Below are 57,671 nucleotides of genomic sequence, written 5' to 3'. Positions count from 1 at the left end.
CGCCCGTACCAGCGGATGCGGTCGAGCATCGGCGGCGTGCGGAACTGCATGCCGATCCGCGGCGGATCGGGCAGGTCGTCGCGCAGCGGCACGAACCGTACCGCTGCGCGCGCCGTGCCGGTCGCATCCATCGTCCAGCGGGTGGTTACCTTGACCGATCCCACGCCCATATCGTGGGTCACGACGATCGCGTCGCCATCGACCCCGATCGCATCCAGCCGCCGATTATTGCTGAACTGCTCCCACATCCGGTGGGTCTTGGTCATGCCGGTGCCGATGTCGTTGTCGGTCGGCGCGCGCCAGAAATCGGGACTGCCGCCGCTCAGCACCGTCGTGCCGCCGCGCGCATAGCGCCGCACCAGCCCGCTCGCCCGATCGATCTCCAGCACCGCATCGCCCGCCGCCAGCCGCAACACGTCGCCGCCATCGACCGGCGTGGCACGTCCCTGCGGGGCGGCCAACGCGCGCGGCGGCGACAGCGCGAACTGTTCATAGCCGACGACATGCCCCGCCGCGACCAGCGGGATCGCCCCCGCCTTCGCCCGCGCGCGCAGCACCAGCATCCGCTCCGCCCCCGCATCGCGCGCCGGCGGGATCGTCAGCGCCAGCGGCGCGCGCTGTCCCGCCGCCACCGCCGGCATGTCCACCCGCCCGGTCGCCACCGCGCGCCCGTCCTCCTGCACCACATAGTCGAGCGTGAAGCGCGACAGGTCGATATGGTCGTGGCGGTTCAGCACCGCATAGCCATCGCCCACCCGTTCGAACGCGATCGGGGCATAGACCTTGGCCATCTCGTGATATTCGGGATCGGGGGTCCGCTCCGACCGGATCACGCCGTCGCCGACCGGGCTGTCGTCGCCATCGGGTACGAAGTCGCGCCCCTGTGCCCAATAGTCGCGCCCGGCCGCATCCTTGCGGATGATCGTCTGGTCGACCCAGTCCCATATGAACCCGCCCTGCAATTTCGGGTATCGACGGATGACGTCCCAATAATCCTGAAAATTGCCGAGGCTGTTGCCCATCGCATGGGCATATTCGCACAGGATCAGCGGCTGGGTGAATTCGCTTCGTTCGGCATAATCGACCATCTTTTCGACATCGTCGTACATCGGCGCGAAGATATCGACATAGCTATTGGTCGGGTGTCGCCACCCGCTCATGCTGTGGCCGAGGAAACTGATAAGCCGCGTCGTATCGCGCGCCTTCACCCACTGCGCCGCCGCCTCGAAACTGCTGCCGACGCCGGTCTCGTTGCCCAGCGACCAGAAAATGATCGAGGGATGGTTCTTGTCGCGCTCGACCATCCGTTCGACCCGGTCGAGATGCGCCGCCTTCCATTCGGGCTTGTAGCCGAGCAGCGTATGTTCGGGATCGCCATTCTGCTGCGCCTGCGACAGATAGCCGTGGCTCTCGATATTGGCCTCGTCCATCACATACAGCCCAACCTGATCGGCCAACTCGTACAGGCGCGGATCATTGGGATAGTGCGAGGTGCGCACCGCGTTGACGTTCGCTGCCTTCATCAGTTCCAGATCGCGGCGCAACGTCGCTTCGGACACGATGCGGAAGCTGTGCGGGTCATGCTCGTGCCGGTTGACGCCGCGGATCATGATCCGCCGCCCGTTCACGCGCACCTCGCCCCCGTCGATCGCGACGGTGCGGAAGCCGATGCGGCGGCTGGTCGCCTCGACGACGCGGCCCTTCGCATCGAGCAGTTCGATCAGCAGCGTATAGAGTTCGGGCGTCTCCGCGCTCCACGCGCGCACTGCCGGGATGTCGCCCGTCAGGCGGACGATGCGCGCGGCATCCGGCCCCCCTTCGCGCGTCAGTAGTGCACGCGCGCCATCGAGCAGGCTGGCGCGCACCCGCATGCCGTTCGCCGCCCCCGCCACCGCGACGTTCAGCGCCAGCGTCCCGTCGCGATAGCCGTTCGACAGGCCGGCGCGCACATCGATATCGCGCAGATGGGTCGGCGGCGCGGCATACAGCGTGACGCTGCGCTCGATCCCGTTGACGCGCCAGAAATCCTGATCTTCCAGATAGCTGCCATCGGCATAGCGATACAACTCGATCGCGACCGTGTTGCGCCCCGGGCGCATCGCCGCCGTCACGTCGAATTCGGCGGGCAGCTTCGAATCCTCGGAATAGCCGATCCGCTGCCCGTTCACCCATAGATAATAAGCCGCCCCCGCCGCACCGATCGTCAGCAGCATCCGCCGCCCGGCGAAATGTGACGGCACCGTCACCTCGCGGCGATACGACCCGACCTCGTTCAGCCGGTGGTCGATCCACGGCTGGTTCATCGGGAAGGGATATCCCGAACCGACGAATACCGGCGTGCCCTGCCCCTCGGCCTGCAGGATTCCCGGCACCGCGACGCTGCCCCAGCCACCGACGTCATAGTCGGGCCGCTCGAACCCGACCGGCCGCGTCTCCGGCGTCGGCGACCGGCGGAAGCGCCACTGCCCGTCGAGCGACAGATGATAGCGCGACCGCGCCGGATCGTCGCGCAGCGCCAGCGCCCGCGTCTCATACCCATCGAAGGTCGCATGCATCGGCTCGGCCCCGATGCGGATCACCTCCGGCCGCTCCCATTCGGCGGGCACCGCCGTCCCGGCCGCAGGGGTCTGTGCCGTCGCCGTCGCGATCGCCAGCGTGGACACCAACACGGCAAGCGCCACGCGACCGATCATTGCATCTTCTCCATTCGCGGACGGCCGACACCCATCGGATGCCGGCCGCCGCTATCCTTCGTCAGAATTCGGCCGACAGGCCGACGAAGAAGGTCCGCCCATTGGCGTCGTACACGCCCGGATAAGTGTTGCCGTTGCCGAACGACGCCAGCACGCCCTGCGCGATCGCCGGCGGATCGCGGTCGAGCAGGTTGTTGACGCCGATGCGCAGCGACACGTCCTTCATCACCGAAGCGCTTGCGGCAAGGTCGAAATAATTGGCGACCGGCAGGCGCGAATTCACGACATAGGTCGACCCTTGCAGGAACGGATCGCTGGTGTTGAACGACAGGCTGGCCGGGCCGATGTAGCGCCAGTTCAGCGAGATCGAGCCCTTGTCGTCGGTCGACGTCCAGGTGAAGCGCGCCTGGTGCCGCCATTCGGGGCTCGGCTGGCCGCAGGTGCCGCCGAACAGCCCCTTGCAGTCATAGGAACCCAGACCCGGCAGCGGTTCGGTGGTCAGGTCGCGCAGCCACGTGCCGACCATGTCGACGCTGAACCCGCCGATAGCCGTATCCACGCCGTAGCTGACGCCCAGATCGAGGCCGCTGGTGGCGAGCGACCCGGTGTTCTGCGTCGTCGACGTCACGAAGCCCGCGGTCGTCGCATCGCCGCCGAACAACACGCCGTTACGCGGATTGCGGTTGAACAGCGAACAGAAGAACGGATCGCCGGTCGAAATGCACTGGCTGATCGTCAGCGTGACCGGGATCACGCCGATATAGTTCTTCACCTTGATGTTGAAGTAATCGATCGACAGCATCAGCCGCTTGGCGAAGCGCGGGGTCAGCACCAGCCCGGCGGTATAGGTGTCCGCCTCTTCCGGGCGCAGCGCCGGATTGCCACCGAAGAAGCCGGTGCACTGCTCGCTCGGGCATTCGATGATGTTGCCATATTGCGCGGCGGTGACGCCGGTATTCTGGCACTGCTGCAACGTCGCCGCGGGGCTGGCACCGGCGCAAGGGTCCTGCGTCGTCACGTTGCCCGGACTCTGCGCGCCGAACAGTTCGGAAATGTTGGGCGCACGGATGGCGCGGTTGTATCCGCCGCGCAGGCGCATATCGCGCGTCGGGGCCCAGGCGATTTCGCCCTTGTAGGTCGAGATGCCGTCGCTGTTGGTGCTGTACTTCGAGAAACGATAGCCGCCGGTCAGCGACAATTCCTTGAAGAAAGGCCGTTCCTCGACGATCGGGACGCGGATTTCGGTGAACCCTTCGGTCACGTTGAACCCGCCTTCGATCTCCTTGGTCCCCTTGGCGATCGCCAGCGCATCGGCCCGGAATTCCAGGCTCTCGCGACGATGCTCGACGCCGAAGACCGCGCCGATCCCGCTATCTGCCCAAGGCAGCTTCACGCCATATTCGCCGCCGTCGACGGTCAGCGTGCCCGACAGGACCGTTTCCTTGTCCAGCCCCTCGGTGCTGGTCGGGGCATAGACATAGTTCAGCGCCGCCGCGGTCGGCCCGCCGAACTGGAAGACGTTGAGCGGGACGCAGGTTGGGTCCGACCCGTCGATCACTGACCGGCAGGTCGGCACGCCATTGACCAGATCGACCTTCAGCGCGCGGTTGGCGCGTTGCGGGTCGATATCGTTCTGATAGGTTTCGTTGAAGATGACGGTCGAGAATAGCGCGTTGGCGTCGTAGCGGATACCGGGCGCCAGTTCGCCGCGGAAGCCGCCGGTGACGCGATAGTCGGTATGGCGCAAATCGTCACGGCGCGGCTGGGCCGGAGCGGCGACCGGGCGATAGCCGATATAGACGTCCTGATTGACGTTGGTGCCTGCCGCCTCCGCACCGCACAGCAAGGTCGCCTGCTGCGCGCTCATCAACGGGTTGTTGCAGTTGATCGAATAAGGATAGCCCTGAAACAGTGCCGATGGCGCGATCTGCGAATTGGTGCGATCGTCCATGAACATGAAGCTGCCATAGATTTCGACCGCCGGGTTCACCTCATATTTGGCGAACGCACCGGCGGTGAAGCGGGTATCGTTGCGCTGGAAATAGTTGAGCGGTGCGTAATTGTAGCGGAAGCTGGGATTGTACTGGACCCATGTCTTCTCGCCATCCTTGGTGTTGTTGTACCCGCCGGCGGCAATGCCCGAGCGCAGCGGCACGAACCGGCCATATTGGTTGTTCGACGATCCGCCGCAGGTCAGCGAGGTCGCGGCCGATGGCGTGCCCGAGAACACCGGGTCGAGCGCGCAGGCCGACACGTCGCGATTATATTGCAGGATCGGTTTCACGTCGCGATAGCCGAAATAGGCGGTGACGTTGCCGCGATCCTCGGCGAAATTGGCGCCCAGCGCGATGTTCGCATCGAAGCGTTGGCCGTCGATCGGGGTGCGCAGCGCCGGGCTGAACCCGGCCCCGACTACGCGCGCGCGGTTGACGGCATTGTCGTTATGGTGCGCCGAAAACCCGTATTGCACGTCGGTCTTCACGCCGTTCAGATTGTCGCGCAGCACGAAATTGATGACGCCCGACACCGCGTCCGACCCGTAGACCGCGGACGCGCCGCCGGTCACGACGTCGACCCGCTGCACCATGAACGACGGGATGAAGTTCAGGTCGGTCGCCTGGATCGGCAACAGACGCTGCCCATTGACCAGCACGAGGTTGCGGTTGCTGCCGAGGTTGCGGAGGTTGACGCGGGCCGTGCCGTCCGACCCGTTCGACACATTCTCATTCGCGTCGGGCGTGATCTGCGGCAGGCGATTGAGCACGCTTTCGATATTGGTCGCGCCCTGCAAGCGGATTTCCTCGGCACCTACCGTCGTGATCGGGCTGTTGCTGGCCACGCCCGGCTGGGCAAGGCGCGTGCCGGTGACGGTGATGGTTTCCCCTTCATCCGCGCCCGCGTCGCTGGCCACCGGTCCATCGGTCGTCACCTGCGCCACCGCCGGAACGGCACAGCCCAGCACCAGCGCAGTCATCGCACCGGATGCCAGCAATTTCGTCATCTGTCGCATCGTCACCCCCCGTTGTTATCGGGGGAAGAATACACATCAGAAGCGATTCATCAAATATATTATACGATGTACGCGTATGATAATTGCGGTGATGCGGCGATGGCTATGCTTTCGATGCAGACGTTGCGCATTTTGGCTTTGGTTCGGTCGTGCCGAGGGGGCGTGCACATGCAGGCCGGCAGCGGCGGTTCAGATCGTCGGCGCGTCCGGCTGGAACTGGCCGCGCAGGTCGAGGACCGTCTGTTCGATATGCGCATACATCGCATCGCGCACGGCGGCGGCATCGCGCGCCAGCCAGCGGTCGAGCAGATGGGCATGTTCGTCGTTCGCGCGCTGGTCGCGGCCCAGCGGTTCGAGATGCTTGCGCACGTAACGCTCGCCCAGCACGTGCAGCCGCTCCAGCATCGTCGTCGTGATCGGCTGGCGCGACGGGCGCAGCAGCGCGAGGTGGAAGGCGCGGTTGAACGCACCGACCCCGTCGCCATGCGCGTTGGTCACCGCGTCGAGCCGGGCCAGCGTCCGCGTCGCCGTCTCGCGCTCGTCGTCGGTCGCGCGCGTCGCCGCCAACGCCGCTACCTCGGGTTCCAGGCGGAGGCGAAGCGCATAGACTTCCTCCGCCTCGGCGATCGTCAGTTCGCGGACGAAATAGCCGTGGTTGGCGCGCGAGCGCAGCAGCCCTTCCTGCTCGAGCCGGGTCAGCGCCTCGCGCAGCGGGATCTTGCTGACCCCCAGCTCGGCGGCCAGCGCATCCTGGCGAATCGCGCGGTCCTGTTCGACCGTACCGGCGAGGATGCGGTCGCGGACCAGATCGACGAGCTGGTCGGACAGGTTGCGGATGATGATGCCGGTCATGCGATGCGCCTTTCCCGGTCGGAAAATGCCGGGTGCGGATCCTTAGCTTGGAGGCAGCGGGCCACGCAATCGCGCCTCATGCGAAGCGCCCCAGATCGAACGGGGTCAGGTCGACCGCCGGTGTCTCACCCTGCAACAGCGCCGCCAGCGCCTCGCCCGTCGTCGCCGACAGCGTCAGGCCGAGATGCTGGTGGCCAAAGGCATAGGCGACCGCCCCCTGCCGCCCGATCGCAGGCAGATAGTCCGGCAGCGTCGGGCGCGCGCCCATCCATGGTTCGACCGGTTCGCGAAGCGGCAGGCCGAGGCCGGCGACATGGTCGCGCAACCGCGCCCATTTCCGCTGGTCGGGCGGGGTATCGATGCGGGCGAATTCGACGATGCTCGCCGCGCGCAACCGGTCGGCGAAGCGGGTGACGATCATCGAGCGATCCTCGAACACCACCGGGGGCAGGTCGGCCGGCCAGTCGCCGGGATCGCCCTCGACATGATAGCCGCGCTCGGCGATCAGCGGCGCCTTCATACCCAGCGGCGCGACCAGCGCGGCCGAGGCGGCGCCGGCGGCGATCACCGCGACATCGGCGGCATGGGTCGTACCGTCGTCCAACGTCACCTGCCCGTCGCGCGCCACCGCGCGCACCCGGCCATGAACGAACCTTCCGCCCTGCCCCGCGAACCGGGCGGTCAGCGCCTTGCCCAGCGCGGTCGGGTCGGTGATCTGGCCGCTGCCCTCGAACCGCACCGCACCGGCGACGGGCACGCGGGTCAGCGTCGCCAGCTGCGCCAGTTCCCCCGCCGTCGCGTCACGCACGCTGGCGGTGCCGGTGTCGGCCGCCATCCACGCCGCCCGGCCGCGCGCGGCGGTCGCGGGCGTCTCCCACACCACGAAATGCCCGTCGACGCGCAGCAGGTCGGGCGCGCCCGCTTCCGCCAGCACCCGTCGCCATGCCGGGATCGCCGTGGCGAGCAAGGCCGACAGCGCCGCCTTGCCGCGCCGGAACCGCGCCGGCCGCGCCGCCGCCAGCATCCGCAGCGCAAAGGGCAGCCATGCACCGATCGCGGCCAGCGGCAGCGCCAACGCGCCGCCCCGCGAAAACAACCGCTGCGGCACGCTGCGGATCGTCGCCAGCGACGCGAGCGGCTCGACCTGTTCGACCGCGATATGCCCGGCATTGCCCCATGACGCGCCACGCCACGGCGCATCGGGGGCGACGATCGTCACCTGTGTGCCGCGCCGCTGCAACGCCAGCGCGACGTTCAGCCCGACCACGCCATCCCCGATAACGATGGCTCGCTCGATCATCCGCGCGTTCGCACCAGGCTGCGTGTGCGACCATAAGCGAGGTAGAACAGCACGCCGACCACGTTCCACAGCCCGAAGCGCACCAGCGTCTGGGTCGGCAGGCTGACCATCAGATACACGCAGCCGAGGATCGCCAGCGTCCCCACCACGAACGGCGCCGGGCAACGGAATACGCGCTTCAGTTCGGGCGCACGGCGGCGCAGCACCATCATGCACGTCGCCACCGCGATGAACGCCAGCAGCGTGCCGGCATTGGCCAGTTCGGCAATCTCGTCGAGCCGGAAGAAGCCGGCCACCGCCGCCACGAACACACCGGTCACCATCGTCACCAGCGCGGGCGAGCCCGTCCGCGCCGACACCCGGCTGAGGCCGCGCGGCAGCAACCCGTCGCGCGACATCACGAAAAAGATGCGGCTCTGCCCATACATCATCACGAGGATGACCGACGGCAGCGCGATCAGCGCCGCCAGCCCGATCGCCCATGCGGCAAAGGGATGCTGGAGCGTGCGCAGCACATAGGCCAGCGGCTCGGCCGAGCGACCGAGATCGATATAGCTGACCGCGCCGATCGCGGCGACCGCGACGCCCATATAGATGGCGGTACACGCCGCCATCGACCCGACGATCCCGATCGTCAGGTCGCGTCCCGGATTGCGCGCTTCCTCTGCCGAGGTCGCGACCGCATCGAAGCCGTAAAAGGCGAAAAATACGATCGCCGCCGCCGCCATCACCCCGCGCGTCGCCCCGCCCTGCACCTGGCTGCCAAAGCCGTACGGCATGAACGGTTCGAAATTGCCGCCGTTGAACGCCGGCAGCGCAAAGGCGACGAACACCGCCAGCGCGACCATCTTGATCGCGACCAGCACGATGTTGAACGTCGCGCTCTCGCGCGTCCCCGCGACCAGCATGCCGGCAATGCCCAGCGCCACCAGCACCGCCGGCAGGTTCACGATTCCCCCGCCGTGCGGCCCCGACAACAGCATCGCCGGCAGTTGCAAGCCCGCACTCTGCAGCCACCCGACCAGATAGGCCGACCAGCCGACCGCGACCGTCGAACAGGCGAGCGAATATTCGAGGATCAGGCTCCACCCGACGATCCACGCGATGCCTTCGCCGATCACCGAATAGCTGTAGGTGTATGCGCTGCCCGCGGTCGGGATCAGCGTCGCCATCTCGGCATAGGCGAGCGCGGCGCAGGCGCACACCGCCCCCGCGATCGCGAAGGACAGGATCACCGCCGGCCCCGCGCGGTCCGCACCGACCCCGGTCAGCGTATAGATGCCGGTCCCGACGATCGCGCCGATGCCGAGCGCGATCAGATGCGGCCAGCTGAGCGTCTTGCGCAGTTTGCGATCCGGCTCCGCATCGCCTGCGTCGAGGGGCTTTAGCGGCCCCCATATCCCTTGTGCCAAGGCCCGCTCCCCCTATCTGTCCCGCGTCACACCACCGTGAAGCCGGCGAAGAACGGGTCCTCGCGATCGATCCAGATCGTGTTGAAACCCGTCGCGATCGCCGATCCCTCGATCGACGGTACGATCGCCGGCTGGTCGCCGATCATCGTCTCCGCCTCGACCCGCCCGACGAAGCGGCTGCCGATATAGCTTTCATGCACGAAGCGGTCGCCGACCTGCAACCGTCCGGTCGCCGCCAGATGCGCCAGCCGTGCCGAGGTGCCGGTCCCGCACGGGCTGCGGTCGATCGCGCGCTCGCCATAGAAGACCGCGTTGCGCCCGTCTGCGCCCTCGCCCTTCGGCTGGTCGGCCCATAGCACATGGCTGACGCCGCGGATCGTCGGTTCCGCCGGATGGACCGGTTCATAGACCGCGCGGACCATGTCGCGGATCGTCCGGCTCAACTCGACGATCCGCGCCGCGCCCAGATCGTCGAGCCCGGCATAGGCCCCCTGCGGTTCGACGATCGCATAATAATTGCCGCCATAGGCGACGTCGATCGACAGCGGCCCGAAGCCCGGCACGTCGATCTCCAGCCCTTGGCGGGCCAGATAGGCGGGCACGTTGCGAATCTTCACCGATCGGACGCGGTTGTCCTCCGCCACATAATCGATGTCGATCACCCCGGCCGGCACCTCGACGCGCAACCGTCCCGGCGCGCGCGGGGTGATCAGCCCGTTCTCCAGCCCGAAAGTGATCATCCCGATCGTGCCATGCCCGCACATTGGCAGGCAGCCCGACGTCTCGATGAACAGGATCGCCGCATCCGCATCGCCGCACGGCGGGTACAGGAACCCGCCCGACATCATGTCGTGCCCGCGCGGCTCGAAGCACAGTCCGGTGCGGATCCAGTCGAAGCGCGCCAGGAAATCCTGCCGCCGCTCCGCCATGCTGGCGCCCCGCAACAGCGGCGCGCCCCCGGCCACGAGGCGGACCGGATTGCCCGCCGTGTGGCCGTCGATGCAGAAGAAGGTGTGGCGCATCAGGCGGCGAGAGCCGCCTTGAGCACCGGCCGCGTCGCCGCGCACTTTTCGACCATCGCGATCACTTCGGCCCGGCGCGCGCCTTCGAGCGGCAGGCGCGGCAGGCGGACGCGCTCCGACCCGCGCCCCATGATCTCCTCGGCCAGCTTGATCGACTGGACCAGATCATGTTCGGCATCGAGGTGGAGCAGCGGCATGAACCAGCGATAGATGCGTCGCGCCTCTTCCCAGTCGCCGCGGTCGACCGCCGCGATCAGCGCGACCGATTCCTGCGGGAAGGCGCTGGTCAGGCCGGATACCCAGCCGCTCGCCCCCAGCAACATGCCCTCCAGCGCGACATCGTCCAGCCCCGCCATTACGATATAACGGTCGCCGAAGCGGTTGATGACGTCGGTAAAGCGGCGCGGATCGGGCGCGCTTTCCTTGACCGCGACGATGTTCTTCACCGGCTCGAGCAGTTCGAGCGTCGCGAAGTCGACCGACACGCGGTACGCGGGCGGATTATTGTAGAGCATGATCGGCAGCCCGGTCGCTTCCGCCACGGTGCGGAAATGCGTCGCCAGTTCGTTGGGCGTGGGCACATAGACCATCGCCGGCAGCAGCATCAGCGCGTCGACGCCGATCGCCTCGACCTCCTTCGCGAACGCCGCCGCCCGGCGCGTCGTGAATTCGGACACGCCGCATACCAGCGGCACGCGCCCGCCGACCGCCTCGACCCCGGCGCGCAGCACGGCGTGCTTTTCCTCGACATCGAGCGAATTATTCTCGCCACAGGTGCCGAGCAGGATCAGCCCGTCGACACCGTCCTCGACCAGCGCTACCAATCCACGCTGCGTCGCGTCGATATCGACCGAACCATCCGCCGCGAACTGCGTCGTCGCTGCGGGATAGACGCCCGTCCACATGCTCGAACCAGAAACCACATCTTCCTCCATGATCGCGACGCATCGTATACGATATTAGCAGGAGGCTGACAAGAGGAAGAGGATCCTCGGATCAGGTCGAGACCTTTGCGAGAGTCCGCTTCATCGTATCCCCGCGAAGGCGGGGATCCAGGGCCGCACTCGCAAAGCTTTGTTTTGCCTGGATCTGGACCCCCGCCTTCGCGGGGGCACGGAAGCGTTCCGGGGTGGGCGGAGGACTTTCAAAGGGGCCTTGATCAAGTAAAGGGCTAGCGCATCACCCCTCACCCCGCCGGATCGATCGCCCGCAACCGCCCGGCGACCACCGGCCCCAGCCGGGCCACGATCCGGTCGACGCCCTGCGCATTCGGATGGATGCCATCGGGCAGCATCAACGCCCGGTTGCCGATCACCCCGGCCAGGATGAACGGATCGAGCGTCGCATCATAGCGCTTGGCCATGTCGGGCCAGATGCGGTTGAACGCCGCGGCATAGTCCGGCCCCAGATTGGGCGGCACCATCATGCCGGTCAGCACCACCGGAATGCCGCGCTTCTGCAATGTGTCGAGCATCGCGGTGAAGTTCGCCCGCGTCTCGGCCGGCGGAATCTGCCGCAACAGATCGTTGCCGCCCAGCCCCAGCAGGACGAGGTCCGGTTTCCGGTCGAGCTTGTCGAGCGTATAGGCCAGCCGCTGCCGCCCCGCCGCGCTGGTATCGCCCGAAATCCCGGCATTCACGACCCGCGCGTTGATCCCGTCCGCGCGCAACGCATCCTGCAAATCGTCGGGCAGGCTGTCGCCGCGCGCGAGGCCGTACCCGGCGTACAGGCTGTCCCCGAATGCCAGCACCAGCCGTTCCGGCCCCGCCACCGGCGCCTGCGAAGCGACCGGCGCGGGCGTCGCGTCGGCGGCGACATTCACCGGCGTCGCGTCATTGGCTTCCGACAAATCGGGCTGGTTGCATCCCGACAGCAGCAACGCGCCTTGGAGAATGGCGAATGCGCCCGCATATGTGGGTCCCTGCTTCGTCACTGGCGAAAACACTCCATGCAATCCGTTTCGAACGATATGGTCATCGACGCGCGCGGTGTCACCCTGACGCTCGGCGAAGGCGACGCCGCGACCCGCATCCTGCACGGCATCGACCTTGCCGTCCCCGCCGGGACCAGCGTCGCGCTGCTCGGCGCATCGGGATCTGGGAAATCGTCGCTGATGGCGGTGCTGTCCGGGTTGGAGCGCGCCAGCGGCGGACAGGTCCATGTCGCCGGCGCCGACTTCGGCGCGATGGGCGAGGACGATCTGGCCCGCGCGCGGCGCGGCCGGATCGGCATCGTGCTACAGGCGTTCCACCTGCTGCCGACGATGACCGCGCTCGAAAACGTCGCGGTACCGATGGAACTGGCCGGGGTCGCCGACGCCTTTGCGCGGGCCGAGGCCGAACTGGCATCGGTCGGCCTCGGCCATCGCCTTCACCATTATCCGACGCAATTGTCGGGCGGCGAGCAACAGCGCGTCGCCATCGCCCGCGCGCTGGCCGGACGCCCGGCCTTGGTCTTCGCCGACGAACCGACCGGCAATCTCGACCGCGCGACCGGCCATGCGATCATGGACCTGCTGTTCGAACGCCGCGCCGCCACCCAGGCGACATTGCTGGTCATCACCCACGATCCCGCACTCGCCGAACGCTGCGACCGGGTGGTCGAACTCGCTGACGGTCGCATCGCACGGGACACGGGGCGATGAGTCGACCGCTGCAAAATGCGCTCAACCGCACCCCCGCGCAGGCGGGGGTCCAGGGCGGCACACGCAACCGGCGGTGCTGCTTGGCCCTGGCCCCCCGCCTGCGCGGGGGCACGATCGTGCATTCGCCTGAAACCGCAACCCATCGAGCCATCGCATGACCGAATGGCGTCTCGCATGGCGCTTCGCCCGCCGCGAACTCGATGCCCGCTTCCGGGGCCTCCGGCTGTTGCTGGTCTGCCTGATCCTCGGCGTCGGCGCGCTGGCCGCGATCGGCAGCCTCACCCAGTCGATCACCGCCGAGCTATCCGCCCGTGGCCGCAGCCTGCTCGGCGGCGATCTCGAACTCTCGGTATCGCAGCGGACCGCCAGCGATGCCGAGCGGCGGTCGATGGAGAAACTGGGCCGCGTGTCCGAAACGCTGCGCATGCAGTCGATGGGTGTCAACTTCGGCGGGGAAACCGCGCCGATCGAGCTGAAGGCGGTCGACCGCGCCTATCCGCTCTACGGCACGCTGACCCTGCAAACCGGCACCGCCCGCCCGCTGTCCCCTACCGAAACCTATGTCGGCCCCGCACTGGTCGAACGGCTGAAACTGCGCGTCGGCGGTCCGGTCCGCTTCGGCACCGCGCGCTTCACCGTCGCCGGGATCATCGCCGACGAACCCGACCGGCTGAGCGAAGGTTTTACTTTAGGTGCAGTGGCTTTGGTCTCGCTGGAGGGGTTGCAGCGCACCGCCCTGATCGCGCCCGGCAGCCTCTATGAAAGCAAATACCGCATCGCCAGCCGCTATGATCCGGCGACCGCGATCAAGGCGTTTACCGACCGCTATCCGGCGCAGGGCTGGGACAGCCGCACCCGCGACCGCGCCTCGCCCGGCGCCGAACGCTTCCTGACGCGCATGGGCGAATTTCTGGTGCTGGTCGGCCTCACCGCCCTGGTCATCGCGGGCATCGGCGTCGGCAACGGCGTGTCGTCCTACCTCGCCACCCGCCGGTCGAGCATTGCGACCCTCAAGGTGCTGGGGGCAACCTCCGGCCTGATCGCACGCGTCTATCTGCTTCAGATCATGGCGGTTTCGGCGATCGGCATCGCCATCGGCCTCGCGATCGGCGTAGCCGCCGTGCCGCTGATCGTCGCGGTCGCGGGCGACGTCCTGCCGGTCGCGCCGCGGTTCGCGATCCAGCCCCTGCCGCTGCTACAGGCCGCCGCCTATGGCCTGCTGATCGCGCTCGCCTTCGCCGCCCCGCCATTGTTGGCGGCAGGCGCAGTCCCCGCCGCCGGGCTGTTGCGTGGCGTCCATGACCCTCGCAAACCACCCCGCTGGAAGGCTGCGATCTGGATGGGCGCGGCGTTCGCGGGCATCGTCGCGCTGGTCCTGATCACCAGCGAACGCCCTTGGTTCGGCGCGGCCTTTCTGGCAGCCGCTGCCGGACTTCTCCTTATATTATCGATACTTGGCTGGTCTATCCGCTGGGCCGCCGCGCGGCTGCCCCGCCCCCGCCGCCCCCTGTTGCGCCTCGCGGTCAGCGCGCTCCACCGCCCCGGCGCGCGGACCGGCGCACTGGTCGTGGCGCTTGGCCTCGGCCTGACCCTGTTCGTCCTGCTGGCGACGATCCGCACCAGCCTCGATGCCAACATCGCACGGACCGTCCCTGCCCGCGCGCCCGCCTTGTTCGCGCTCGACGTGCCCCCGGCGCAGGAATCGTCGTTCCGTGCAACTATCGTCAACTTCCAGCCCGACGCCGATATCCAGACCGTCCCCCTGATGCGCGGCACGATCACCGCCTATGGCACCACCCGCGTCGCCGACCTGAAGACGATCCCCGAAGGCGCATGGGCGCTGCGCGGCGAACGCGGCCTGACCTTCGCCCGCACCCTGCCGCCCGGCAGCGAACTGGTCGCGGGTCGCTGGTGGCCTGCTAACTATGCCGGCAAACCACTGGTATCGGTCGACGAACGCATGGGCGACGCGCTGAAGCTGAAGCTTGGCGATCCGCTGACGATCAGCGTCGCCGGACAGGAACGCACCGCGACCATCGCCTCGTTCCGCAAGATCGAATGGGACAATATGGGCTTTAATTTCGTGATGGTGTTCAGCCCCAACGCCCTGTCCGACGTTCCGCACAACCTTGCCGCGACGATCACCATGCCGCCCGGCCGCGAACGCGCCATCCTGCGTGCGCTGTCGGCGCGTTTCCCCTCGACCTCGGTCGTCGAAGTGCGCGAGGTGATCGGGCAAGTCCGCGATATCGTGTCGCAAATGGCCACCGCCATCGCGGCGGCAGCGGGCATCGCCATCCTCGCCGGCATCGCCGTGCTGATCGGCGCGATCGCGGCCGCGCGCGAGACGCGGACCTATGATTCGGTGATCCTGAAGACGCTCGGCGCGACCCGTGGTCAGATTCTGGCGGCACAGGCGCTCGAATATCTGCTGCTCGCCGCGATCCTCGCTGCGCTGGCGGCGGTGATCGGGATAGCGGGCGGCTGGTATGTCGTGGTCGAACTGTTCGCGTTCGACTGGCTGCCCGACTATCGCGCGATCGGCCTGACGCTCGCGACCGGGGTCGGGGTCACCGTCGGCATCGGCCTGCTCGGCGCCCTGCCGATCCTGAGCGCGAGACCGGCAAGGGCGTTGCGCGAACTGTAAATCCTCCCCGGCATGGGGAGGGGGAGCGCAGCATACGAAACCGTAGCGTTCGCGGACATCCCCCTCCACCAGCCTGCGGCTGGTCCCCCTCCCCGTGCCGGGGAGGATTTGGGAGCGTTACGCCGTCGCGCGCGGAGCGCCGCCGCGACCGCGACCGCCGCGACCGCGTCCGCCGCCACCCGAACGACCGCCGCCACCGGCGCCGGCTTCACGCTGCGGCGGACGGCCACCGCCCTGCCCTTCGCCGCGCTGCGACTGACCGCCGCGCGCCGGACCGCCACGACCCTGCGCGGGTTTGGCGCCATGGGCATGGGTCGCACGTGGACGCGCCGGACCGCGCTCGCTCGGGCTACGCTCGGGCCGGTCGGGCGCATAGGGCGCGCGGCTCGCCTTGATCTGCGCGCTTTGCTGCAGGAAATCGTCGGGCAGCGGCACGACCTCGACCTTCTGCTTGGTCAGCCGCTCGATCCCCTTCAGGAACGGGCGCTCATCGTCCGCGCAGAAGCTGAACGCCACGCCCGACGCACCCGCGCGCGCGGTCCGGCCGATGCGGTGGACATATTGTTCCGACACGTTGGGCAGTTCGAAATTCACCACATGGCTGACGCCCGACACGTCGATGCCGCGCGCGGCGATGTCGGTCGCGACCAGGATCGGCACAGTGCCGTCACGGAATGCGGCCAGCGCCTTCTCACGCTGCGGCTGCGACTTGTTGCCGTGGATCGCGTTCGACGCGATGCCGTTCGCCGCCAGCAGCTTCACGACGCGGTCCGCGCCGTGCTTGGTGCGGGTGAACACCAGCGCCCGGTCGATCTTGGTATTGCGGAAGAACAGCGTCAGCAGCGTCTGCTTCTCGGTCTGCTGGACGAAGGTGACGAACTGCTCGACGCGCTCGGCGGTCGACGACACCGGCGTCACCTGCACGGTGGCCGGATCGGTCAGATACTTGTCGGCGAGTTCGCGGATATCCTTCGGCATGGTGGCCGAGAAGAACAGCGTCTGGCGCGACTTCGGCACCATCGACACGATGCGGCGCAGCGCGTGGATGAAGCCGAGGTCGAGCATCTGGTCGGCTTCGTCGAGCACGAGGATTTCGAGCTCGCCCAGCCCCAGGCACTTCTGGTCGATCAGGTCGAGCAGCCGGCCCGGCGTCGCGACGAGGATGTCGACGCCCGACGCCACGTCGCGGATGTTGCGCGCAACCGGCACGCCGCCGAACACGGTGGCGACGGTCAGCTTGCTGTGCTTGGCATAGGCGCGGGCATTGTCGGCGATCTGGCTGACCAGTTCGCGCGTCGGCGCCAGCACCAGCATCCGGCAGCGCATCGGCCGGCGACGGACATTCGCCTTCACCAGCAGATCGATCGAGGGGAGCACGAAGGCGGCGGTCTTGCCGGTGCCGGTCTGGGCGATGCCCAGCAGGTCGCGCCCTTCGAGGACCAGCGGGATCGCGTCGCGCTGGATCGGGGTGGGGGTTTCGTAATTCTTGGCGGCGAGCGCGTCGAGGATCGACTTCGACAGGCCAAGCGACTGGAAGGACATGACAGTTCCTATAAAACAGGTCCGGCATCCGTGCGGCGCACACGATGGGCGCACGGATGGCGGGGCAAAAAATTGCGACCCGCGTGACTAGGGAAGCCGGTTGAGCATCGACGCGGAGCCGAGACCATCAAGGTCCGATCACGCTGCCTGAAAAAGCGTCGCTGCACCGCGGCAGATAGGCGAGGCCGCCACGATGGTCAAGTCATGGTCCGTTTTGCCTGTTTTCGCTATGGAATCCGACCGGTGAAGGCCGTACATGCCGGGATATGAACGATCTCGCCCCGTTCGGCGCGACTCCCGGCAGTCCGCGTCCTGCCGACCCGGTCGACAACCTGCCGCGCCGCCAGTTGCGCCTGCTGGGCGAAGCGGCTGACAAGATGCTGGCCGCCGACGATCCGGCAGCGATGGTCGAGGATCTGTTTGCGCTCATTTCCGACGAATTGCGACTTGACGTCTTTTTCAACTATCGGTTCGACAGCGATGGCCTGACGCTGGTCGCCCATGCCGGATTGACCGAGGCGGAGGCGTCCGCCGGCGCGCGGCTGTCGGTCGGGCAGGCGGTTTGCGGCTTCGCAGCGCAGGAACGTCGCCCGATCCAGGCGTTCGCGGTACAGGCATCGGACGATCCGCTGACCGGCTTCGTCCGCGACCTCGGCATCGATGCCTATGCCTGTACGCCGCTGGTACATGGATCGACGCTGCTCGGCACGCTCGGTTTCGGGCGGCGCTGGACCGACCGGTTCGACGCCGACGAACTCGCCTTCCTCCACACCGTCTGCCACTATGTCGCGCTCGCCAAATACCGGCTGAAGATCGAGGCGGAACTGCGTGAGGGGATCGCGACCCGCGAACGGCTGCTCGGCGAACTCAACCACCGCGTGCGCAACGCGCTGCAGACCGCGGTCGCGGTCGTCCGGCTCGGTGCTGCCGATACCGCCGACGATACGGCGAAGGCGGCGTTGGCCGCCGCCGCCGCGCGGCTGGAAGTGCTCGCGGCCGCCCATCGCCCGCTCTACGCCGCCGATACGCCGACCTCGATCGATATCGCCGCGCTGCTCGACGCGATCACCGAACGCGGCGATGGCGATCCGATCGAGGTCACCGCGCACGGCACCGCCTGCCTGCCGATCGAACAGGCCGCCGCCGTTGCCCTGTTGGCGCATGCGATGCTCGACCCCGATCCCGACACGCTGACGCGGGTCGCGATCGATGTCGGCGGCGATGCGATGGAGATCGCGCTGATCGGACCGACGATGGGCGTGACCCGGCCGTCGGTCGACGATGGCCGGCTGGTCCGCGGCCTGTCGCGCCAGTTGCGTGCGACGCTGACGCGCAACGGTACCGACCGCCTGACCCTTTCGATCCCGGGACGTGCCCATGGCCGATAAGCTGCGGATCATGCTGGTCGAGGATGAGGCCCTCGTCGCGATGCTGGTCGAGGATGCGTTGACGCTGCACGGCCATGTCGTCACCGGCGTCGCCGATACGCAGGCGAGCGCGCTGGCGCTGGCCGATGCCGATCGACCCGATCTGGCGCTGTGCGACGTGCGGCTGGCACAGGGTGATTCGGGGCGGACCGTCGCGGTGGCGCTGGCCGCACGCGGCATCCCCTGCCTGTTCCTCAGCGGCAATTGTCCGGACGTCGCCGACCATCCGCTGATCCTCGGCTGCGTCGCCAAGCCCTTCTATACCGCCGGCCTCGGCTATGCGATCGCCGCGGCGATGGCGCGGGTGCATGGCGAGGCGCCCGAAAAGATCCCGAACGAACTGCGCTTTTACGCGCCGGTCGACTGAACCAGTCCCTGCGCGACGTGGAACCGCGTCGCATCGGCGGGAATGTCGGCGAACAGGCCCGCTTCGGTCCCGGTCAGCCATACCTGTCCCACCCCCGCCGCCCGCGCGAACAGTGCCGCGCGCCGCGCCGGGTCGAGATGCGCCGCGACCTCGTCGAGCAACAGTAGCGGCGGACGGCCGGCGCGCTCGGCGACCAGTTCGGCATGGGCCAGCACCAGTCCCAGCAACAACGCCTTCTGCTCGCCGGTCGAACAGCGCGCCGCCGCCTGCCCCCGGTCGCGGTCGGTGACGATCAGGTCGGCGCGATGCGGACCGCTGAGCGCCCGCCCCGCCGCCGCGTCGCGGGCGCGCCCGGCCGCCAGTTCGCGCGCGAACAGCGCGGCATCGCCATGCCACCCCTCCAATGCCAGCGCCGCGCGCGGAAAGTCGGTGGACGGCGTATCGGCGATCCGCGCGTCGAGCATCGCCACGCAATCCGCCCGCGCCGCGCCCAGCGCCACGCCATGTTCGACCATCTGCGCCTCCAGCGCCGACAGCCAGTCGGGATCGGGCGCGCCTTCTTCCGCCAACAGCCGGTTGCGCTGGCGCATTGCCGCGTCATAGCGTGTCGCCTGCGCGGCATGGCCGGGCAACAGCGCCAGCGTCATCCGATCGAGGAACCGCCGCCGCTCGCCCGCCGGCTCGACGAACAGCCGGTCCATTGCCGGGGTCAGCCACAGGACCGACAGCCATTCCGCCAGCACCGTCGCCGACGCGCCGGCTCCGTTCACCCGCACGATCCGCCGTTCGGGCGCATTGGCCTGCGTGCCCGTTCCCAGCCGAACGTCGCCGGTTAGCTCGGCGGCGACCCCGAACCCGCCCGCCCCGCCCTCGCGCGCCATGTCCGACAGCGCGGCGCGGCGCAGCCCGCGGCCGGGCGCCAGCAGCGACACCGCCTCCAGCACGTTGGTCTTGCCCGCGCCGTTCGGGCCGCTCAGCACGACGAAGCCCGGCCCGGGTTCGAGTGTCGCCGCCGCATGATTGCGAAAGTCGGTCAAGGTCAGGCGGGTCAGCATCTGCGACCGACCGTTACCGCCACGCCCCGCCCGACGGAACCCGCCACGGACAGGCCCATGTTATACGAACGCAACTTTCCGCGCCGCCGGGAATTGGGGTTGTCGAAATACAACAGGGATATGCCATGACCCGCTTCGCTCTCGCGGCCGCTGCCGCCTTCGCCCTCACCGCCTGCGGATCGCAGACCCCGCAGCAGCAGCAGGCCGAACAGCTGCGCGATCAGGCCGATGCCGAAGCCGACGCGATCGAGGCTGCCGCCGAGAACCAGACGGCGCAGATGAAGGTCGAAGCCGAAGGACTGCTCAACCAGGCGCAACAGGCCGGCGGTTACGATGCCGAACGACTGAAGGTCCGCGCCGATGCGATGCGCGACGAGGCCAAGCTGGTCGAGCAGCAGGCCGAAGCCCGGGCCAAGGCGGTCCGCGACGCAGGCGAGGCCAAGGCCAGCGCGGCACTGGCGAAGTAGGCGCGCCCCCTCTCGCCATTTCCCTCTCCCGGCGGAAGAGGGAGGGGCAAAGCCACGGAAGGATGAGGAAGCGGGTAAAATTCGGCCCTAAATTCCCTGCAACCCCTGTTCGCGCAGCCGCAGCTGCGCGGCATGGTATGCCACCGGTTCGGCAATGTTCAGCCGCCGCCGTGCCGCGTCGAGCGGTTCGGCCAGCAGCGCCTCATAATCCTCGGCGTGCAGCCAGCGCGCGCGGCGGCCATGGCGATATCCCTCCCACACCGCCTTTGCGAACGCCCGCTCGCCGGTCACCCGCAACGACTTGAGCGCCGCGCCCAGCCCGATCGCGGCCCAGCCCAGCCCGCCGGTCTGCGCATAGGAAAAGGCGACCAGACACGCCTCGCCCAGATGCTCCTCGGCCGTATAGCCGGTCAGTATGTGCCAGATATCATGGACGTCGCGCTCGCGCCGACCGAACCACGCGACCGGATGCGGCGCGTCCTGCCATCCCTCGCCATCGGCATAGCTGATCTCCGCCAACCCCTGTGCCGAGAAGCCCGTGCGATCGAGAAAGGCGCGGTAATGCGCACCGACGCTACCCTCGGGCAGCGCATCGATCCACGCCCGGTCGGAGAATCGCCGGGTCAGTTCGACATGGTCATAGGCGATCCGGCCACCGCCCGGTTCGGCCAGCAACCGCGCATAATTGCGATGGCTGGTATCGGCGTTCAGCGCCCTCATGATCCGGAATACCTGCACGGTATCGTTGCCATCGGCCAACAGCCGCCGCAACGCAGCCCATGCCGTGCCCCAATCGCGGCGCATCGGCTGCACCGTTTCGATCCCCTGCGTCGCCATCACCGCCTCCGTTACTTACATCACTGTAAGTATTCGTGCGCCGGTTCGGCGTCAAGCGTCAGCCGGCGTCGCGCTTCGCCCGTTGCGGGTTGCTGGCGATCTGTGCGCCGCCGCGCTCGCACGTCGCGCTGATGACCGGATAGGACAGGTCCGTGTTGCGGGCGAGCATCGTCGGCACCGCTGCCTGGCATTCCGCCACGCTCGCATAGCTGACCGGGACGGTACGTTCGCGACTGCAGGCGGCGCCATTGTCACCGCAACCGAGGATCGCCATCACATAGACCAGAGGTGCCATCGATCGTCTCCTACCGTGTGATTCAATACATTCGACAGCGGCTTGTTCCGACGAAGCGTTGCGCCCGCGCGCCCGGTTCCCCAAATGGCGCTTGCAATGCCTCCCGATACCGCAACCGCCTCCGGTCCGACCCGGCCGATGCTGGCGACCCTCCGCCGCTTCCTCCCCTATCTCTGGCCCGTCGGCGCCACGGGACTGAAGATACGCATCGTCGCCGCGCTGGCGCTGGTCGTCGCGTCGAAGGTCGTGCAGGTGCGCGGCGCGCCCTTCGCATTGCAGGGTGCGATCGACACCATGGCGGCGGGGTCGCGCGACGCGCTGTGGCTGGTGGTGGCGCTGGTCGCGGGCTATGCCGCCGCGCGCTTTGCCGGCACGCTGTTCGACAATCTGCGCAACGTCGTGTTCGAACGCGTCGGACAGGATGCGACCCGGCGGCTGGCGGCGTCGGTGTTCCGTCACCTCCATGCGCTGTCGCTGCGCTTCCACCTCGAACGGCGCACCGGTGCGGTGACCAAGGTCGTCGAACGGGGCACGAAGAGCATCGACACGATGCTGTATTTCCTGCTGTTCAACATCGCGCCGACCATCCTCGAACTGGGGCTGGTGCTGTGGATCTTCGGCTCGCGGTTCGGCAGTTGGCTGGTCGTCGGCACGGTGGCGATGGTCGTGTTCTACATCGCCTTCACCCGCTGGGTTACCGACTGGCGATCGAGCTTGCGCGAACGGATGAACGACCTCGACACCGGCGCGGTCGCGCATGCGGTGGATTCGCTCCTGAATTTCGAGACGGTCAAGTATTTCGGGGCCGAAGAGCGCGAGGCCGCGCGCTACGACCGCGCCGTCGCCAGCTATGCCGATGCGGCAGTGAAGTCCGAAAATTCGCTGGCGCTGCTCAATATCGGCCAGGCGCTGATTACCGCGTTGATGCTGGGCGGCGGCATGGCGCTGGTGGTGTTCGGCTGGGCGCGCGGCCAGTTTTCGGCCGGCGACGTGGTGCTGGTATCGACGCTGCTGACCCAGTTGTTCCGCCCGCTCGACCTGCTCGGCATGGTCTATCGCACCGTGCGGCAGGGCGTGGTCGACATGGGCGCGATGTTCGACCTGATCGACACCCCCGCCGAGGTCGTCGACGCCCCCGGTGCACCCGCCCTCGCCGTCACCAGCGGCCATGTCCGCTTCGAAGGGGTCGGCTTCGGCTATGGCGACGGTCGCACGATCCTGAACGGCATCGACCTCGACATTCCACCGGGCACGACGCTGGCCGTGGTCGGGCCGTCGGGCGCGGGCAAGTCGACGCTCGCCCGGCTGCTGTTCCGCTTCTACGATCCGACGGCAGGCCGCATCACCATCGACGGACAGGATATCGCGACCGTCGCGCAGGCGTCGCTGCGCAGCGCGATCGGTATCGTGCCGCAGGATACGGTGCTGTTCAACGACACGATCGGCTACAACATCGCCTATGGCCGCGCCGATGCCACCACCGACGATATCGCGCGCGCGGCACAGGGCGCGTCGATCGCGCCGTTCATCGCCAGCCTGCCGCAAGGCTTCGACACCCGCGTCGGCGAGCGCGGCCTGAAACTGTCGGGCGGCGAGAAACAGCGCGTCGCCATCGCCCGCACGCTGCTCAAGAACCCGCCGGTGCTGATCCTCGACGAAGCGACCAGCGCGCTCGACAGCCGGACCGAGGCCGACATCCTCGCGACGCTGGAGGCGATCGAGCGCGGGCGCACGACGATCGTCATCGCCCACCGCCTGTCGACGGTGGTCCATGCCGACCGCATCGTCGTGCTGGAGGCCGGCCGCGTCGTCGAAAGCGGATCGCACGGCGAACTGCTCCGCGCGAACGGCACCTATGCCGAAATGTGGGCGCGACAGGCGGCGGAGCGCGAGGCCGCGCTGGCGGAGGCCTAAACCGTATCCGATGGACACTCCCTGCCCCCCGCGCGTATCGGCCAGGGCAAAGCGGGAGAGCGAGCGGTGCACGACAGGCTGAAAAAGGCGGCAACGACCACGGCACTGGTCGGCGGCGGCCTCGCGCTATGGACGGCGCTCGCCGCCAGCGCCTCCGAAGCGATGGTGCCGGCGGACGGGGATTTCGTCGATGTGCCGGGCGGGCGGCTGCATTATGTCGATACCGGTGGCGACGGGCCCGTAATGGTGCTGCTGCACGGCCTGTACGGGCAACTTCGCAACTTCTCCTATGCGCTGACCGCCGAACTCGCCGATCACCGGCTGATCCTCGTCGACCGGCCCGGCTGGGGACATAGCAGCGTCGATGGCAGCCATCCGCCGGTCGAGGAACAGGCGCGCATGCTCGCCGACCTTATCGACGCGCTGGGGCTCGACCGCCCGCTGCTGGTCGGCCATTCGATGGGCGGCGCGGTCGCGCTGGCTGTGGCGCTCGACCATCCGGGCAAGGTCCGTGGGCTCGCGCTCATCGCACCGCTGACCCAGCCGATGGACCATATCCCGCCGATCTTTCGCGGCAAGGCCCCGCCCGCCCCGCTGCGCGGGCTGGCCGCATGGACATATGGCGTACCGCTCACCACCCTGACCGGCCCCGTCGTCGCCAAACATGTCTTCGCCCCCGACGCGGTGCCGATGGATTTCGGCACGCGCGGCGGCGGCCTCGTCGCGCTGCGTCCGTCCAGCTATCAGGCGGGCGCGTTCGAGATCGACGACGCCAATCGCGCGGTATCGGGCATGGCGGCACGCTACGCATCGATCGGCCTGCCGGTCGCGATCCTGTACGGCCGCGACGACCAACTGCTCGACCCGCAGCAGCAGGGCGACCGCACCGCCGCGATGATCCCCGGTGCGACCCTCACCAAAATTGCCGGCGGCCACATGATCCCGGTCACCCGCTCGGCCGAAACCGCCGACTGGCTGCGGACGGCGGCGACCGCGTGAGGGCGCTGCTGCCGGCGGTGCTGCTGCTGAGCGGTTGCACCACCGCGTACGGCGACGGCATGGGCGACATCCTGCGTGGACAGGGCATCGCCGCACGCGAACCCGACTACGACGTTCCCTATGTCCCGACCCCCGAACCGGTCGTCGATGCGATGCTGGCGATGGCGCAAGTCGGGGCGAACGATACGCTGATCGACCTTGGCGCTGGCGACGGCCGCATCACGATCGCCGCTGCCCGCCTCGGCGCGCGCGCCAGCGGCGTCGAGATCGACGCCACGCTGGTCGAGCGCGCCCGCCGCAATGCCGCGCTGTACGAGGTCGGCGACCGCGCCCGCTTCACCCGCGCCAATCTGTTCGACGTGCCGCTGCGCGATGCCAGCGTCGTGACGATGTACCTGTTGCCGCGGATCAATCTCGCGCTGCGCCCGCGCCTGCTGACCGAACTCCGCCCCGGCACGCGCATCGTCACCCATGCCTTCGACATGGGCGAATGGCGCGCCGACGCGGAGCGACTGGTCGCCGATCGCCGGGTGTATCTGTGGATCGTCCCCGCCGTCGCCGGCGGCGACTGGCGGGCCACCCTGGCCGACGGACGCGAAGTCGCGTTGCATTTCGACCAGCGGTTTCAGGACGTGACCGGTACGCTGGGTGCTGCCGCGATCACCGGCACGCTGCGCGGCACCGCGATCCGCTTCACCGCCGCCGGACGCAGCTACAGCGGCACGGTCGGCGAAGCGGCGATCACCGGCGACGACTGGCGCGCCGTCCGGGTGCCTTAACCCTCGACGCCCGAGGCCCGCATCCCTAGGTGGAGGGCAATGGTGCTCGACCCGATCCCCGTATTGCAATCGACCTTCGGCTTTCCCGACTTTCGCGGCGTCCAGCGGCAGGTGGTCGACCGCGTCCTCGCCGGGGAACGCACGCTGGCGGTGATGCCGACCGGTGCCGGTAAATCGCTGACCTATCAATTGCCCGCCCAGATGCTTCCGGGCACCTGCGTCGTCGTCTCGCCGCTGATCGCGCTGATGCATGACCAGTTGCGTGCGGCGACCGCGGTCGGCATTCGCGCCGCCACGCTGACCAGCGCCGACGACAATCGGGCCGAGACGCGCGGCCGGTTTCTGGATGGCGAGCTCGACCTGCTCTATGTCGCGCCCGAACGCGCGTCAGGCAGCGATTTCCGCGAGTTGCTCAGCCGCGGCAACCTTGCGCTGTTCGCGATCGACGAGGCGCATTGCGTCAGCGAATGGGGCCATGATTTCCGCCCCGATTATCGCCTGCTCCGCCCGTTGTTCGACCAGTTCCCCCAGGTGCCGCGTCTGGCGCTCACCGCCACCGCCGACGCGCATACCCGCGCCGACATCCTCGAACAGCTCGGCATCCCGCAGGACGGGCTGATCGTCGCCGGCTTCGACCGGCCCAATATCCGTTACCACATCACCCCGCGCGATCAGGGCACGCGCCAGATCGCCGACGTGATCGCCGCCACCCCCGGCCCCGGCATCGTCTATGTCCAGTCGCGCGCCGGGACCGAACGGCTGGCCGAGGCACTGGCGAAGACGGGGCGGCCGACACGGGTCTACCACGCCGGTCTCGACCCCGCCGTGCGCCAGCGCAACCAGCATGACTTCGTCGCATCCGAGGACATGGTGATGGTCGCCACCATCGCCTTCGGCATGGGCATCGACAAGCCCGACGTGCGTTTCGTCGCGCATGCCGGGCTGCCGAAATCGATCGAGGCCTATTATCAGGAAACCGGCCGCGCCGGCCGCGACGGCGATCCGGCGGTCGCGCACCTGTTCTGGGGTGCCGACGACTTCGCCCGCGCACGCCAGCGGATCGGCGAAGTCGAACCCGCCCGCCAGCCCGGCGAACGACAGCGACTGAACGCGCTCGGCGCGCTGGTCGAGACCGCCGGTTGCCGCCGCGCGATGCTGCTGCGCCATTTCGGCGAGTCGCCACCCGAGTTCTGCGGCAATTGCGACAATTGCCTGACCCCGCCCAATGCGGTCGACGCGACACAGGTCGCGCAGAAATATCTGTCGGCGGTATTCCGCACCGGCATGATGTTCGGCGCGACCTATATCGAACAGGTGCTGACCGGCCAGTCGACCGAGCGCAGCCTGACGAACGGCCACGAAAACCTGTCGGTGTGGAACATCGTCGATGGCGACGAGATCGCGTTGCTCAAACCGGTCGGCCGCGCACTGCAACTGCGCGATGCGCTGCGCGCCAATGACCATGGCGGGCTGGAATTCGGCCCCGCCGCGCGTGGGTTGCTGAAGGGCGGCGACACGCTGTCGCTGATCGTCCCGCCCAAGCGCGAGCGGCGGCGGCGCGGCAGCGGCACGACGCCCAACCCGACCGGCGATCCGCTGTTCGAGGCACTGCGCGCCAAGCGCCGCGAACTGGCGCAGGAGGCCGGCGTGCCGCCCTATGTCATCTTCCACGACTCCGTGCTGCGCGACATGGCCACCGACCGACCGCAGACGATCGGCGGCATGCGCCGGATCACCGGCGTCGGCGAGAAGAAGCTGCAGGCCTATGGCGACGCGTTCCTCGCGGTAATCAAACAACACTAAATCCTCCCCGGCACGGGGAGGGGGACCAGCGAAGCTGGTGGAGGGGGATGTCCGCGCACGCAACGGTTCCGTTTGCCGCACGCCCCCTCCACCACCCTCCCCGTACCGGGGAGGATTTGCGTCGCTCCTGCCGCGCCGCTATCCTCGCCCCATGCAAATCCGCCGTATCGACGACCGCATCTCGGTCAGCCCGCAGATCACCGCCCACGATGTCGCGACGCTGAAGGCACAGGGCTTCACCACCATCGTCAACAACCGTCCCGATGGCGAGGAAGCCGGCCAGCCGGGCGGCGACGCCATCGCCGAAGCTGCCGCTGCCGCCGGCCTCGCCTATCACGCCATCCCGATCACCCATGCCGGGTTCAGCCACCCGCAACTCGACGCGATGGCTGGCGTACTCGCCGAAGCCGATGGCCCGATCCTCGCTTATTGCCGTTCGGGCACGCGGTCGTGCAACCTGTGGGCGCTCGCCAGTGCCAAGGGTGGTCGCGACTCGGCCGAACTGGTCGCGGCAGGTCAAGCGGCAGGTTACGATCTGTCGGGCATCCGTCCGACGCTCGACGCTCTTTCCGGGACTTAGATGGTTAAGCGCTGCGTACCTTAACGTACGTAACCTAAGTGGTTATGCGCATTAACTAAATTGCAAGGGCCGGTGCCCCATTTCTCTGCCCGTACCAACAGGGGTTGTGGATATGGGCATTGGTTTGGAAGGCGCCCGCTTTCTCCAGGAAAGCCGGGCGGAAGAAGCGCAACGCGACACCGGCGCCGCGTGGTTCGAACTCGGCATCTGCTATTCCAGCGGCACCGGCGGCACGGTCATCGACCTCGTCGAGGCGCACAAATGGTTCAACCTCGCCGCGATGTCGGGGCTGGAGGACGCGCAGCACTGGCGCGCCGAGATCGCCTGCGACATGACGCCGCGCCAGATCGCCGACGCGCAAAAGGCCGCACGCGCCTTCCTGCGGACCGAAGCCCGCGCCCACTGACCCGCTGCGGCCGGATATACCGGCCGCAGGCGGATCGGAAACGGCTTCCCTGCCCTCGACCGTTCATCATTCCAGCGCAGGCTGGAATCTCCCGGTTGAAGCACGGGACCGGAGCCGCATAAGGCTCCAGCCTGCGCTGGACCGACGCCCGATCCCGCGCAACGAGGTCAATCCGCCGCCTTTTTCGGCGCGGCCTTCTTCGCAGCAGGCTTTTTGGCCGCCGGCTTGGCGTCCTTCGCCGCCGCTTTCTTCGGTGCCGTCTTCTTCGCCGCGGGCTTCTTCTTGCCCTTGGCCGGCGCCGCCGCCGCGCGGTCGTCGATCAGTTGCGCCGCTTCCTCCAGCGTCAGCGCCGCCGGTTCGATCGACTTCGGGATCGTCGCGTTGGTCGTGCCGTCGGTGACATAGGGGCCATAGCGCCCTTCCATCAGCTTGATCTCGGCCTCGGTCCGCGGATGCGCGCCCAGCACCTTCAGCGGCTCCTTGGCAGCGCCACGCGCCGGACGCCCGCCGCCCGCCGCCGCCTCGGCCAGCTTGACCACCGCCGCGTTCATGCCGGTTTCGAACACGTCCGCCGTCGACTGCAACCGCGCATATTTGCCGGCATGCTTCAGATAGGGGCCATAGCGCCCGATCGCCGCCTCGATCGGCTCGCCCGTCTCCGGATGATTGCCGATGGTGCGCGGCAGGCTCAGCAGCTTCAGCGCCCATTCGAGGGTCAGCTCGCCGATATCCTTGGGGATCGACGCGCGCTTGGCATCCTTGCCCTCGCCCAGCTGGATATAGGGACCGAACCGCCCCGACTTGCGCTCGACCTCCAGCCCGGTTGCCGGGTCCTTGCCCAGCCCTTCCGGCCCGGCATCGCCACCCTCTTCGCCACCCGGCTGCGCGAAGCGGCGGGTGTACTTGCACTCGGGATAGTTGGAGCAGGCGATGAACGCCCCGAACTTGCCGCCGCGCAACGCCAGCCGCCCCTCACCGCAATTGGGGCACAGCCGCGGGTCGCTCCCGTCGGCCTTTTCGGGGAACAGGTACGATCCGAGGAATTGGTCCAGCTCCGCCGTGATCGCGCTCGGCTGCTGCTCCATCACCTCCGAAGTGCGCGGCTTGAAGTCGCGCCAGAACGCCTCGAGCACCGCCTGCCATTCGGCCCGCCCGCCCGACACGTCGTCCAGCTCTTCCTCCAACCCGGCGGTGAAGTCGTAGCCGACATATTTCTCGAAGAAGCGTTCGAGGAATGCGGTCAGCAACCGCCCGGTCTCCTCGGCGAAGAAGCGGTTCTTCTCGACGCGAACGTAACCGCGATCCTTCAGCACCTGAATGATCGAGGCATAGGTCGACGGACGCCCGATCCCCAGTTCCTCCAGCCGCTTGACCAGAGACGCTTCCGAAAAGCGCGGCGGCGGCTGGGTGAAATGCTGTTCGGAAACGACGTCCTTCTTGGCCGGGGCATCGCCCGAGCGCAGCAGCGGCAGGCGGCGCGAATCCTCGTCCGACGCATCGTCGCGACCTTCCTCGTACAGCGCCAGGTATCCGGGGAACAACACCACCTGTCCGGTCGCGCGCAAGCCCGTCTGTCCGGTCTGGTCCTCCAGCTCGACCGCCGTCCGCTCCATCCGCGCCGACGCCATCTGGCTGGCCAGCGCCCGCTTCCAGATCAGGTCGTACAGCCGCGCATGATCGCCGCTGCCCGCACGGTCCTTCGAAAAATCGGTAGGCCGGATCGCCTCATGCGCTTCCTGCGCATTCTTGGCCTTGGTCTGATATTGCCGCGGCTTGTCGGGGACATAGCTGCCATCATAGCGGTTGGCGATCGCCCCGCGCGCGGCGTCGATCGCCGACCCGTCCATCTGTACGCCGTCGGTCCGCATATAGGTGATCGCGCCGTCTTCGTAGAGCGACTGCGCCACCCGCATCGTGTGGCTGGCCGAAAAGCCCAGCTTGCGCGCCGCTTCCTGTTGCAGCGTCGAGGTCGTGAAGGGCGGCGGCGGATTACGCGTCGCGGGCTTCGTCTCGACATTCACGACGGTGAAGCGCCCATCGACCACCGCCGCCTTGGCGACTTCGGCCGATCCGGCATCGCCCAGCGACAGCTTGTCGAGCTTCTTGCCCCTAAGCTTGACGAGCCGCGCGTCGAACGGCGTGCCATCGGCCTCCATCTTGGCGACGACCGACCAATATTCCTGCGCCTTGAAGGTCTCGATCTCACGCTCGCGCTCGACCAGCAGGCGCAACGCCACCGACTGCACCCGCCCCGCCGACTTGGCGCCCGGCAGCTTGCGCCACAGCACCGGCGACAGGGTGAACCCGACCAGATAGTCGAGCGCACGCCGCGCCCGGTACGCATCGATCAGGTCGGTATCGAGGTCGCGCGGTGCCTTCATCGCCGCGAGGATCGCCGGCTTGGTGATCGCGTTGAACGTGACCCGCTCGACTTCCTTCGGCAGCGCGCGGCGCTTCTTCAGCACCTCCTGCACATGCCAGCTGATCGCCTCGCCCTCGCGATCGGGGTCGGTGGCGAGGATCAGGCGGTCGGCGGTCTTGGCGAGGTCGGTGATCGCCTTCAGCTGCTTTGTCTTGTCGGCATAGGTTTCCCAATCCATCGCGAACCCCTCGTCCGGGTTCACCGACCCGTCCTTGGGCGGCAGGTCGCGGACATGGCCGTAGGAAGCGAGGACGCGGTAGTCGGACCCCAGATATTTTTCGATGGTCTTCGCCTTGGCGGGCGATTCGACGATGACAAGCTGCATGATGTGGCGGTCGGTCCTTGTGCGTACGTACGCGAGAGTGGGGAGCGCCGGGGGGTGGCGTCAAGTCGGTGGGTGCGGTGAAGTAGCGCCGTTACGGTTTGATGGCAGGCGCTACCCCAGACTGACCCGCCCGCCGGCATGCCGGTCGAGCCGCCCGGCCAGTTCCAGTTCGAGCAGCACCGTCTGCACCACCGTCGTCGGGCATCCCGATTGCCGCACCAGTTCGTCGACAGCGACCGGCACCGGTCCGAGCAACCCGGTGATCCGCGTCCGGTCGCCATCGCTCGCATCGGTGGCGGCAGGTTCGGCGCGGTAGCTGCCGCCCGGCGCCCGCACCGCCCGCGCATCGATCGGGCGCAGCATTTCAGCGACGTCGGCGGCATTCTGTACGAGCGTCGCGCCATCGCGGATCAGCAGATTGCAACCTTGTGCGCGGGGATCGAGCGGCGATCCCGGCACCGCCATCACCTCGCGCCCCGCTTCCCCGGCCAGCCGCGCGGTGATGAGCGATCCCGATCGCGGCGCCGCCTCGACCACTACCGTGCCCAGCGCCAGCCCGGCGATGATCCGGTTGCGCGACGGAAAATGGCGGGCCAGCGGCTGCGTGCCCGGCGGCTGTTCGGCGACCAGCAGCCCGCGCGTCGCCACCTCCTCCTGCAACGCGGCGTTCTCCGGCGGGAAGACCACGTCGATGCCGCTGGCGATGACGCCGATCGTCGCATGGCCGATCGCCCCCTGATGCACCGCCGTGTCGATGCCGCGTGCAAGGCCCGACACCACGCAATATCCCGCCGCGCCCAGTTCCTCGGCCAGCCCGCGCGCGAAGCGGCACGCCGCCGCCGACGCATTGCGCGCGCCGACCATCGCCACCGCCGGGCGCGTCAGCAGCGACAGGTCGCCGCGTACGATCAATGCGGGCGGCGCGCTGTCCAGCTCCGCCAGCAACGCCGGATAATCCGGATCGCCGAACAACAGATACCGCCCGCCCAGCGCCCGTACGCACGCGATCTCGCGCCGCACCGCGCCTTCGTCGGCCAGCACCGGCGCGCGTCCCCCGCCCCTTGCCGCCAATACCGGCAACGCCTCGATCGCTGCCACCGCATCGCCATAGCGTTCGATCAGCGCGCGAAACGTGACCGGCCCGATATTGCTCGACCGGATCAGCCGCAGCGCCGCGAACCGCGCCGCCTGCGGATCAGTCACGCTTGCGACCGATCCTCGGCTCGGTCCCGGCAACCAGCCGCTCGATATTCTCGCGATGCTTCCACAGCACGATCAGCGCGAGGCCGAGGAACAGCAGCACCAGATCGAACCGCCCGGCCCATGCCGCCGCCAGCGGCGCCGCGACCGCCGCCGCCATGCCCGCCACCGACGAGATCCGCAGGCCCGCCAGCAGCCCCAGCCACACGATCGCATAGACCAGCCCGGCGAACGGGCTGAGCGCCACGACCACGCCCATCATCGTCGCCACGCCCTTGCCCCCGCGAAAGCGCAGCCAGACCGGATAGCAATGGCCGATGAACGCCGCCGCCCCGGCGATCAGTTCCTCGCCCGGATAGAGGTGCGCGACGATCCACACCGCCGCCGCCCCTTTCAACAGGTCGAGCAGCAACGTCGCCGCCGCCAGCCCCTTGCGTCCGGTGCGCAGCACGTTGGTCGCGCCGATATTGCCCGATCCGATCGTGCGCAAATCGCCCGCCCCGGCGATGCGGGTGAGCAATATGCCCCACGGAATCGATCCCAGCACATAACCGATCAGCAACGCCGCCGCCGGCGGGATCCAGAGTATTTCGCTCGGCAGGATAGCCCCCTGAACTTGCCGTCTGTCGCGCGGAGGGTAAGGGGTTCGGCGGCGCCATGCAACGCGGGCGACTACGCCATAGGGAGTATGCCCGGTGATGGGCCAGACGACGCAACCGATCCTGTTCTTCGATTCGGGCGTCGGCGGCCTGTCGGTGGTCGCGCCGACCCGCGCGCTGCTGCCGACCGCGCCGATCGTCTATGCCGCCGACTCGGCGGGCTTCCCCTATGGGACCAAGACCGAGGCGGAGATCGCGGCGCGCGTGCCGGCGCTGCTCGGGCGGCTGGTCGAACGCTATCGCCCGCGCCTCGTCGTCATCGCCTGCAACACCGCCTCGACCATCGCGCTGCCGGTGGTCCGCGCCGCGCTCGACGTGGCGGTGGTCGGCACGGTGCCGGCGATCAAGGTCGCGGCGGAGTGCTCGCGCAGCCGGGTGATCGGCGTGCTGGGGACCGAGGCGACCGTCCGCCAACCCTATGTCGACGATCTCGCGGCGCGCTTCGCCGGGGACTGCACGGTGCTGCGCCACGGATCGGCGGCACTGGTCGAACTCGCCGAGAATGCGCTGGCCGGCACCCCGCCCCCACCCGGGGCCGTCGCCGCCGAACTCGCCGGGCTGTTCGACCAGCCGGGGGGCGAGCGCATCGACGTGATCGTCAACGCCTGCACCCACTTCCCGCTGCTGGAGGACGCGATGCGCGCCGTCGCGCCACAGGTCGCCTTCGTCGACGGCGGCCCCGGCATCGCCCGCCGCATCGCCGCGCTGACGGCGGGACAACCCTTCCCCGACGCCCCCTCCCCTGGACGGCTGGTCTTCACCAGTCTCGGCGACCGCGAACACAGGGTCGCGGCGGGGCTGGAGTCGCGCGGCTTCGCATCGGTCGAGGCACTGTAGGTTCACGCGAAGGCGCGAAGCAGGTTAATTTGCGCGCAAAGGCGCAAAGGATGCGAAGGGGATGCGTCTGTCGTCATCGATCGCGCAGCGATCCGTCGTCCGGCGCTCGGAAAGGGATGGCAAGGTTTCGCTGAAGCGAAACAGCGGCCCCAGTCGCAACCCCTTTGCGTCCTTTGCGCCTTTGCGCGAACCAAAACCCCTTCGCGCCTTCGCGTGAACCTCTTCCCCCCCAACCACCTGAGACAAAATGTCCAAGCCGGTCGATCACGGTGACCGCTTTTATCGGCTGGAAACGCAGCCTTTCAACAGGTACACCCCAGCCCCATGAGCATCGACGCAGTTCCGGCCCGCTCGGTCGATTACAACCGTGTCTTCGCACAGGCGATCGACCGCCTGCACGAGGAAGGGCGCTACCGCGTCTTCATCGACATCCTGCGCAACAAGGGGCAGTTCCCTAATGCGCGCTGCTTCGCCGGGCATAACGGGCCGAAGCCGATCACCGTCTGGTGTTCCAACGACTATCTGGCGATGGGCCAGCATCCCGCGGTCATCGCGGCGATGGAGGAAGCGCTGCACGATGTCGGCGCCGGCTCCGGCGGCACCCGCAACATCGGCGGCAACACCCACTATCATATCGACCTCGAAACCGAACTCGCCGACCTGCACGACAAGGAAGCGGCACTGCTGTTCACCAGCGGCTATGTCTCGAACGAGGCGACGCTGTCGACCATCGCCCGCATCCTGCCGGGCTGCATCATCTTCTCGGACGAGCTGAACCACGCGTCGATGATCGCGGGCATCCGCCATTCGGGCTGCGAAAAGCGCGTGTTCCGCCACAACGACCTCGCCCATCTCGAGGAATTGCTGGCGGCCGAAGACCCGTCGGTGCCTAAGCTGATCGCGTTCGAAAGCGTCTATTCCATGGATGGCGACGTCGCGCCGATCCACGCGATCTGCGACCTCGCCGACAAATATAACGCGCTGACCTATCTCGACGAAGTCCATGCGGTGGGCATGTACGGCCTGCGCGGCGGCGGCATTTCCGAACGCGACGATGCCGCATCGCGCCTGACGATCATCGAAGGGACGCTCGGCAAGGCGTTCGGGGTGATGGGCGGATACATCGCCGCCGATCGCACCGTGATCGACGTGATCCGCTCCTATGCGCCGGGCTTCATCTTCACCACCAGCCTGTCGCCGGTGCTGGTCGCCGGCGCGCTCGCCAGCGTCCGCCATCTCAAGGCCTCGACCGCCGAGCGCGAGGGGCAACAGGCCGCCGCGTCGACGCTCAAGACGCTGTTCGCCGATGCCGGGCTGCCGGTGATGGACACGACCACCCATATCGTGCCGCTGATGGTCGGCGATCCGGTAAAGGCGAAGCGGATCAGCGACATATTGCTGCGCGAATATGGCGTGTACGTACAGCCGATCAATTACCCGACGGTTCCGCGCGGCACCGAACGGCTGCGCTTCACCCCCGGCCCCGCGCACGACAAGGCGATGATGCAGGAACTGACCGCCGCCCTGGTCGAAATCTGGGGCCGGCTGGAACTCCGCAAGGCGGCGTAACCCGATCCTCCCCGGCACCGGGAGGGGGGCTGTCGGCACACGGCGCGGCAGCGTGGCGCGATGCCGCCCTCCGCCATCGCCGTGCCGGGCACGCAAGGAACGCTACACCGCCACCCGGTTGCCGCCGGACAGCATCGCGCCCTGCAACTTGGCGCGCGCTTCCTCGATCACCCATTGAACATCGTTATTCTGATCGGCCACGATCGCCGCCGACGCCGTCACCTTGCCGATCGCCTCGCCCGATCCGCGCAGCTTGAACTTGCGGCGTTCGAGCAGCAGCAGCGTCTCCTCGGCCTGCGCGAGGACCGCGGCCCGCGTCTGCCCCGGCACGGCGACGATGAACTCGTTGCCCGACCAGCGGATCGCCTCATGCTCGGGAAAGCTGTTCGCCAATTTGCTGGCGAAGGCGTTGAGAATATTGTCGCCGACCGAATTGCCATATTGCCGGTTGATCCCGACCAGCTTGTCGATGCCGAACATCACCAGCACGTACCGCTGGTCCTGCGCGGCGATCTGATCGAGCACGCGGCGCGCGCCGGTCTGGTTGAGCGCATGGGTCAGTTCGTCATGTTCGGCGTCGACTGCGCCCCCGCGACCGTGCTCGACCGTGGCAAGCAGTGCGGCGACCTGTTCGCGCAATTCTGCGACGCTGCGCTCGGTCGCGGCCAGCCGCTCCGCGATCGACGCCTCGTCCGCCGGTGCTTCCGCAGCCTGCGAATCTTCGACGCGATCGGCAATTTCGGCGGCATGCCGACGGCCTATCTCCGCGAAGCGCGTATCGCTCAATTCGCCATTGTCGACCAATGACTTTACGTCCGCGGATAAGTCTGCGTACATCCCGGACAGATAAGCAAGCGCCGTTGCGTAATTAAGCGCGTTTGGCTCAAGTTGATTATATTCCAAAAACGCCAGCGCTTCGCGCGCATAATCGAAATCTATCCGCATGAACCATGCAGATACTGCGTTGATTGAGTTTTGCAATCAGTAGTTTACAAGGAAAGACAGCGTTAGATCGAAAACGGGCGATATGCCTGTCCCAACTGTGTCAGGGCTGGGCAAGCAATCCGGTGAGCAGCGTCAACGCCGCAAGCCCCACCGACAATGGCACCCGCAGTTTCATCCACCATCGCGGCACATGCCCGGCCCGGACCAGCGCCATGTCGACCAGCAGCGATCCCAGCAGCCCGGCGGCAACGATCGCCGCCGCCGACAGCACCGACGCGAACAGCACCGCCCCCGCCGCCAGCGCGACCAGGCTCGGTACCACCGCGATCGCCAGCCACAGCGTCAGCGCCGCGCCGGTCACCCGCGCCGACGCCGCGCCCCACCACATGCCGCCCAGAAAGCTCAGGATCAGCGCCGCATAGAATAGCGCCAGCGCCAGCATCATCCCGCCCTTGGCCGGATCGATCAGCCGGACGGCGACCGCGACGATCGGCGGCAACAAACCGGCATAACCCAGCAGCAGCGCCGCGATCGGCGGCCGCACGACCGGAACCGGTTCGACCATATCAGTCACGGCAATAGCCTTCACCCGGCTTGACCGTCAGGCAATCCTTCTTGCCCGCCAGCCACTTCAGCCCCGTTGCATCGCCGTTGCTGGGTTTCAGCGTCAGCGTCTCGCCACTGCGCTGGAACCGGATGCCTTCGGGTACGACCGTCCCGACATAACTGCCCTTGTTGTCGAGGTCGTACTGCATCTCCAGCTTCACATCGCCCTGCGCCGGATCGCTGACGACCAGATACATCCCCTCGACGCCCGTCCAGCGCCCCAGATAATGGTTCGCACCCGGCGTCGCGGTGGTGCTGGGGGTCGGCGTCGGCGTGGGGGTGACCGGCGGGGTCGGTGCCTTGGGCGCGGGCAGCGGGGTGGCGGCGCTGTTTTCGATCGCGGCCTGGGTCGCGGCTCCTTCGCTGCGCCGTTCGGATGCGCCGCATGCGCTCAACGCAAGCGCCGCGACGATGATCGTTCCACGCATCCCTTCCGTCCCTTTCGCCTTCATCGTTGACCTCAGCCTAGCGCCCGGCGATCCCGACGGCTAGAAGCGGCGCATGGCCCGTATCGCAATCGCATCCGACCACGCCGCCCTAGGGCTCAAGGCAGAACTCGCCACTTGGTTGCAAGACCAGGGACACGAAGTCGCCGATCTCGGCCCCACCGAAGCGGCAAGCGTCGACTATCCCGACTATGGTTACAAGCTGGCACAAGCAGTTAGCGGCAAGACCGCCGATTTCGGCGTCGCGCTGTGCGGATCGGGCATCGGCATCTCGATCGCGGTCAATCGCGTGGCGACATGCCGCTGCGCACTGGTGTCCGAACCCTTGTCGGCCGCATTGGCGCGCGAACATAATGACGCCAACGTCATCGCCATGGGCGCACGGCTGGTCGGCAGCGAGATGGCGAAGGCCTGCCTGACCGCCTTCCTAGCGACCCCGTTCGGCGGCGACCGCCACCAGCGCCGCGTCGACAAGCTCGGCAATCCGCCCGCCTGAAAACCCGATTCCCCGGGTGGCATTTCGATGACACCCGGACTAAAGCGCGCGCGACCTCTTTTCAGCGGGAGCCGCGCCCCATGACCGACCAGTTCCGCCCCGACGGTTTCTTCGAAACCAGTCTCGCCGATGCCGACCCCGCCGTGTTCGCGGGCGTCACCCACGAACTGGAGCGCGAGCGCTACCAGATCGAGCTGATCGCATCGGAAAACATCGTGTCGAAGGCGGTGTTGCAGGCGCAAGGCTCGGTCTTCACGAACAAATATGCCGAGGGTTATCCCGGCAAGCGCTACTATCAGGGCTGCCACCCCTCGGACGAGGTCGAGCAGCTGGCGATCGACCGTGCCAAGCAGTTGTTCGGCTGCGGCTTCGTCAACGTCCAGCCGCATTCGGGCGCGCAGGCGAACGGCGCGGTGATGCTTGCGCTGACCAAGCCCGGCGACACGATCATGGGCATGAGCCTCGACGCCGGCGGTCACCTGACGCACGGTGCCAAGGCGGCGATGTCGGGCAAGTGGTTCAACGCGGTGCAATATGGCGTCGATCGCGAAACCCATCTGATCGATTACGATCAGGTCGCGGCCCTCGCGCGCGAGCACAAGCCGACGCTGATCATCGCCGGCGGTTCGGCCTATCCGCGCCATATCGATTTCGCGAAGTTCCGCGCGATCGCCGATGAAGTCGGCGCGAAGTTCATGGTCGACATGGCGCATTTCGCCGGCATCGTCGCGGCGGGTCTGCATCCCACCCCGTTCGGCCATGCCGATGTCGTCACCACCACCACGCACAAGACGCTGCGCGGGCCGCGCGGCGGCATGGTGCTGACCAACGACGAAGCCATCGCCAAGAAGATCAACTCGGCGGTCTTCCCCGGTCTTCAGGGCGGCCCGCTGATGCACGTCATCGCCGCCAAGGCGGTCGCGTTCGGCGAAGCGCTGCGCCCCGAGTTCAAGGATTATATCCGCGCCGTCGTCGAAAACGCGCAGACGCTGGCTGCGACGCTTAAAGGTCGCGGCGCGAACGTCGTCGCCGGCGGCACCGACACGCATCTGGCGCTGATCGACCTCACGCCGCTCGGCGTCACCGGCAAGGACGCCGACGAGGCGCTGGAACGCGCCGCGATCACCTGCAACAAGAACGGCATCCCGTTCGACCCGCTGCCGCCGGTCAAGACCAGCGGCATCCGCGTCGGGTCGCCCGCCGGCACCACCCGCGGCTTCGGCAAGGCCGAGTTCACCGAGATCGGCCATATGGTCGCCGACGTGCTCGACGGCCTGCGCGCCAAGGGCGAGGCCGGGGACCCGACCGTCGAGGCGGACGTTAAGGCCCGTGTTCGGGCGCTGTGCGAGCGGTTCCCGATCTATCCGGGTCTGTAAGGAGGTCGCATGGTGAAGGACAAATCGGTCGGCAAGAGCATGGCGAAATGGGGCGCGCTCGGCGCGGTCGTCGCCATTCCGGTGCCGTTCGTCGGCCCGCTGATCGGCGCCGCCGCCGGTGCGGGCTATGCCTGGTACAAGGCGAACAAGAAGCCGCGCTACTGACGCGCCCCACCCGCGCCGCCACCCGGTGGCGCGGGTGGTTTGACAGGATGACCGATGCGCTGCCCGTTCTGCGCCCATGACGACAGCCAGGTGAAGGACAGCCGCCCCAGCGACGACGGTGCGGCGATCCGTCGGCGGCGGCAATGCACCGGCTGCGGCGCGCGCTTCACCACCTTCGAACGCATCCAGCTCCGCGACCTGACCGTCGTCAAGTCCGGCGACCGCCGCCAGCCCTTCGACCGCGACAAGCTGCTCCGCTCGGTCGCCACCGCCTGCCGCAAACGCCCGATCACGCCCGCGCAGGTCGAACGCCTCGTCTCGGGCATCCAGCGCCAGCTTGAAACCACCGGCGACAGCGAAATTCCCTCGGGCCGGATCGGCGAACTGGTGATGGAGGGGCTGCAGGGCCTCGATCCGGTCGCCTACATCCGCTTCGCCAGCGTCTACAAGGACTTCCGCGAGGCGAAGGATTTCGAGGAATTTGCCGGCACGGTCGGGGACGCGGCGAAGGGGTAAGGCCCCTTCCCCACCCACCCCGTTCGGTTCGAGCAGCTTCGAGCCTGTCGAGAAGCGTCCGTCGAGAACGCAGTCGTTCGGGGCACCCCCTTCCCCCGATCCGGTTCGACCAGTATCGAACGTGGCTGAAACCCGCCCGAGAAGGCCCGCTATGTTCCACGTCTACATCCTGAAATGCTCGGACGGCACCTATTACACCGGCCACACCGACGACCTCGACCGCCGCATCGCCGAGCATCAATCGGGTGCGATCCGCGGCTACACTGCCGACCGCCGCCCGGTCGAACTGATGTGGAGCGAAACCTTCCAGACCCGCAGCGAAGCGCTGGATCGTGAAGCGCAGGTCAAGGACTGGTCGAAGAAGAAGAAGGAAGGACTGTTCCGCGGCGACTGGTCGACCGTATCCACGGCCGCGAGTTCTCGACAGACGCATCTCGACAAGCTCGATGCTGCTCGAACTGAACGGGGGGGCATTGAGTCCCGCCAACCCGTCATCGTCCTCGTCCGCCCCCAGCTTGGCCAGAATATCGGCAAGGCCGCCCGCGCCATGCTGAACTTCGGCCTCACCGAGATGCGCCTCGTCGCCCCGCGCGACGGCTGGCCCAATCCCGAGGCAGGCCCCGCCGCCAGCGGCGCCGACAGCGTGCTGCGCGACGCCACCGTCTATGACAGCGTCGCCGACGCCGTCGCCGACTGCGCGCATGTCTACGCCACCACCGTCCGTAAGCGTGGCATCACCAAGCCCGTCGTCACGCCCGAAGCCGCCGCACAGGCGATCCGTGCCGAGGCCGGTCGCTCGGCGATCCTGTTCGGCCCCGAACGCTCGGGCCTCGAAACCGACGACGTGGCCCTCGCCCGCACGATCCTGACCGTGCCGATCAACCCCGAATTCGGCTCGCTCAATCTCGCGCAGGCGGTGATCCTCGTCGCCTATGAATGGTCGAAGGGCCAGGATCTCGCCAGCCCGCCGGTCGTCGACCTCGGCGAACCCGCACCGCACGAGGAGCTGGAGGGCATGATCGGCCAGCTGGACGACATGCTGGAGGCGGCGCGCTTCTTCTTCCCGCCCGAACGTGCCGCCACCTCGCGCCGGACGCTGCGCACGCTGCTGACCAAGCCCGGCTGGACGTCGCAGGAGGTCCGCACCATGCGCGGCGTGCTCTCGGCGCTCGATGGAGCCAAGCGGCGACGCTGAGCATGATTGAACGGCGGTGCGGACCGCGATAGCCTCGCGCGTCCGCCTCGTCCGAAAGAACCCCGCATGCGCTTCAAATCCTTCGTCCTTTTCGCCGCCGCGCTGATCGTGACACCGTTGTCGGCCGTCCCTGCCCAGACCGCCGAACCGGCATGGCAGGCGGCAGCGAAGCTGAAGCGCGGCGTCAACATCATCGGCTATGACCCGCTGTGGCGCGACCCGGCCAAGGCGCGGTTCCAGACCAGGCATTTCGCAATCATCAAAAAGGGTGGCTTCGATTTCGTCCGCGTCGTGCTGCAGGCGTTCGAGCATATGGACGCGCAGAACCGGCTGGACCCGCAATGGCTCGCGACGCTCGACCGGGTCGTGAAGGAGGCCACCGCCGCCGACCTGACCGTCATCCTCGACGAACATGACTTTAATCGCTGTTCGGCGGCGCCCGATGCCTGCGAACCGAAGCTGATCGCCTTCTGGCAGCAGATCGGGGAACGCTATCGGAGCGCGCCGAACACCGTGCTCTTCGAACTGCTCAACGAACCGCACGCGCCCCTCGACGCCGCGCGGTGGAATGCAATGCTCGCCAAACTGATCCCGGTGGTGCGCGCGACCAATCCGAACCGGACGCTCGTCATCGGCCCGACCCGCTGGAACAATCTCGAGGAACTGCCGACGCTCGATCTGCCGAAGGACGACCGGAACATCATCGTGACGTTCCACTCCTACGAACCCTTCCGCTTCACCCATCAGGGCGCGCCATGGGCCGAGGATATGGCCAAGGTCAGCGGCGTCCTCTTCACCGCCGCCGACGAAGCACGGATCAAGGCCGATTACGACAAGGTCGCTTCGTGGTCGAAGGCGAACAACCGCCCGATCCTGCTCGGCGAATTCGGCGCCTATGACAAGAGCGGCATCCCGATGGAGGCCCGCGTCCGCTACACCGCGGCCGTCCGCCGCGAGGCGGAAGCGCATGGCTTCCCCTGGGCCTATTGGCAGTTCGACAGCGATTTCGTGGTGTACGACATCGACAAGGGCCAATGGGTCGAACCGATCCGGCAGGCGCTGGCGCCGACGGGGAAGTAGGCGAGCGATCGGAAGGTCTTCGCTGGTCCCCGCCTGATGTAACATCCGTGCGAAAGTCAGGGCCCCCGTCATGCACGCGCCGTACCCCCGCGCAGGCGGGGGTTTAGAGCCAGGCAAAACAACGGCTTGCGTTTGGTACCCTGGCCCCCCGCCTGCGCGGGGGTACGCAATCACGCTGGCAATCGGGACGGTAACCGACGTCTCGCCTTCGCGGCGCTACCGCACAGGCGCGGACCGTCTATCGACCTAGTCCGGGGCGAGCCTGCCCGACCGCACTCGATTGCAGTCCAACCCAACCCGCATTAAACTTCCCCCGAACCGCGGCAAACGCGGACCGATGGAGAGTGCAGCGTGGACCAACCGCAATCGGCAATTCGCTCGATCCTGATCGTCGGCGGCGGCACGGCGGGGTGGATGACCGCGGCGGCACTGGCACATGCGCTCGGCAAGCGCTGCGCAATCACGCTGATCGAATCGGACGAGATCGGCACGGTCGGCGTCGGCGAGGCGACGATCCCGCCGATCAAGCTGTTCAACGACACGCTCGGCATCGACGAAGCCCAATTCCTGCGCGAGACGAAGGGCAGTTTCAAACTCGGCATCGAATTCGTCGATTGGGCGCGGCGCGGGCATCGCTATTTCCACCCGTTCGGTACCTTCGGCAAACCGTTCGATCTGGTCGCGGTGCATCAGCACTGGCTGGCGGCGCGGGCCGCCGGATCGCCCGTCCCGCTCGACGACCTGTCGATGGCATGGGGCGCGGCCAAGCATGGCCGGTTCGCACGGCCGATGGCCGATCCGCGCAGTGTCGCCTCGACCTTCGACTATGCCTATCATTTCGATGCCGGCCTCTACGCCGCGTTCCTGCGCCGCTATGCCGAGGCCCGCGGCGTCGTCCGGGTCGAGGGCAAGGTCGCCGACGCCGCGCTCGACGGGAACAGCGGCAACGTCGCGTCCGTCACGCTGCACGACGGGCGCACCCTCACCGCCGATCTGTTCATCGACTGTTCGGGATTTCGCGGGCTACTGATCGAGGGAGCACTTTCGACCGGCTATGACGACTGGACCCACTGGCTGCCCTGCGACCGCGCGGTGGCGGTGCCGTGCGAAACCGGTGGCGACGGCCTGACCCCCTATACCCGGTCGACCGCGCGCGCGGCGGGGTGGCAATGGCGCATCCCGCTGCAACATCGCACCGGCAATGGCTATGTCTATTGCAGCCGCCATCTGTCCGACGACGAAGCGGCGACCACCTTGCTGGCGAATCTCGACGGGCGGGCGCTGGCCGACCCGCGCTTCCTGCGCTTCACCACCGGGCGGCGGCGGCGCTTCTGGAACCGCAACGTCGTCGCGATCGGCCTGTCGAGCGGGTTCATGGAACCGCTCGAATCGACCAGCATCCATCTGATCCAGACCGGCATCGCCAAGCTGCTCGCCTATTTCCCGACGCGCGATTTCGACCCGCTGCTGATCGACGAATATAATCGCGTCGCGATCACCGAATATGAACGCATCCGAGACTTCCTGATCCTGCATTACAAGCTGACCGCGCGCGACGATGCGCCCTTGTGGCGCGACTGCGCGGACATGGCGGTGCCCGATACGGTCGCGCTCAAGATCGCGCATTTCCGCCATGGCGGGCGGCTCGTCGCGCGCGACATGGACCTGTTCGGCCCGCCCAGCTGGCTGGCGGTGCATATCGGCCAGCTGAACGATCCCGTGTCGCTCGACCCGCTGCTCGACACCACCAACAGTGGCGGCTTCGTCGATCGGCTGGCCGGCGCGATCGAGTCGATGGCGCGCTCGATGCCGACCCATGCGTCTTTTCTGCAACAGATCAGCGCTGCGACGCTCTAGTCCCAAAGACGCAATACAATCCTTTGCATTACCGCTTGCAAACGATTGCTGTGGGTATATGAAGCAGCCTTAGGCCCCGTCAGGGAGGCCGTTCAGGAGGGTTTGCCATGAAGTTGCCGGTTCTGCTCGCGTGTTCGTCGCCTATTGCCTTGTTGGTCGCATCGCCGGCCATCGCCCAGGTTGGCGCGCCACAGGCGCAGACGACCAGCGAAGCCCCCGGCGCGATCCCCGATCCGGCCGAGGCGACCGACGAAATCGTCGTCACCGCCAGCAGCGGCGAACGCTCGCGCTTCCGCAGCTCGATCTCGGTCACGCAGCTCAGCAACGACGCGATCACCAATTTCACGCCGCGCTCCGAAGCCGAAGTGCTGCGCAACATCCCCGGCCTGCAGCCCAGCGACACCGCCGGCCCGGGCGGTAACGCCAATATCGGCGTGCGCGGCATTCCGGTGTCGACCGGCGGTTCGGAATATGTGGCGTTGCAGGAAGACGGCCTGCCCACCGTCCTGTTCGGCGACATCAACTTCGGCAACAACGATTACTGGCTGCGCTTCGACCAGAATGTCCAGCGCGTCGAAGCGGTGCGCGGCGGTTCGGCCTCGACCTTCTCCAGCCAGGCGCCGGGCGCGGTCATCAACTATCTTAGCAAGACCGGCGACAAGGCCGGTGGCCAGGTCGCCTATTCGAACGGCATCGGTTTCCGCGAACATCGCGTCGATTTCGACTATGGCGCGCCGATCAACGACACGCTGCGCTTCCATGTCGGCGGCTATGCCCGCAACGGCGGCGGTCTGACCAACGAACGCTTCAACATCCTGCGCGGCTATCAGATCAAGGCGAACATCACCAAGGATCTGCCCGACGGCCGCGGCTTCGTCCGCCTGTATTTCAAGCGGCTCGACGAACAGGCGCCGACCAACACCACCACCCCGTCGATCGCGACGCTGGACGGGAACAAGGTCACCGGCTTCGCCCCGCTGCCCACCTTCGATGGACGCGACGGCTCGTCCTATTCGATCTACAACCGCCGCTTCCAGTATCTCGACTATGACGGCGGCGGCCTGCGCAGCGCGGAGATCCAGGGCATCCATCCGCGCGTCACCGGTCTGGGCGCACAGTTCCACTACGACCTGACCGACAATCTGACGCTCGACAACGTCATCCGCTATCAGTGGATCAGCGGCAATTTCACGACCCAGTTCATCAACGTCGCGACGCGCACCGGTGCGGGCGGCGTGATCGGGTCGACCGTAAACGGACAGGTCGTCGGCTCGGTCCGCTATGCCGCTGGTCCGAACCAGGGTCAGCTCTATACCGGGACCTACATTAACAATAATCCGAACATCAACACGTTGATGAAGAACATGAACAACTTCGCCAACAACCTTGCGTTGAACGGCAAGTTCGACCTGGGCGGGGGCAAGGCGACCTTCTCGACCGGCGTGTTCGTGATGAAGCAGAACATCGAGCAGGACTGGCACGTCAACCGCAACTTCGCCGAGATCAACGGCGAGAATGCGGCACCGCTCGACCTGTTCTCGACGACCGGCGCGCAGCTCACCGCCGCGGGGCAGGCCGGCTTCAACGACAATTGGGGCAGCTGCTGCGCCCGTCGCGTCGATCTCAGCTACACCGACGTCGCCCCGTTCCTGCAGGTCGGCTATGAAACCGGCGGTCTGAACCTCGACGCGTCGGTCCGCTACGACAATGTCAGCGGCAAGGGCACGGCACAGGGCGGCGTCGCCGGCCCGACCGTCCGCGCCAGCGACGCGCTGGGATCGGCGTTGATCCCGTCGCTGGTCCTGAACCCGACGGTCGAGAATATCGACTATAGCGACAGCTATGTCAGCTGGTCGGTCGGTGCGCTCTACGCCTTCAGCGGCAATACCAGCGCCTTCGCCCGCGTCAGCCGCGGCGGCCGCTTCAACGCCGATCGCCGCGTCCTGTCGGGCAATTTCAACGCCGACGGCTCGCTCAACGCGCAAGGGGAACAGACCTCGGTCAACTTCCTCAACCAGCAGGAAATCGGCCTGAAGCAGCGCGGCAGCGTGCTGGGTGATGCGTCCTACACCGTCGAAATCACCGGCTTCCGCTCGACGCTGACCGAAAACAACTACGACTTCACCCGCATCAACAATCCGGCCCCGAACAACGACCCGAACATCTCGAACGGCTATCGTTCGTTCGGTGTCGAGTTCTCGAGCCGCCTCAACTACGGCAACTTCCACCTCGCCGCCGATGCGACCTATTCGAATTCGAAGATCGTCAGCAGCGCGACCGCGGCCCTGGTCGGCAACCGCCCCGGCGGCCTGCCCGAATTCCTCTACGTCATCTCGCCGTCCTATGACGCGGGCGTGGTCGCGTTCGGCGTCAGCGTGAACGGACAGACCAGCACGCCCTCGGACGATTTCAACCTCTACACGATCAAGGGCTCGACCTTCGTCAACGGCTTCGTGACCGTGCGCCCGGTCGACCGGATCGAACTGGGGCTGAACGTCAACAACCTGTTCGACAAGCTCGGCTTCCGTGGCGGCGGCAACCTGAACCCGGTCCTGTCGTCGACCAGCGCCGTGTTCAACAACACCGCGCTCTATGGTCGGACCGTCACCGGCTCGATCCGCTACCGTTTCTAACCGCCTCCCAAGCCTGACGGGCGGCACGGCTTCGGCCGGGCCGCCCTTTTTTTATGCGCGGCGCGTGGCGGCCTCCACGCCGCAAACGTCGTCCCAGCGAAGGCTGGGATCTCCCGATGACAGTACGCAGCAGGAGCCGCGCGAGGCCCCAGCCTGCGCCGGAGCGATGCATTTGGCAAAAGGGCTTGTCCCAGACGCAAAAAAGGGCGCCGCCGGACCCAACCGGCGACGCCCCACGGCATCCGAAGCCGGACGACCTCACATCGTCCAGCGCGCCTTGTCCCCGTCGAGCACCAGCCGGAACCACGGCGCCGCCGTCCCGCCAAAATGCTTGCGCCGCGTCGCGCCATCGGCCGGCTCCACGCCGTTCAGCCCCACCGAATCGGCAAAGCTGATCACGTCCAGCTCGCCCGTCACCCACCAGCAATAGGCCTGATAGGGTTCGGCCGCCGGATTGCCCGCCACCAGCCCCGACCCGTTGAGCGGCACCCACGGCCCGGCCATGCTGTCCGCGACCGCGCCGTACAGCCCGGTCGGCGCCCCCGCCCCGTCGACGAACCGCTTCGCCTGCGTCGACCAGAACAGATAATAGCGTCCGTCGACCAGCACGATATGCGGCCGTTCCAGTTCGCTATTGACCCCGATCGATTCGAGCAGCGGCGCCGCCAGCCGCCATGGCTGATCGGGCGCATCGCGCCGCGCGACGCCGATCACCCCGTCATGTACGTCGTCGACCCAGCCCGCCGACCCGACGAACAGCAGATATTCGGCGCCGTCGGCGGGATCGCGGAAATAGCCCGGATCGCGAAATCCCTTGATCCGGCCATCGACCGCTTCTGCCTGATCGGCGCGCAGATAGGTCGCGCCATCGGCGGCGATCGATTCGACCGGCACCGACCAGTCGCCGACCCGGCCATCGGCAAAGCGTCCGACCGACTCGAACAATCGCTGTTCGAACGTCCGCGCCTGCCCCCGCCGCCCCGATGCGGTGAAATACAGGGTCAGCGTCGCGCCGTCCTCGGCCAGTACCGCCGATCCCGACCATTCGCGGCTGCCGGGCGTAAAGCCGTCGGGGAACGCATCGCCATGGTCGCGCCAGCCATCGGCGCCATGGCTGGTCAGCCGGATGCGCGCCGCATCGTGGCGGTCGTCGGGATCGGCGAATTGCGGCGTTAGGAGGAAGAACCACCAGCTACGATCGTCGACGAACGCGGTGCGGCCATCGGCATAGGCGATCTGCCACATGTCCCAGACATCGTGCCCCGGCACCACCGGCGCCAGTTCGTCGAGCGAGAATATCGGCAGCGCCAGTTCGGGCTGATCGGCGGCCTGCCGCACGGCATCGATGCTCCAATGGGTCGGCAGCGGCTGGTCGGCGGCGATATGGCGGGCGGGCATGGTCATAGGAGCGGCTTTCGACAGGAAGACAGTGTTCAGGCGGCGGTGATGGCGAACAGCGCGACGCTCTCCGCCTTCATCGCCGGGATCGGCAGGCCGGCATGGGCCAGCCAGTCGCCATCGAGCGTCACGCCCTCGCCGCGCATCGCGGCAAAAACGGGCGCATCGGGCAGCGGGTGACCGGGCACGGTGGCAAGATCGAGCAGGCGCACGCGCACCCGCCCGTTGCCCGCCAGCGGCGGCAGCGGCAGCGGCAGTGGATGGCGCACTGTCATCGGCTGCACCTGCGTCACGCTCAGCAACAGGTCGCCCGGCGCTCCGTGCATCTGCCACAACAGCCCGTCGCCGCCCTCGCCCATCCACAGCCGGCCATGGTGCAGCCGGTCGCGCAACGCCTTGTACCGCTCGATCGCCGCCGACAGCGTCACCGCATCGGCGGGCGCGATCGCCGCCGGGTCCAGCTCGACCCCGAAATGGCCGGGCAGCGCCACGGCGGCACGGAACGCCATGCCCTGGCTGCGCCCGGTCGAATGCGCCGGACTGGCGCCGACATGCGATCCCATCATCTCGGGTGGCAGGAAATGCAGGAAACCGCGCTGCATCGCGACCCGGCTGACCGCGTCGATGCAATCGCTGGTCCACATGCGATGCGTCCGTGTGGCGATGCCGGCATCGCTGCGCCCGCCGCCCCCGGCGCATGCCTCGATCTCGACCGCCGGATGCGCCGCGCGCAGCCGGTCGATCAGCGCATAGGCGCCCAGCGTTTGCGCATGATAGCCCGCCCGCCCCCGCGCATCGCCCGCGGGCGCCAGATCGCGGTTATGATCCCATTTCAGATAGGCGATCGGCAGGTCGCGCAGCAGCGCGTCGATCGCATCGAACAGATATGACCGAACCTCCGCCCGCCCCAGGTCGAGCACCAGCTGGTTGCGCGAGGTCAGTTTCGGCACCCCGTCCAGCTGCAACGCCCAATCGGGGTGCGCGCGGGCAAGGTCGCTGTCGGGATTGACCATTTCGGGTTCGACCCACAGCCCGAACTCCATGCCGAGCGACACGACATGCTTGGCCAGCGGCTTCAACCCGCGCGGATATTTGACCGGATCGGCGACCCAGTCGCCCAGCGCGGCGGTGTCGTCGCCGCGCCCCTTGAACCAGCCATCGTCGAGCACGAACCGCTCGACCCCCAGCCCCGCCGACCGATCGGCCAGCGCCATCAGCGCCGCCTCGTCATGGTCGAAATAAAACCCTTCCCAGCTATTCACATGCACCGGGCGCGGACGCATCGCCCCGCCCCAGGGTGCGCGCGCCCGGACGGCGGCGTGAAATGCCTGCACCGCCCCGTTCACCCCGGCGGTCGAACAGGTCGCCAGCATCTCCGGCGTCGCATAGGTCTCGCCCGGCGCCAGCCGGATCTCACCCGGGGCCAGCGCCTCGCCCATCTGCAGGATCCAGAAACCGTCATCGTCGCGTTCGATCGACAGCCGGTGATTGCCCGACCATGCCAGTTGCGCGCCATGCACCCGGCCATGGTGCCAGCCCGCCTCCGGCCCGATTACGAACAACCCCGGCGGCCCGGCATGGCCGGTCAGCCCGCGCCGGTTCTCGCGGACCCAGCCATGCGCCGGCATCGCTTCGTCATGCGCCACGAATTCGGCATTGTGCCGCCCGGTGAAGCTGCGGATCGTGGCGCTGTTGCCGGGCAGCGGCAGCGTCCCCGCCGCCAGCCATTCGATGTCGAGCACATCGTCGCCGTCATTGGTGACGCTCGCCGACAGGGTCAGCATGTCGCCGGCCATCGCGATCCGCTGGACGACGGTCACCCGCGCGGTCCGGTCGGTCAGCGTGACGGTGACGCGGTCCGCCTGCGCATCGATGGCGACATCGTCGAACCATTGCGCGAACGCCTGCCCCCCGCGATGCGCACGCAGCGCCGCCGGCCCGAACCAGCCGGTGCCATAGCTCGGCACCAGCGTCAGCGGCTGGTCGCGATCGAGCGAGAAGGACGCCTGCGGCCGGGTGTCGGCCAGCACCGGCAGCGTGTCGGCATCGACGCGCGGCCCCCACCATCGCCATAGCGGCGCGGCATCGGGTTGCGCTTCGAGGATCAGGCTCGACCCGTCCCCGTGCAGTGCGATGGTCACGCCGCCGCCTTGTGCGTCGCGCCGACCGGCAGCCCTTGCGCATTGCGCTCGCGCACCGTCCATACCGCCGCCGCCGCCGCGAACATCAACACCCCGCACAGCGTCAGCACGTTGCGCGGATCGCTGCCCAGCAGGCGATCGTAGAACAGCCACATCGTCCCCGAAAAGATCAGCATCGGGATCACGATCATCATGTTGAAGATGCCCATATAGACCCCGGTCCGCTCGGGCGGGATCGATCCGGCGAGGATCACATAGGGGTTGCCCATGATGCTGGCCCAGCCGATGCCGATGCCGATCGCGGGCAGGAACAACATCCATTTCTGGGTGACATGCGGCAACCAGACCATGCCGATCCCGGCGAGGATCAGGCAGATGGCGTGCAGCCCGGCCGCGCCCATCCGCTTGGCCAGCGGCACCATCGCAAAGGCCGCGAGGAACGCGACGCCGTTATAGAATGCCGCCATCTCGCCATTGGTCAGCACCGCCGAATGGAAACCCGTCGATGTCGCCTCGGCCGTGCCATAGACCGACCGGCCGATCGAATAGATGACATATGCCCAATAGGCGGCCATCGCATACCATTGGAACAGGCTCATCAGCGCCAGCTTGCGCATCGCCAGCGGCATGTCGCGGATCGCCGACCCGATTTCCTTCAACATCGCACCCAGCCCCTTCGGCTCGGCGGCGATGCGGGCGCGTTCTTCCGGCGCCAGCGGCAATTCGGGCACGCGCCAGATCGACCACAGGATCGTCGAGAAGCTCAGCACCGCCCCGACCATGAACGCGATCCGCGCGGTATAGGGGATGTTGTGCGCGTCGACCCAGTCCTGGTTCATCCCCGCCCACACCAGCAGCGACGGGGTCAGGAACGCCAGCATCTGCGCCGCGCCCGTGAAGGCGCTCTGCGTCAGGAACCCGACCTGATGCTGGTCCTCGTTCAGCCGGTCGCTGACATAGGCGCGATACGGCTCCATCGTGATGTTGTTGCCGGCGTCGAGGATCCACAACAGCGACACCGCCATCAGCAGCGATGAACTCAGCGGCATGAAGAACAGCCCCAGCGCGCACAGCACCGCGCCGAGCAGGAAATAGGGGGTCCGCCGGCCCCAGCGGCTGTCGGTCCGATCGCTCAGCGCGCCGATCAACGGCTGTACTAGCAGGCCGGTCATCGGGCCTGCCAGTTGCAGCATCGGGATCGTCGCCTCCGACGCGCCGAGGTAGCTGTAGATCGGGGCCATATTCCCCTGCTGCAACCCGAACGAGAATTGCAGGCCAAGAAAGCCCAGATTCATCTCGAGGATGCGGGGGAGCGACAAATGGGGTTTGGAAGCGGGTACGCGCATCGGACATCCTCATGGCTGACGCCCGTCTTCGCGAGCCTGGCCACCCGCTATATCAGCTTTGTCGACGCTGACAACAATCGATTGCGTAACCGTCGACAAATGCCGTTACGTGGCACCTTCGTCACCTTCGACGCCCGACAGGAACGCCGCGACATTCGCTCCCAGCGCCTCGACGGCATAGCCGCCCTCCATGACGATCGCCGCCGGCAGCCCCGCCGCGCCGATCATCTGCCCCATTTTGGCGAAGTCCCCGGTCTCCAGCGCGAAACCGGCAATCGGATCGTGGGCATAGGTATCGGCGCCGAACGACACGACCAGCGTTCTGGCACCCCAGTCGGCGATCGCCGTCAGCGCCTGCGCCAGTGCCGGGCGATATGCCGCCCAGTCGGTCCCCCGCGGCAACGGCAGGTTGAGCGTAGCGCCCGTCCCCGCCCCTTCGCCCCGCTCGTCGCCATGCCCCCAGTAAAAGGGATAGTCGGTGCGCGGATCGGCATGGATCGACGCGAAGAACACGGTCGCGTCCGCCAGGAAAATGTCCTGCGTGCCATTGCCGTGATGATAGTCGACATCCAGCACCGCCACCGGCCCCAGCCCCCTGGCCGTCGCCCGCCGCGCCGCGATCGCGGCATTGTTCAGGAAGCAATAGCCGCCCAGATAATCGGCACCCGCATGATGCCCCGGCGGCCGGCACAGCGCGAAACTGCTGCGTGCCCCCTCCGCCAGCGCGTCGACGGCGCTGACCGCGCATTGCGCGCCCCAATAGGCCGCGTCCCAGCTTCCGGCGGTGATCGGCGTCGACGCATCCATGCTGAACGCGCCCAGCCGCGCGTCGATACGCGTCAGCTCGACCGCCCGCCGATGCCGCACCGGAAAGGCATAGCCGATCGCCTCGCCCTCGCGCCCTTGCCCAACCCAGTCGTCCCACGCGGTCCGCAGGAACGCCAGATAGCGTGCGTCATGCACCGCCGCGATCGGCTCCGCTCCATGGTCGCGCGGCGCTTCCCATCGTCCCAGCGCCTCCGTGATCGACCGCGCGCGCCCCGGCGTCTCGGCATGGACCGCCCAACCGCCATTATGGAACTCCCGCCCGGGCGCATGGGCGAGTTGGCGGTCGTCGAAGAAGCATCTCATCCCACCTTGTTCCGCAACGTGGGGAGATGGGCAAGGAAATTGGCGATCTCGCGCCGCCGGTTGGCCTCGACCGCCAGTTCGTCGCCGACGCCCAGCTTCCACCGCGTCGGGCCATGGTCCGGATCGGCGTGCAGCCGGTCGAGCAGGTCCGCCTGATCGGCAACGTCGCCCGCATCCGCCGCCAGCCCTTGCGCGATCAGTTCCTCCCCCTGCGCCCGCAGCGCCACCGCAATCTCCTCCAGCGACAGTTCGGGATGATATTGCACGCCCCAGAACACGCCACCGGCAAAACGTATCTCCGCCGCCTGCACGCCGGTGACGGAATTTCCCGCTAACAGAACAGCATCCGGCGGCAGGACTTCAACCTCATCGCCATGAATCGCCCCAGCCTCCCAAACCCTCCCCCGTCCCGCCAGCAGCGGATGGTGCCGCCCGGCCTCGGTCGCGAGGATGCCGCGAGCGACGCCCGCCTCCATGCGCCGCGGCATCCGGCGAACCTTCCCGCCCGCCGCCGCCACCGCGATCTGCAGCCCGGCGCACGACCCGAACGACGGCACGCCCGACCCGAACACCGCGCGCATGAACGCCAATTGCCGCGCGACTTCGGGCGTCTCGTCATAGACATGCATCGGCGAGCCGGTCAGGAACACGCCTTCGAACGTCCGAAGGTCATCTGCCGAGAATATGGGCGCATCGTCATCCGCCGGCGCGACGATGGTCACCTCGACATTTGGTGCCATCTGCCGAAGCGTGGCTGCATAGGTTTCGCCTGCGCTTTTTCCCGTCCTGCGTCGACGCGCCTCGCGCTCGTCCGGCAATTCGCTCTGCGCGATAAGATATTGTGGCAAATGGCATCCTTCGGCGACCTATCCGCCACTGAACGCGCGCACGACCGGATCGTCGCATTGCGCAGAGGCGGGCCGCCGATATGTCTCTGCCGACCCGCTCGCCTTGATCTCGAGGTTGCATGATGGTTTCTACGACGCATGACGCCGCAGCAGCCATTGTCTCCCTACCCCCGATGGCATCCCCGTCTGGTCGATGCCGCGCTGGCACTGCACGACAATCGTCTGAACGAGGCCGAGCCGCTGCTGCGCCAGCATCTGAAGGCCGACCCGTTCGACGCGCGCGCCATCCGGATGCTGGCCGAACTCGCCGGTCGGATCGGGCGCTACAAGGATGCGGAGACGCTGCTGCGGCGGGCGCTGGAATTGTCGCCGACCTTTCATGCGGCGCGGGCCAATCTCGCGATCGTATTGTACCGCCTCAATCGCCCGATGGAGGCGATCGCCGAACTCGATCTGCTCCTCGAGGAGGAACCCGATCATGTCGGCCACGCCAATCTGAAGGCGGCGGCGCTCGGCCGGATCGGCGGGTTCGAAGAGGCGATCACGCTGTACGAAACCGTGCTGCGCGATGCACCGCAGCAGCCGCGCGTGTGGATGAGCTATGGACATATGCTCAAGACCGTCGGGCGGCAGGCCGACGGTGTCGCCGCCTATCGCCGCGCGGTCGCGATCACGCCTTGGTTGGGGGAGGCATGGTGGAGCCTTGCGAACCTCAAGACCGTCGCGTTCGACGACGCCGATATCGCCGCGATGACCGAGGCGCTGGCCCGCGACGATGTCAGCGTGGAGGATCGCTTCCACCTCGACTTCGCGCTCGGCAAGGCATTCGAGGACCGCCGCCGGGCCGAAGCGGCGTTCGCGCATTATGACGCGGGCAACCGGCTACGGCGCACCCGCATCGTCTATGACGCCGATGAGACGGAGCGCTTCGTCGACGACAGCATCGCGACCTTCGACACTGCCTTGATCGCAGCGTGCGCGGGAATGGGATCGATGGCCTCCGATCCGATCTTCATCCTCGGCATGCCCCGCGCCGGATCGACGCTGATCGAACAGATATTGTCGAGCCATCCCCTGGTGGAGGGGACGTCCGAACTGCCCGACGTGCCCGCCCTTGCGCGGAGCGTCACCGAGTATCCACGAGGGTTGTCGGCGCTGGATGGCGAACGATTGCGCGCAATGGGCGACGACTATCTGCGCCGTGCTGCGGTGCAACGTCGATCCGACCGGCCCTTCTTCATCGACAAACTGCCCAACAATTGGGCGCACCTGCCGCTGATCCTGCTGATGCTGCCCAATGCGCGTGTCATCGATGCCCGTCGCCATCCGCTCGGCTGCTGCTTCTCCAACTACAAACAGCATTTCGCACGTGGTCAGGCCTTCAGCTACGACCTGGTCGATATGGGTCGTTACTATCGCGACTATGTGCGGTTGATGGCACATGTCGACCGGGTCGCCCCCGGACGCGTCCACCGCGTTTTTTACGAGCAGATGGTGGACGATACCGAGGGGGAGGTGCGACGCCTGCTCGCGGCCTGCGGGCTCGACTGGGACCCTGCCTGCCTCGCCTTTCACGAAACGCGCCGCGCCGTGCGCACGGCCAGTTCCGAACAGGTACGCCGGCCGATCTATCGCGACGGGACGGAGGCGTGGAAACCCTTCGATCGCTGGCTGGAGCCGCTGCGCGACAGCCTCGGCGCGGTGCTGACCGCCTACCCGGCGATACCGCCGTTCGAATGAGCGGTACGCGCAAGCGTGGTAAAACTGTCACGCTGCACCTGCGAAATGATGGTGACAAATGGCGTGATATTGACGTCCGAAAGCCGCTTGTTAGCGTTGTGTAACTTTATGTTGCAACGGGGGCTCTGATGCGGTCGATCTGTCGTGGAACGCTGGCAACGGCTTTGCTTGTTTCGTCGGCACTGACTTCTGCGACGGCCCTTGCCCAGTCGATCGACAGCCAGGCGTTGACACCGACCGCGGACCCGGCAGCCGGCGAACCCGAGCAAGATGAGATCATCGTCACTGCGCAGAAGCGCGACGAAAGCATCCAGACGGTACCGCTCAGCATCCAGGCGATCGGAACGCGCCGGCTCGATCAACTGAATGTCACCAGCTTCGCCGATTATTCGCAACTGCTACCCTCGGTCGCATTCCAGAGTTCGCAGCCGGGGGTCACCACGGTCTATATGCGCGGTGTCGCCAGTGGCGGCGACGGCAACCATTCCGGCTCGCTCCCCTCCGTCGGCGTCTATCTCGACGAACAACCGGTGACGACGATCGGCGGTACCCCCGACATCCATATCTACGACGTCGCCCGTATCGAGAGTCTCGCCGGACCGCAGGGGACGTTATACGGCGCATCGTCCGAAGCCGGTACGATCCGCATCATCACCAACAAGCCCGATACCAGCGGCTTCTACGGCCGGATCGATGGCGAGGCGAACACCGTGAAATCGGGCGGTCAGGGCGGCCGGGTGGAGGGAATGCTCAACATTCCCCTGTCGCAGCGTGCTGCACTGCGCGTGGTCGGCTTCTATCAGCATGACGCGGGATTCATCGACAACGTCCCCGGCACGCGCAGCTTCACCGGCGGCATCACCGTCGACAATGCCGAGTTCGTCGAGAAGAACTATAACGACGCCGACATCTGGGGCGGTCGCGCGGCGCTGAAGATCGACCTCGACGATAGCTGGACGGTAACGCCGACCATTCTCTATCAGGAACAGCGCAATCACGGCAGCTTCGGCTATGATCCGAAGGTCGGCGATCTAGAGGTCCAGCATTTCTTTCCGGAATATCGCCGCGACCGTTTTGCGCAGGCTGCACTGACGATCGAAGGAAAGCTCGGCAATTGGGATCTGACCTATGCCGGCGCCTATTTCGATCGGCGCGCGCTGCAGTCGTCGGACTATACCGATTATGCCGAAGCGTATGACTCGCTCTACGCGTCGGTAGGCGGCATCGCGGGCTATTTCTACTTCCTCAACAATGCCGGGCAACAGATCGATTCGCGTCAGCGGATCATCGGCACCGATCACTTCAGGAAGATGAGCCAGGAGCTTCGCATCGCTTCGCCGCAGGACGAACGACTTCGGCTGGTAGCGGGTGCCTTCTATCAACGGCAGAGCAACCGCATCGGGCAGGATTATCGCGTTGCCGGCCTTGCCGACAATCTGTCGGTGAATGGTCGTCCCGGCACGCTGTGGCTGACCGAGCAATATCGCGTCGACAAGGATTATGCCGTTTTCGGCGAAGCCAGCTACGACCTGTTGCCGAAGCTGACACTGACCGCCGGTGCGCGCGCCTATATCTTCGACAATTCGCTGATCGGCTTCTTCGGCTTCGGTCGCGACCTCGACGGCCCGCCCTATAATGCGGCGGGGAGTTCGCGGACGGGCGTCGCCGGATGCTATACGACGACCGGCGCGCTGTTGCGCGACAATCCCGGTGGAACATTGTTCCCCGCCGCCGTCAGCGGCAGCCCGTGTACGAACCTCGCCCAGTTCGACGGGCGTTCGCTCTCTCCGCGAAGCGTCGATGGGCAGGGTGTCACCTATCGTCTCAACCTGAGCTGGAAACCGGCCGACGGGCTGTTATTCTATGGCACTTGGTCGAAGGGCTTCCGACCCGGCGGCATCAATCGCCGCGCGACCGTCGCACCCTATGCGCCCGACTTCCTGACCAATTACGAGGCGGGGTGGAAGACGACGTTGCTCGACGGCCGGCTGCGCTGGAACGGTGCGGCCTATCAACAGAATTGGGACGCGTTCCAATTCTCGTTCCTCGGCGCCAACAGCTTTACCGAAATCCATAACGGTCCCGACGCCCGTATCCGCGGCATCGAAAGCGATATCAGCGCCTATCTTGGCGGACTGGCACTGACTGCCGCAGGGTCGTACACCGATGCGAAGACGAAGCGGAACCTCTGCGCGATCGACGATCCGACCTTCACCTGCGCCGGTGACGGTAATTTCATCGCCGCGCCGACCGGCACCCGGTTGCCGATCACCCCGCGTTTCAAGATCAGCGGGAATGCGCGCTACACGGTCCCGATCGGTAGCGCCAAATCCTATGTGCAGGCGTTGGTGACGCATCAAAGTTCGGCGTCGTCCGACATCCGGACCGCCGTCGTCGAAACCGGAACGGGCGATATCGTCAATCCGGCGTTGCTTACCGGACGGCTGGCCGCATTCACGACCGCCAATTTTTCGGTCGGGCTCGATCTGCGGACATATACGTTCGAACTCTATCTTCAGAACGCCTTCGACGAACGCGCGCAATTGTCGCGCTTTCAGCAATGCGGCAGTTGCTATCAGCGGCCTTACATCGTGACGAACACCCCCCGGACGATCGGCATTCGCGCCGGCGCCCGCTTCTGACCGCTTTCGAAGGAACGTTGATGCGTAGTCTGGCCTGTCTTTCGCTG

Annotated in this window: 47 protein-coding genes (2 of these 47 only partly in view); 24 read left to right on the top strand and 23 right to left on the bottom strand. The window is 67.2% G+C overall.

Annotated elements, in window-relative coordinates; genetic code table 11:
- The 8 genes from ACZ1JS_RS00265 to ACZ1JS_RS00230 all read right to left on the bottom strand — a co-directional run.
- Positions 1-2,693, bottom strand: the 5' portion of a protein-coding gene (locus ACZ1JS_RS00265) for a glycoside hydrolase family 2 TIM barrel-domain containing protein (protein WP_465167193.1). 421 nt of this gene lie to the left of the window's left edge; only the first 2,693 of its 3,114 coding nucleotides appear in the window; its start codon is at positions 2,691-2,693; the stop codon falls past the left edge of the window.
- 61 nt (positions 2,694-2,754) lie between these two features.
- Positions 2,755-5,694, bottom strand: coding sequence for a TonB-dependent receptor domain-containing protein (locus ACZ1JS_RS00260; RefSeq protein WP_465167192.1), 2,940 nt, complete (start codon positions 5,692-5,694; stop codon positions 2,755-2,757).
- Positions 5,695-5,892: 198 nt separating this feature from the next.
- Positions 5,893-6,555, bottom strand: coding sequence for a GntR family transcriptional regulator (locus ACZ1JS_RS00255; RefSeq protein ID WP_465167191.1), 663 nt, complete (start codon positions 6,553-6,555; stop codon positions 5,893-5,895).
- 76 nt (positions 6,556-6,631) lie between these two features.
- Positions 6,632-7,855 carry an NAD(P)/FAD-dependent oxidoreductase gene (locus ACZ1JS_RS00250; RefSeq protein ID WP_465167190.1) on the bottom strand — a complete coding sequence of 408 codons (1,224 nt, stop codon included), beginning with the start codon at positions 7,853-7,855 and terminating at the stop codon, positions 6,632-6,634.
- Complete coding sequence (locus tag ACZ1JS_RS00245; protein WP_465167189.1) at positions 7,852-9,267, bottom strand: amino acid permease; 1,416 nt, start codon at positions 9,265-9,267, stop codon at positions 7,852-7,854. The genes ACZ1JS_RS00250 and ACZ1JS_RS00245 overlap by 4 nt, the downstream gene beginning before the upstream one ends.
- A gap of 26 nt (positions 9,268-9,293) precedes the next feature.
- Complete coding sequence (locus ACZ1JS_RS00240) at positions 9,294-10,289, bottom strand: 4-hydroxyproline epimerase (RefSeq protein WP_465167188.1); 996 nt, start codon at positions 10,287-10,289, stop codon at positions 9,294-9,296.
- Positions 10,289-11,224, bottom strand: coding sequence for a dihydrodipicolinate synthase family protein (locus tag ACZ1JS_RS00235; RefSeq protein ID WP_465167187.1), 936 nt, complete (start codon positions 11,222-11,224; stop codon positions 10,289-10,291). Before ACZ1JS_RS00235 ends, ACZ1JS_RS00240 begins: the two co-directional genes overlap by 1 nt.
- A 251-nt stretch (positions 11,225-11,475) precedes the next feature.
- Entirely contained in the window at positions 11,476-12,222 is a 747-nt protein-coding gene (locus ACZ1JS_RS00230) for an arylesterase (RefSeq protein WP_465167186.1), read from the bottom strand.
- Between the two features lie 15 nt (positions 12,223-12,237).
- Here ACZ1JS_RS00230 and ACZ1JS_RS00225 point away from each other — a divergent pair, with 15 nt between their 5' ends.
- Together ACZ1JS_RS00225 and ACZ1JS_RS00220 are read left to right on the top strand one after the other, a co-directional pair.
- Positions 12,238-12,933, top strand: coding sequence for an ABC transporter ATP-binding protein (locus tag ACZ1JS_RS00225; RefSeq protein ID WP_056455720.1), 696 nt, complete (start codon positions 12,238-12,240; stop codon positions 12,931-12,933).
- Between the two features lie 154 nt (positions 12,934-13,087).
- Positions 13,088-15,580 carry an ABC transporter permease gene (locus ACZ1JS_RS00220; protein WP_465167185.1) on the top strand — a complete coding sequence of 831 codons (2,493 nt, stop codon included), beginning with the start codon at positions 13,088-13,090 and terminating at the stop codon, positions 15,578-15,580.
- Between the two features lie 117 nt (positions 15,581-15,697).
- On the opposite strand, the gene ACZ1JS_RS00215 is transcribed toward ACZ1JS_RS00220, so the two are convergent.
- A complete protein-coding gene (locus tag ACZ1JS_RS00215; RefSeq protein WP_465167184.1) occupies positions 15,698-17,122 on the bottom strand; it encodes a DEAD/DEAH box helicase in 1,425 nt (474 codons plus the stop codon).
- 266 nt (positions 17,123-17,388) lie between these two features.
- Between ACZ1JS_RS00215 and ACZ1JS_RS00210 the strand changes: the two genes are divergently transcribed.
- Positions 17,389-18,510: a histidine kinase dimerization/phosphoacceptor domain -containing protein gene (locus tag ACZ1JS_RS00210; protein ID WP_465167183.1), complete on the top strand. Its 1,122-nt coding sequence runs from the start codon at positions 17,389-17,391 to the stop codon at positions 18,508-18,510.
- Complete coding sequence (locus ACZ1JS_RS00205; protein ID WP_465167182.1) at positions 18,500-18,916, top strand: response regulator; 417 nt, start codon at positions 18,500-18,502, stop codon at positions 18,914-18,916. Before ACZ1JS_RS00210 ends, ACZ1JS_RS00205 begins: the two co-directional genes overlap by 11 nt.
- Here the strand turns inward: ACZ1JS_RS00205 and recF are convergent.
- Positions 18,898-19,971 (bottom strand): DNA replication/repair protein RecF, encoded by a 1,074-nt coding sequence (gene recF / locus ACZ1JS_RS00200; protein ID WP_465167181.1) that lies wholly within the window; start codon positions 19,969-19,971, stop codon positions 18,898-18,900. The two genes, ACZ1JS_RS00205 and recF, sit on opposite strands and share 19 nt — an antisense overlap.
- A 125-nt stretch (positions 19,972-20,096) precedes the next feature.
- Here recF and ACZ1JS_RS00195 point away from each other — a divergent pair, with 125 nt between their 5' ends.
- Positions 20,097-20,438: a hypothetical protein gene (locus tag ACZ1JS_RS00195; RefSeq protein WP_440491886.1), complete on the top strand. Its 342-nt coding sequence runs from the start codon at positions 20,097-20,099 to the stop codon at positions 20,436-20,438.
- Between the two features lie 87 nt (positions 20,439-20,525).
- On the opposite strand, the gene ACZ1JS_RS00190 is transcribed toward ACZ1JS_RS00195, so the two are convergent.
- Complete coding sequence (locus ACZ1JS_RS00190; RefSeq protein ID WP_465167180.1) at positions 20,526-21,275, bottom strand: Coq4 family protein; 750 nt, start codon at positions 21,273-21,275, stop codon at positions 20,526-20,528.
- A 58-nt stretch (positions 21,276-21,333) separates the two neighbouring features.
- Positions 21,334-21,570 (bottom strand): hypothetical protein, encoded by a 237-nt coding sequence (locus ACZ1JS_RS00185; RefSeq protein WP_465167179.1) that lies wholly within the window; start codon positions 21,568-21,570, stop codon positions 21,334-21,336.
- Between the two features lie 96 nt (positions 21,571-21,666).
- On the opposite strand from ACZ1JS_RS00185, the gene ACZ1JS_RS00180 reads away from it, so the two are divergent.
- The 6 genes from ACZ1JS_RS00180 (at position 21,667) to ACZ1JS_RS00155 (ending at position 28,051) form a co-directional block, all read left to right on the top strand.
- Positions 21,667-23,484: an ABCB family ABC transporter ATP-binding protein/permease gene (locus ACZ1JS_RS00180; RefSeq protein ID WP_465167178.1), complete on the top strand. Its 1,818-nt coding sequence runs from the start codon at positions 21,667-21,669 to the stop codon at positions 23,482-23,484.
- 66 nt (positions 23,485-23,550) lie between these two features.
- The gene (locus ACZ1JS_RS00175) at positions 23,551-24,483 is read left to right on the top strand and encodes an alpha/beta fold hydrolase (protein WP_465167177.1); all 933 of its coding nucleotides are present in this window, start codon (positions 23,551-23,553) and stop codon (positions 24,481-24,483) included.
- Entirely contained in the window at positions 24,480-25,262 is a 783-nt protein-coding gene (locus ACZ1JS_RS00170; RefSeq protein WP_465167176.1) for a class I SAM-dependent methyltransferase, read from the top strand. Before ACZ1JS_RS00175 ends, ACZ1JS_RS00170 begins: the two co-directional genes overlap by 4 nt.
- Before the next feature lie 39 nt (positions 25,263-25,301).
- A complete protein-coding gene (recQ, locus tag ACZ1JS_RS00165; RefSeq protein ID WP_465167175.1) occupies positions 25,302-27,065 on the top strand; it encodes a DNA helicase RecQ in 1,764 nt (587 codons plus the stop codon).
- A gap of 151 nt (positions 27,066-27,216) precedes the next feature.
- Positions 27,217-27,645, top strand: a complete 429-nt coding sequence (locus tag ACZ1JS_RS00160) for a protein tyrosine phosphatase family protein (protein WP_465167174.1) — start codon at positions 27,217-27,219, stop codon at positions 27,643-27,645.
- A 112-nt stretch (positions 27,646-27,757) separates the two neighbouring features.
- Entirely contained in the window at positions 27,758-28,051 is a 294-nt protein-coding gene (locus tag ACZ1JS_RS00155; RefSeq protein WP_345879147.1) for an SEL1-like repeat protein, read from the top strand.
- Positions 28,052-28,218: 167 nt separating this feature from the next.
- Here the strand turns inward: ACZ1JS_RS00155 and topA are convergent, their stop codons facing one another.
- The 3 genes from topA to plsY all read right to left on the bottom strand — a co-directional run bounded on the left by topA (position 28,219) and on the right by plsY (position 32,599).
- Positions 28,219-30,798 carry a type I DNA topoisomerase gene (gene topA / locus ACZ1JS_RS00150; RefSeq protein WP_465167173.1) on the bottom strand — a complete coding sequence of 860 codons (2,580 nt, stop codon included), beginning with the start codon at positions 30,796-30,798 and terminating at the stop codon, positions 28,219-28,221.
- Between the two features lie 111 nt (positions 30,799-30,909).
- A complete protein-coding gene (dprA, locus tag ACZ1JS_RS00145; RefSeq protein ID WP_465167172.1) occupies positions 30,910-32,001 on the bottom strand; it encodes a DNA-processing protein DprA in 1,092 nt (363 codons plus the stop codon).
- Positions 31,994-32,599, bottom strand: coding sequence for a glycerol-3-phosphate 1-O-acyltransferase PlsY (gene plsY / locus ACZ1JS_RS00140; RefSeq protein ID WP_465168593.1), 606 nt, complete (start codon positions 32,597-32,599; stop codon positions 31,994-31,996). Before plsY ends, dprA begins: the two co-directional genes overlap by 8 nt.
- Before the next feature lie 97 nt (positions 32,600-32,696).
- Between plsY and murI the strand changes: the two genes are divergently transcribed.
- A complete protein-coding gene (gene murI, locus ACZ1JS_RS00135) occupies positions 32,697-33,494 on the top strand; it encodes a glutamate racemase (protein WP_465168592.1) in 798 nt (265 codons plus the stop codon).
- Positions 33,495-33,818: 324 nt separating this feature from the next.
- Positions 33,819-35,063, top strand: a complete 1,245-nt coding sequence (gene hemA, locus ACZ1JS_RS00130; RefSeq protein ID WP_465167171.1) for a 5-aminolevulinate synthase — start codon at positions 33,819-33,821, stop codon at positions 35,061-35,063.
- A gap of 102 nt (positions 35,064-35,165) precedes the next feature.
- On the opposite strand, the gene ACZ1JS_RS00125 is transcribed toward hemA, so the two are convergent.
- The 3 genes from ACZ1JS_RS00125 to ACZ1JS_RS00115 form a co-directional block, all read right to left on the bottom strand.
- A complete protein-coding gene (locus tag ACZ1JS_RS00125) occupies positions 35,166-35,849 on the bottom strand; it encodes a GGDEF domain-containing protein (protein ID WP_465167170.1) in 684 nt (227 codons plus the stop codon).
- A 259-nt stretch (positions 35,850-36,108) separates the two neighbouring features.
- A complete protein-coding gene (locus ACZ1JS_RS00120; protein WP_465168591.1) occupies positions 36,109-36,573 on the bottom strand; it encodes a DUF3429 domain-containing protein in 465 nt (154 codons plus the stop codon).
- Between the two features lies 1 nt (position 36,574).
- Positions 36,575-37,042: a hypothetical protein gene (locus ACZ1JS_RS00115; RefSeq protein ID WP_465167169.1), complete on the bottom strand. Its 468-nt coding sequence runs from the start codon at positions 37,040-37,042 to the stop codon at positions 36,575-36,577.
- Positions 37,043-37,115: 73 nt separating this feature from the next.
- Here ACZ1JS_RS00115 and rpiB point away from each other — a divergent pair, with 73 nt between their 5' ends.
- The 8 genes from rpiB to ACZ1JS_RS00075 all read left to right on the top strand — a co-directional run bounded on the left by rpiB (position 37,116) and on the right by ACZ1JS_RS00075 (position 46,378).
- Positions 37,116-37,556 (top strand): ribose 5-phosphate isomerase B, encoded by a 441-nt coding sequence (gene rpiB / locus ACZ1JS_RS00110; RefSeq protein ID WP_465167168.1) that lies wholly within the window; start codon positions 37,116-37,118, stop codon positions 37,554-37,556.
- 80 nt (positions 37,557-37,636) lie between these two features.
- Complete coding sequence (glyA, locus tag ACZ1JS_RS00105; RefSeq protein WP_465167167.1) at positions 37,637-38,932, top strand: serine hydroxymethyltransferase; 1,296 nt, start codon at positions 37,637-37,639, stop codon at positions 38,930-38,932.
- Positions 38,933-38,941: 9 nt separating this feature from the next.
- Complete coding sequence (locus ACZ1JS_RS00100) at positions 38,942-39,097, top strand: hypothetical protein (protein ID WP_345878889.1); 156 nt, start codon at positions 38,942-38,944, stop codon at positions 39,095-39,097.
- Between the two features lie 54 nt (positions 39,098-39,151).
- Complete coding sequence (nrdR, locus tag ACZ1JS_RS00095) at positions 39,152-39,613, top strand: transcriptional regulator NrdR (RefSeq protein ID WP_345878888.1); 462 nt, start codon at positions 39,152-39,154, stop codon at positions 39,611-39,613.
- Positions 39,614-39,764: 151 nt separating this feature from the next.
- The gene (locus ACZ1JS_RS00090) at positions 39,765-40,808 is read left to right on the top strand and encodes a TrmH family RNA methyltransferase (RefSeq protein WP_465167166.1); all 1,044 of its coding nucleotides are present in this window, start codon (positions 39,765-39,767) and stop codon (positions 40,806-40,808) included.
- Between the two features lie 66 nt (positions 40,809-40,874).
- Positions 40,875-41,888 carry a glycoside hydrolase family 5 protein gene (locus ACZ1JS_RS00085; protein ID WP_465167165.1) on the top strand — a complete coding sequence of 338 codons (1,014 nt, stop codon included), beginning with the start codon at positions 40,875-40,877 and terminating at the stop codon, positions 41,886-41,888.
- A 414-nt stretch (positions 41,889-42,302) separates the two neighbouring features.
- Positions 42,303-43,745, top strand: a complete 1,443-nt coding sequence (locus ACZ1JS_RS00080; RefSeq protein ID WP_465168590.1) for a tryptophan halogenase family protein — start codon at positions 42,303-42,305, stop codon at positions 43,743-43,745.
- Positions 43,746-43,852: 107 nt separating this feature from the next.
- On the top strand, positions 43,853-46,378 hold the full coding sequence (locus ACZ1JS_RS00075) for a TonB-dependent receptor domain-containing protein (protein WP_465167164.1): 2,526 nt from the start codon (positions 43,853-43,855) through the stop codon (positions 46,376-46,378).
- 258 nt (positions 46,379-46,636) lie between these two features.
- On the opposite strand, the gene ACZ1JS_RS00070 is transcribed toward ACZ1JS_RS00075, so the two are convergent.
- The 5 genes from ACZ1JS_RS00070 to ACZ1JS_RS00050 all read right to left on the bottom strand — a co-directional run bounded on the left by ACZ1JS_RS00070 (position 46,637) and on the right by ACZ1JS_RS00050 (position 53,242).
- Entirely contained in the window at positions 46,637-47,782 is a 1,146-nt protein-coding gene (locus tag ACZ1JS_RS00070; protein WP_465167163.1) for a glycoside hydrolase family 68 protein, read from the bottom strand.
- Between the two features lie 29 nt (positions 47,783-47,811).
- Entirely contained in the window at positions 47,812-49,917 is a 2,106-nt protein-coding gene (locus tag ACZ1JS_RS00065; protein WP_465167162.1) for an alpha-galactosidase, read from the bottom strand.
- On the bottom strand, positions 49,914-51,263 hold the full coding sequence (locus ACZ1JS_RS00060; RefSeq protein WP_465167161.1) for an MFS transporter: 1,350 nt from the start codon (positions 51,261-51,263) through the stop codon (positions 49,914-49,916). The genes ACZ1JS_RS00065 and ACZ1JS_RS00060 overlap by 4 nt, the downstream gene beginning before the upstream one ends.
- A gap of 105 nt (positions 51,264-51,368) precedes the next feature.
- Complete coding sequence (locus tag ACZ1JS_RS00055) at positions 51,369-52,394, bottom strand: histone deacetylase family protein (protein ID WP_465167160.1); 1,026 nt, start codon at positions 52,392-52,394, stop codon at positions 51,369-51,371.
- Complete coding sequence (locus tag ACZ1JS_RS00050) at positions 52,391-53,242, bottom strand: type 1 glutamine amidotransferase (RefSeq protein WP_465167159.1); 852 nt, start codon at positions 53,240-53,242, stop codon at positions 52,391-52,393. The genes ACZ1JS_RS00055 and ACZ1JS_RS00050 overlap by 4 nt, the downstream gene beginning before the upstream one ends.
- Positions 53,243-53,380: 138 nt before the next feature.
- Between ACZ1JS_RS00050 and ACZ1JS_RS00045 the strand changes: the two genes are divergently transcribed.
- The 3 genes from ACZ1JS_RS00045 to ACZ1JS_RS00035 all read left to right on the top strand — a co-directional run.
- Positions 53,381-54,982: a sulfotransferase family protein gene (locus ACZ1JS_RS00045; RefSeq protein WP_465167158.1), complete on the top strand. Its 1,602-nt coding sequence runs from the start codon at positions 53,381-53,383 to the stop codon at positions 54,980-54,982.
- A gap of 128 nt (positions 54,983-55,110) precedes the next feature.
- Complete coding sequence (locus ACZ1JS_RS00040; RefSeq protein WP_465167157.1) at positions 55,111-57,624, top strand: TonB-dependent receptor; 2,514 nt, start codon at positions 55,111-55,113, stop codon at positions 57,622-57,624.
- Positions 57,625-57,644: 20 nt separating this feature from the next.
- On the top strand, positions 57,645-57,671 hold the 5' end (the start) of the coding sequence (locus tag ACZ1JS_RS00035) for a Xaa-Pro dipeptidase (protein ID WP_465167156.1). The gene runs 1,257 nt beyond the window's last position; the window shows 27 of its 1,284 coding nt (coding positions 1-27); the start codon lies at positions 57,645-57,647; its stop codon lies off the right edge, out of view.

The sequence above is a fragment of the Sphingomonas sp. BL-S-05 genome (genome assembly GCF_055521695.1).
This window is presented reverse-complemented; position numbering and strand designations above follow the sequence as displayed.

Excerpts from the sequence above, each read along its gene's own strand:
- ACZ1JS_RS00260 (WP_465167192.1), bottom strand. The coding sequence starts at position 5,694 with ATGACGAAATTGCTGGCATCCGGTGCGATGACTGCGCTGGTGCTGGGC.
- ACZ1JS_RS00255 (WP_465167191.1), bottom strand. The coding sequence starts at position 6,555 with ATGACCGGCATCATCATCCGCAACCTGTCCGACCAGCTCGTCGATCTG.
- ACZ1JS_RS00250 (WP_465167190.1), bottom strand. The coding sequence starts at position 7,855 with ATGATCGAGCGAGCCATCGTTATCGGGGATGGCGTGGTCGGGCTGAAC.
- ACZ1JS_RS00240 (WP_465167188.1), bottom strand. The coding sequence starts at position 10,289 with ATGCGCCACACCTTCTTCTGCATCGACGGCCACACGGCGGGCAATCCG.
- ACZ1JS_RS00235 (WP_465167187.1), bottom strand. The coding sequence starts at position 11,224 with ATGGAGGAAGATGTGGTTTCTGGTTCGAGCATGTGGACGGGCGTCTAT.
- ACZ1JS_RS00225 (WP_056455720.1), top strand. The coding sequence starts at position 12,238 with ATGCAATCCGTTTCGAACGATATGGTCATCGACGCGCGCGGTGTCACC.
- ACZ1JS_RS00220 (WP_465167185.1), top strand. The coding sequence starts at position 13,088 with ATGACCGAATGGCGTCTCGCATGGCGCTTCGCCCGCCGCGAACTCGAT.
- ACZ1JS_RS00215 (WP_465167184.1), bottom strand. The coding sequence starts at position 17,122 with ATGTCCTTCCAGTCGCTTGGCCTGTCGAAGTCGATCCTCGACGCGCTC.
- ACZ1JS_RS00210 (WP_465167183.1), top strand. The coding sequence starts at position 17,389 with ATGAACGATCTCGCCCCGTTCGGCGCGACTCCCGGCAGTCCGCGTCCT.
- ACZ1JS_RS00205 (WP_465167182.1), top strand. The coding sequence starts at position 18,500 with ATGGCCGATAAGCTGCGGATCATGCTGGTCGAGGATGAGGCCCTCGTC.
- recF (WP_465167181.1), bottom strand. The coding sequence starts at position 19,971 with ATGCTGACCCGCCTGACCTTGACCGACTTTCGCAATCATGCGGCGGCG.
- ACZ1JS_RS00195 (WP_440491886.1), top strand. The coding sequence starts at position 20,097 with ATGACCCGCTTCGCTCTCGCGGCCGCTGCCGCCTTCGCCCTCACCGCC.
- ACZ1JS_RS00190 (WP_465167180.1), bottom strand. The coding sequence starts at position 21,275 with ATGGCGACGCAGGGGATCGAAACGGTGCAGCCGATGCGCCGCGATTGG.
- ACZ1JS_RS00185 (WP_465167179.1), bottom strand. The coding sequence starts at position 21,570 with ATGGCACCTCTGGTCTATGTGATGGCGATCCTCGGTTGCGGTGACAAT.
- ACZ1JS_RS00180 (WP_465167178.1), top strand. The coding sequence starts at position 21,667 with ATGCCTCCCGATACCGCAACCGCCTCCGGTCCGACCCGGCCGATGCTG.
- recQ (WP_465167175.1), top strand. The coding sequence starts at position 25,302 with ATGGTGCTCGACCCGATCCCCGTATTGCAATCGACCTTCGGCTTTCCC.
- ACZ1JS_RS00160 (WP_465167174.1), top strand. The coding sequence starts at position 27,217 with ATGCAAATCCGCCGTATCGACGACCGCATCTCGGTCAGCCCGCAGATC.
- ACZ1JS_RS00155 (WP_345879147.1), top strand. The coding sequence starts at position 27,758 with ATGGGCATTGGTTTGGAAGGCGCCCGCTTTCTCCAGGAAAGCCGGGCG.
- topA (WP_465167173.1), bottom strand. The coding sequence starts at position 30,798 with ATGCAGCTTGTCATCGTCGAATCGCCCGCCAAGGCGAAGACCATCGAA.
- murI (WP_465168592.1), top strand. The coding sequence starts at position 32,697 with ATGGGCCAGACGACGCAACCGATCCTGTTCTTCGATTCGGGCGTCGGC.
- hemA (WP_465167171.1), top strand. The coding sequence starts at position 33,819 with ATGAGCATCGACGCAGTTCCGGCCCGCTCGGTCGATTACAACCGTGTC.
- ACZ1JS_RS00120 (WP_465168591.1), bottom strand. The coding sequence starts at position 36,573 with ATGGTCGAACCGGTTCCGGTCGTGCGGCCGCCGATCGCGGCGCTGCTG.
- ACZ1JS_RS00115 (WP_465167169.1), bottom strand. The coding sequence starts at position 37,042 with ATGCGTGGAACGATCATCGTCGCGGCGCTTGCGTTGAGCGCATGCGGC.
- rpiB (WP_465167168.1), top strand. The coding sequence starts at position 37,116 with ATGGCCCGTATCGCAATCGCATCCGACCACGCCGCCCTAGGGCTCAAG.
- glyA (WP_465167167.1), top strand. The coding sequence starts at position 37,637 with ATGACCGACCAGTTCCGCCCCGACGGTTTCTTCGAAACCAGTCTCGCC.
- ACZ1JS_RS00100 (WP_345878889.1), top strand. The coding sequence starts at position 38,942 with ATGGTGAAGGACAAATCGGTCGGCAAGAGCATGGCGAAATGGGGCGCG.
- nrdR (WP_345878888.1), top strand. The coding sequence starts at position 39,152 with ATGCGCTGCCCGTTCTGCGCCCATGACGACAGCCAGGTGAAGGACAGC.
- ACZ1JS_RS00090 (WP_465167166.1), top strand. The coding sequence starts at position 39,765 with ATGTTCCACGTCTACATCCTGAAATGCTCGGACGGCACCTATTACACC.
- ACZ1JS_RS00085 (WP_465167165.1), top strand. The coding sequence starts at position 40,875 with ATGCGCTTCAAATCCTTCGTCCTTTTCGCCGCCGCGCTGATCGTGACA.
- ACZ1JS_RS00080 (WP_465168590.1), top strand. The coding sequence starts at position 42,303 with ATGACCGCGGCGGCACTGGCACATGCGCTCGGCAAGCGCTGCGCAATC.
- ACZ1JS_RS00075 (WP_465167164.1), top strand. The coding sequence starts at position 43,853 with ATGAAGTTGCCGGTTCTGCTCGCGTGTTCGTCGCCTATTGCCTTGTTG.
- ACZ1JS_RS00070 (WP_465167163.1), bottom strand. The coding sequence starts at position 47,782 with ATGACCATGCCCGCCCGCCATATCGCCGCCGACCAGCCGCTGCCGACC.
- ACZ1JS_RS00060 (WP_465167161.1), bottom strand. The coding sequence starts at position 51,263 with ATGCGCGTACCCGCTTCCAAACCCCATTTGTCGCTCCCCCGCATCCTC.
- ACZ1JS_RS00055 (WP_465167160.1), bottom strand. The coding sequence starts at position 52,394 with ATGAGATGCTTCTTCGACGACCGCCAACTCGCCCATGCGCCCGGGCGG.
- ACZ1JS_RS00045 (WP_465167158.1), top strand. The coding sequence starts at position 53,381 with ATGACGCCGCAGCAGCCATTGTCTCCCTACCCCCGATGGCATCCCCGT.
- ACZ1JS_RS00040 (WP_465167157.1), top strand. The coding sequence starts at position 55,111 with ATGCGGTCGATCTGTCGTGGAACGCTGGCAACGGCTTTGCTTGTTTCG.